Origin of the sequence: Wukongibacter baidiensis (assembly GCF_050888315.1) — a bacterium.
Lineage (GTDB): Bacteria > Bacillota > Clostridia > Peptostreptococcales > Caminicellaceae > Wukongibacter > Wukongibacter baidiensis.
In genome coordinates, this window is record NZ_CP138202.1 from 3,633,296 (window position 1) to 3,690,966 (window position 57,671).

Sequence of the window (57,671 nt, forward strand, 5' to 3'; positions counted from 1 at the left end):
CCTTTATACTGCACTAAATCTAAGTCATAAATATAGGGTTTTAGTAATAACAAAGGATAGAATAAAGGAAAATAACAGTAGTCTTGCCCAGGGAGGTATAGCAGCTTGTATAAATGATGAAGAGGATATGAAGCTACACATAGAGGATACTTTAAGGGCAGGAGAATATTATAATAATGAAGAGGCAGTAAAAATTCTTGTAAGTGAAGCTCCTGAAAATATAGGCAAACTAGTTGAAATGGGGACTAGGTTTGATAGAGATTCAGAAGGAAATCTAATGGCTACTAGGGAAGGGGGCCACTCTGATAGAAGGGTCCTTCACTCTAAAGACCAAACTGGTAAAGAAATCATAAGGGCTTTAACTGAAGAAGTAAAAAGATCAAATAATATTGAAGTAATAGAAGGTGTATTTGCAATAGATATACTGACCTTTAAGGATAAATCTATTGGAATACTCGTAAAGGATAAATGTGAAAAATATGCAATTATAGCGAATGATACGGTTCTGGCTTCTGGAGGAGTAGGACAGATATATATGAATACTACAAACTCTACAATTGCAACAGGCGATGGAATTGCCATGGCATATAGGGCCGGTGCTGAAATTATTGATATGGAATTTATTCAATTTCATCCTACGGCCTTATATAGTGAAAATGATAGAAAGAGATTTTTAATATCAGAAGCAGTAAGAGGAGAAGGGGCTGTATTAAGGAATAGTAAAGGTGAAGCATTTATGGAAAGGTACCATGAACTTAAGGATTTGGCCCCAAGACATATAGTTGCAAAGGCTATTTTAGGTGAGATGAAGAAGGAAAACAGCAAAAATGTATATTTAGATATAACAAATAAGAGTGAAGGATATATAAAAAATAGATTTCCTTTTATATATCAGGAATGTTTAAATAGAGGAATTGATATAACAAAGAAGTACATTCCAGTGTGTCCTGTTCAACATTATATTATGGGTGGAATTAAAACTGATTATAAGGGTAGAACTAGCATTGAAAATTTATATGCTTGCGGAGAAACTGCCTCATTAGGAGTCCATGGAGCAAATCGATTGGCAAGCAATTCACTTCTTGACGGAATAGTTTTTGGAAGCAGAGTGGCAAAGGACATAAATGAAAATATAGTATCTAAAAATAATTACTATCTTAAAGCAACATATGAGAATAATAAAAAAAAGTTAAAGTGCAACTTAAAAGAAACTAAAGAAATTTTAAAAAAAACTATGAATAAATATGCATTCATATTCAGAAGAGAAGCAGAGCTAGATAAGGCATATGGGATAATTAGAGAAATATTAGAAAATCTATATAAAGCTAGTGAAGATAGTATAGGATACTATGAATGTATAAATATTGCTACAGTAGCTTATTTAATAGTTGAATCAGCACTTAAAAGGAAAGAAACTTTAGGAAGCCATATTATGTTTGATGATTTGGAGGCGAAGCAACTTGTTTAATTGGATTTTAGTTGATGAAATAATAATAAAAGGGTTAAAGGAAGACATTAATAATATAGATATTACCACAGATAATTTAATAGAGGATAAGAGCATATCAAATGCACATATGATAGCTAAAGAGGATGGAGTAATAGCTGGACTACCTATTGTGGAGCGTGTATTTAAAAATATAGATGAAGAAGTACAGATAGTATTTAATGTAAAGGATGGAGATGAAGTAGAGGAAGGAACTAATATTGCTGAAATAAGAGGGAAAACTAAAGCTATACTTAAAGGAGAGAGACTCGCATTAAATCTTTTGCAGAGAATGTCAGGAATAGCAAAGACATGTAAGAAATATAGCCAGATAGTTGATGGATATAATGTAAGAATAGTAGATACGAGAAAAACTACACCAGGACTTAGAATATTGGAAAAGTATGCAGTAAGAATGGGAGGATGTTATAACCACAGATACAATCTTTCGGATGCTGTTATGATAAAAGATAATCACATTAAAGCTTGTGGAGGAATTAAAGAGGCTATAGATAAGATAAGAGAAAGGATTCCTCATACGGTTAAAGTTGAAGTTGAAGTAGAAAGCATCAGTGGACTTGAAGAAGCTATTGAAGCTGGAGCTGATATTGTAATGTTAGATAATATGAGTTCTAGTGAAATGGAAAAAGCAGTTAAGGTTGCAGCAGGCAGGGTTATACTTGAAGCATCAGGAGGAATAACTATGGAGAGATTAATTGATGTTGCAAAAACAGGGGTTAATGTGATTTCTGTAGGTGCTTTAACTCATTCTGTTAAGGCTATGGATATCAGTTTAAGAATATATTAACTTCACTTGCTTGGATAGTTTCTCGTGCGAGGGATATTGATATTTCCTTTTTGCTCATGCAATGAACCTGTTTTTTCTATACTTTAAAGGTGAAAACAGATTCATTGAAATCACTAAAAGGAAATATCAATATCCCTTGAGTGCTTGAAGTTTTACACTTCTATTTTTCTAGCAGAAGAAGTTAACTTATTTAATTAAAGAAAAAGCTAAGCTTAAAATAAACAAAAGAGGTGAACAATGTGAAAAACGGATTTAAAGAATATATAACTAAGGCTTTAAATGGCATGGCCTTAGGTTTATTTGCTTCTTTAATAATAGGACTTATACTTAAGCAAATTGGTGATTTTACAGGATTAACTCAGTTTGTTACCTTTGGTAAGGTGGCACAATTTATGATGGGACCGGCTATAGGTGCAGCTGTAGCCTATAGTGTAGGAGCATCACCTCTAGGCATATTTGCCTCATTAGTTGCAGGTGCTGTGGGTGCAGGAACGATAGCACCTAGCGATGGTGGTAGTTTCATAGTTAAGATCGGAGAACCTGCAGGATCGTTTATAGCTGCATTACTTGCAGCTGAATTTTCAAAGCTGATATATGGGAAGACAAAGGTGGATATTGTAATCGTACCAGCGGCAACGATAATAGTTGGTGGGCTAGTTGGAATATTTGTAAGCCCTGCTATTTCTCAGTTCATGAAGGGCTTAGGAGAAATAATTAATAGAGCAACAATGCTTCAACCTATACCTATGGGGATTATCATAGCAACTCTAATGGGGATGATACTTACTTTGCCAATAAGCAGTGCAGCACTAGCAATATCTCTGGGACTTAGTGGTGCCGCGGCAGGAGCATCAGTTGTTGGATGTTCAGCTCAGATGATAGGTTTTGCTGTAGCGAGTTATAAGGAAAATGGAATAGGAGGATTTATTGCTCAGGGACTCGGAACATCAATGCTTCAAGTTCCTAACATAATAAGAAATCCACTTATTTGGATACCTCCGACATTAGCCAGTGCTATTCTAGGGCCTCTATCTACCTATGTATTTCAAATGGAAAACAACAGTATTGGAGCAGGTATGGGGACAAGTGGTTTAGTTGGACAATTTGGAACCATAGCGGCCATGTCAGATAAGGTACCAATGAGTAAAATACTTATAAATATTGGACTACTTCACTTCATATTACCAGCTGTGCTTACCCTTGCAATATCTGAGTATATGAGAAGAAAAGGTTATATAAAATTTGGAGATATGAAGATAAATCAATAGAAGATTATAATAAAAAGGGTTGTCTCATAAAAACATCTTGTGAGTTCAGCCACAGGGTGTTTCAGAATGAATGAAGTTCAAGGTTTTAAAATTTCAGCGGTTTGGCTAGTACTAATGTACGTGCCAAGTCGCTGAAATTTTAAATAACGCAGAAATTCGTCATTCTGAGACATCCCATTTTCGTTTTTGATGAATAATATTTATCAAGGGATGGTATGAAGAATATAGGGGACAACTAAGAAGAGTTGACAAAGAGGGAAATAGAAAATATAATTAAATTGTAACTATTACAAATATGATATTAATACATGTTAAATCAAATGCATTTAGAAATCCCATTACAATAAAATATACTTATTAATCTAAGGAGGAAATCTATATGGAAAACAGAGATATAATATTAAAGGTATTTGAAGATGCAGGAAAGCCATTAAAAACTGGGGAAGTAGCAGAAATTTCAGGTTTAGACAAAAAGGAAGTTGGAAATATTATAAAAAAATTAAAGACTGAAGAAGTAATTTTTTCTCCAAAGCGTTGTTACTATGATGTGAAAAAGTAGAAAAATGAAGGGAGTTGAAGGAGAGACTATCCGAGAAAATGACAATTACTAATGTGGGTGATTACTTAAAGGATCATGGTATAAAACCTTCACTACAGAGAATAAAAATATTTGAATACTTAATAAAACATATGAATCATCCTACAGTAGATATGATCTATAAGGAGTTAGCAAAGGAAATACCCACTCTTTCTAAAACGACTGTGTATAATACACTTAGCCTATTTATTGAAAAAAAAATTGCTCGAATTATTACAATCGAAGAGAATGAAACAAGATATGATGCAGATATTTCACTGCATGGACATTTCAAATGTGAAGTATGTGGTAAGATTTATGATTTTGGGTTAAATAGTGCACGGTTGAAGGAAGATATGTTAAAGGATTTTGAAACTAAGGAAAGACATGTATATTATAAAGGTAAGTGTAAAAACTGTATTTAAAATATTTTGCAAAGCTTATTTTAACTTGAGGAAGCAAAGCATTAACAATACAAATAAAGATCGCCTATTCGTTATGAATAGGTGTTTTTTTGTGTAAATTAAAAATATTTGTCTGTAGTTCTTTGTAAAATGGGTATATTAAAAATAAATATGCATTTGAGTTTATTGAATTTTTTTAAGCTTCTTAATATATACTTTTTTGTGAAGGTTTTTCTTGTTATGTATAGAAATATATGGTTAAGATAAGTTTATATATGTAAATAAATTTTTAGGTAGAGTGGCAAATAAAAAATCTATAAGTACTTTTTTGAATCTTTAATCCTAAGGGGAGAAACGAAAGTGGAAAAAGTTATTAAGAGAGTAATACAAAAAATGAAATTAAAGGTTCGAGATATGGATTCTGTTCCTGAATCCTATAGTTCTAAGGTATGTAGCCTAGTCTTAGAAAATAATGAAAAGGTTATACTAAAAATACCATATAATAAGGAGAAGCTTCTAAAGGAATATAGAATGCTTCAGCTTTTGAATGGAAAACTTCCTACACCTAAGATACTGGACTTTTGGGAAGGGAACGGTGAGATATCCGGAGCTTTACTTCTGTCATATATAGACGGAAAATCTATAATTGATAATGTAGATGGTAAATTAGCATTTCAAATGGGAGAGTTATTAGCTAAGTTACACAATACCCAGATTGAGAGAGAAAAGCTAGGGGATGCATATGAGTTAATTTACACCAAAGAAGATGAATGGTGGTTAACTATCAAAAAATGGTTTGAAAACTGTGCTGATGAGTGTAAGGATATTTTAGATGCTGACCTTCTTAATAAATGTATAAAACTGTTTAATCTCTATTATGAAAACTTACCACAACCCGATTATCCCTCAGTTGTACATATGGATTATAGGCCTGGAAATATATTAATTAAAAACTCTAGGATTGTTGGACTGGTAGATTTTGAAAACGCCAGAATAGGTTCTGCCGATGTAGATTTTTCAAAAATGAAGATATATGTATGGGATCAATTTACAGAAACTAAAAAGGAATTTCTAAAGGGGTATAGGGAAATAAGACCCCTGCCGGATATTGAAAAAACTTTACCATTTTATATGTTGTTTAATATTTTTACAGGAGTTGGCTGGTGCGTAAAACGGGAGAAGATTAATGATAGCTTTTACTGTGAAAACATAATGAAACTTAAAGATATTATCCGTAGGAGTGGAATATAATTAAGGAAAATAAATAATCTTTTTTAGATTACATATAATTTAAGAGGACAAGAAATAAAAGTGTTAAGAGATACAACTTGGGAAAGGAGATAGAATCATGCTAAAGGATGGTACAATAGAAAAGAAAAAAAGAATATATTTTAATGAGGAGTTTAAAGCAGGTGCGTGGAGTTTAGTTGAAAAAGAGCTAAAAGATATCGAAGGTCAAGATATAAACTCTAAGGAGGATTTAGAAGTATTAATAGAAAAATATAGTGAGTTATCATACATAATTGAGGAAACCTATGCATGGAAGTATATAAGAATGACATGTAACGCAGATAAACCGGAGTATTCTAAGGATTTTAATGAATTTTATGCAGAGGTTGTATCTAAGAGCCAACCCTATGATTTTAGATTTAAGAAGAAAGTATATGAAAGTCCTTATAAATCAGAGCTTCCAGAAGAAAAGTATGGTCACTTTATAAAAATAATATCAAAGGATATAGAGATTTTTAGGGAAGAGAATGTCCCTCTAATGGTTAAGGAAAACGAACTTTCAAACAAATACGGAGAAATACTGTCAAAACTTACTGTAGAATTTGATGGTGAAGAAAAGACCTTAGTACAAATGAAGAAATACCTTATGGATCCTGATAGAGAAAAAAGAGAGAAATCATGGAAACTGGTTTCTGAAAAGATGCTTGAAAAGGAAGATGAGCTGAATAAATTATTCGATGACCTAAAGGAAATAAGGATACAAATAGCTAAGAATGCTGGATTTGATAATTATAGAGATTATATGCATAGGGCTAAGGGGAGATTTGACTACACCCCTGAAGATATAATTAGATTTCATAACTCAGTAGAAAAGGTTGTAATTCCATTTCTTAAGGAACTTAGTGGAGATAGAAAAGAAAAGCTGGGTCTTGAAACATTAAGACCTTGGGATATGGAAGTAGATGTAGATGGTAAAGTGTTAGAACCCTTTGAAAATATAGATGAATTTGTAGATAAGGCTATTAATATTCTATCTAAGGTTAAACCGGAGTTTGGTAAAAAGCTAGAGTTAATGAAGAGAAGCGAGTTTCTTGATTTGGAAAATAGAAAGGGTAAGGCTCCTGGAGGGTACAATTTCCCACTGGCAGAGCATGGGGCAGCATTTATATTTATGAATGCCGTAGGTCTTAACGGCGATGTAAAAACACTACTTCATGAAGCAGGTCATGCAATGCACTCCTTTGCAAAGGCAAATGAAAAAATAAGTCAGTATAAGGATGTTCCTAGCGAGCTTGCTGAACTGGCATCTATGTCAATGGAGCTTCTTACACTAGAGTATCTCGATGAATACTATGATGATGAATCAGACTTAAGAAAAGCCAAGAAGGACCAACTTGAAGGGACTATACAATTTTTGCCTTGGGCTATGATTGTAGATGCTTTCCAACAGTGGATATATACTAACCCAAACCATACAGTGGAGAAGAGAACAGAATATTTTAAATCTCTAATGGAGAGATTCAATAAGGGCGTAGATTGGTCAGGCCTCGATGCAGAAAAGGGATCAAGATGGCTTAGACAACTTCATATATTTGAAGTTCCATTTTACTATATTGAGTATGCAATTTCTCAGCTAGGGGCAATTGCAATCTATAAGAACTATAAGGAGAATGGAGCCAAAGCAATTGAAGAATATGAAAACTTCTTAGACCTTGGATATTCTAAATCAGTCAGTGATATATATAAGGCTGCAGGTATAAAGTTTGATTTTTCTGAAGGTTATATTAAAGAAATAACCCAGTTTATTAAAAAGGAACTGGCAGAGATTTAGAAAAGGCGACGAAAGTCGCCTCAGATTGTTAACAAAGTTAACAAGATGACAGGCTGTTAAGAAAGTTGAAGTTCGAGGCGTGCTGAAATGAAGAGACCGCAGCGTATAAAGACATACGTAAGGGTTCTTTATTGAAGCAACAACGAAGAAATTCGAGTTTGTTAACATCCTCAGCGACGAAAGTCGCCTAACTAATATTTAAAAATCTAAAGAATATTAGTCTTCATATTTGGTATAATTAATAAATGAATAAAAATTTAAGAAGGTGGTGATTATTTTGGCAAATGCACGTAGGTTTATTGTTGGTATAATAGTACTCCTTTTTATAATGTTAGCTACCTCATTTAATGCAATAATAAGCTTTGTTACAGACTATAAGTGGTTTGGAGAACTAGGATATGAAAAAGTATTCTTAACAAAGCTAATGACTCAGCTTAAAATAGGTATTCCAGTATTTATTGTAATGACAATTGTAATCTATATTTACTTATTGTCAATAAAAAAGGATTATTATAAAAAGGTGAATGCAGTACATAGTGGAATATCTGAAAAGAGAATAAACCAGTTAGCTTTAGTAGGCTCTATGTTCCTTTCATTTGTTTCAAGTAGTACATTAACAAGTAATCTGTGGTTTGATATTCTAAAATTCATCAACTCAACGGACTTTAAGGTAAGTGAGCCAATATTTAATAAGGATATATCCTTCTATATTTTTAAATATCCGTTATTTAGTAAATTGTACTATATGTTAATAAGCTTTATAGTGCTGTTAGCTATTATAACCGTACTATTCTATGTAACAATGATGATGCTTAGAAGACCTACTCTTGTTGAGGTAAACTCAGAGAAAGAGTTTAGTCCTAAAAATTTAAATTTAGATAATGGAAAAAGAATATTTGAGATTGCAGTAAGACAACTACTTATTTTAGGATTTGTGTTCTTTATAATATTAGGAATTGGGTATTTTTTAAGGTCATATGATTTGCTTTATTCTTTAAGGGGTGTAGTGTATGGTGCAAGTTACACAGATATAAAGGTTACCCTTATAAAGTATAGAGCTATTATGATAGTTTCATTCCTTTCAGCGATACTACTAGTTCTTGGAGTAAGGGGAAGAAAATTAAGACTTGCTATATCAGGACCTATTCTAATGATTATAATAAGTATAATAGGGAACTTTGTGGCTTTAGGAGTACAGAATTATATTGTATCTCCTGACGAAATATCTAAGGAAGAGAAATATATTGAATATAACATTAAATATACACAAAAGGCATATGGTCTTGAAAATGTAGAAGAAAAGACCTTTGCAGCAGATCAAAACTTAACTCTTGAAGATTTAAAAGAGAACGAAGAGACGATATCAAATATAAGAATAAATGATTATAGACCTGCAAAACTGGTTTACAATCAAAAACAAGGGATAAGATACTATTATGATTTCTATGATGTTGATATAGACAGATACTTTATAGATGGTATGTATAGACAGGTGTTCTTATCTCCAAGAGAACTTAGTCAAGACAAGATAAGACAAGAGGTATTAACATTTATAAATAAACATCTTAAATACACCCATGGATATGGTATAGCCTTATCTCCCGTAAATAAAGTAACTTCAGAGGGACTTCCAGAACTTCTTGTAAAGAATATACCTCCAGAGACGTCAGTAGAGGGCTTCAAAGTAGAAAGACCGGAGATATACTTTGGAGAATTAACAAACGACTATATAATCGTTAATACTAAGGAAAAAGAATTTGATTATCCAAAGGGATCATCAAATGTAGAAAGTATCTATGAAGGTAATGCAGGAATAAAGCTAGATGGCATAAATAAGCTTTTATATGCATATAAACAGGGAAGTCTTAAGATGCTCTTATCAGGGAACATTACTTCTGACAGTAAAATAGTTCTCAATAGGAATATTGTTGAGAGAGTTAGAAAGATAATGCCTTATATAGAATACGATTCTGATCCATACATAGTACTTAATGAAGGCAAGCTTTATTGGATGATTGATGGATACACTATTAGCAACAACTATCCATATTCTGAGCCTATAACAGAGACGAATGTAAACTATATTAGAAACTCTGTAAAAGTTGTTATAGATGCATATAATGGAGATACAACATATTATTTAGCAGACGAGAATGATCCTCTAGTACAAACATATGCAAAAATATTCCCTGAGCTATTTACTTCAATGGATAATATGCCAGAGGGATTAAGGGCTCATATAAGATACCCTCAAGTATTATTTGATATACAATCAAATGTATATAGAATATATCACATGAAGGATACAAGGGTATTCTACAATAAAGAAGATGAATGGGATATAGGAGCTGAAAAATATGAAGCTGAAAATCAGGCAGTAGAGTCAAATTATCTGATGATGAAGCTTCCAGGAGAAGAAAAGGAAGAGTTTATATTGTCTATTCCTTACACTCCTAAGGGTAAGCCTAATATGACGGCACTTCTTGTTGGAAGAAATGATGGAGAAAATTATGGTAATCTAATTGTATATAATCTTCCAAAGAGTAAGAATGTCTATGGGCCAATGCAAATAGAAAATAGAATAGATTCAGAACCTACAATATCTAAAGAATTTACATATTGGAATCAGCAGGGATCAAGGGTTATTAGAGGAAATCTTCTTATCATACCTATTGAAAATTCTCTACTTTATGTTGAACCAATATATCTAAAGGCAGATGCTCAGGATAGTCTTCCAGAAGTAAAGAGAGTAATTGTGGCGTATGGAGACAAAATAGTTATGGAAGAAACACTAGAGGAAGGTTTAGAAAAGATTTTTGGAAAGGAAACTGTGACGCCAAAACCAGAAACCCCAATTCCTACTGAACCTACCGAGCCTACTGTACCAACTGAAGAATCCTCAGATATAAATCAGTTGATAGCAAGGGCAAATAACGTTTTCGAAAGATCAATAGAAGCTCAAAAGCAAGGAAATTGGGCTGAGTATGGAAAACTCATAGAAGAATTAGAAGGAATTCTTAATAGATTAAATGAATTAAAATCTCCAGCAGAAGTAGAAAATGCTAATGAGTAAAATTAAGAGATTATCTTATAAAAGAATCTCTTAACCTTGAATGTTTCAGGATGAAATAAGTTAGAGGCTTTGAAAATTCACCGGTTTGGCTAGTACTTAGGTATATGCCAAGTCGGTGAAATTTCAAATAACACAGAAATTAGTCGTTATTAGTGATTTCTTAGATAATGTTCCCTTTCTATAGTTAATATAGATGTGATATAATAATGAGATATGAATTAAAATAAGTGGCTTTACAGTAGGTTAAAGTTTACTTATTTTAAAGTAAATATAAAATAGGAAGATAATCATAAGTTTTTTAAAGCGGTGGTGTAGAATATGGTGGATAATAAAAATCTTGCTATTGGTATATTTGATTCCGGTATGGGAGGTATAAGTGTATTAGCCCAAGCTATTAAGCTTATGCCAAATGAAAAATATATATATTATGGAGATTCGGAAAATGCTCCTTACGGTATCAAATCTCCAGAAGAGGTAAAGGAGCTTTGTATAGATATATGTGACTTTTTTATTGAGATGGGAGTAAAAGCTATTGTTGTAGCTTGTAATACAGCAACTAGTGCAGCAATAAATGATCTACGAGGCAGATATGATATACCTATAATTGGTATGGAGCCAGCCTTAAAGCCAGCAACAACACTTGAGTCAAAGGGTAAGATAGTAGTTATGGCCACGGATATGACTCTAAAGGAAAAGAAGTTTAGTGCTTTGATGAACAAGTATGGTAAAGAAAAAGATATAGTTAGGCTGCCTTGCCCTAAATTAGTGGAACTTATTGAATCGGGCATTATGGAAGGTGAAACCATCAAAGATAGTATAAAAGAATGTTTTGATGGGATAAGCATAGATCAGGTTTCATCAATAGTTCTAGGTTGTACCCATTACATATTTTTAAAGGATAGTATTAGAGAGTTTGTGGGAGCCAAGGTACAGATTATTGATGGAAATGAAGGAACCGCAAGACATTTAAAGAATGTATTAGAGAAGAAAAAATTACTGAATAATATTGATGAGGAAGAAGTACAACTGAATATATATAATTCTAAAGAAGATAAGGAAATAATAGAGCTCTCAAAGAAGCTTCTTACATTTAGTTTAGAAAAGCTAGAGTTTTAAACCTTAATCTATAGAATAAAAAACAATACTCGTTATACTAAATATTACAACATATATAGAAAGGTGCCTCACTATGAAAAAAATATTATCATTCTTCAAATCGCTTTTTGTGATTGGAAGAGTTAAAGAGGAAGATTTATCCTCTTATCTTATTCAAAGTCATATTATGAAAACGACTTCAAGTAGACATAGAAAATTTAGATAAATAGCAAATAAATAAAACTTTGAGGGGTGAAAAAAATGCCTAGGATAAGACCTTTAGAGCCTAATGAAGTAGATAATGAAGCTAAGGAAATTTTTGAAGATTTTTTAAATGAACGGGGAAATATTCCAAATATGTTTAGAACACTTGCTTATAGACCAAAGCTTTTAAAAACAGCATTTGATCATTTTAGAATGGTTCTAAAAACAGGAACTGTAGATTTTAAGTTAAAGGAAATGGTAGCCGTTAGAGTCTCTCAGATGAATGAATGCGCTTACTGACTTTCATCTCATACTGCCATAGCAAAAGGGGCAGGGGTATCGGACGATACCATAAGGGAAATGGAAAATAAGCTTAAAAACCCAGAGCTTTTCACAGAAAAAGAACTTGTTGCGCTAGAATTCGCAGAGGTAATGACTACGGATTCAAACAATGTTCCCGATGAACTATATAATGATATGAAAAAGCACTTTGATGATGGAGAGATAGTTGAAATAGCATCTGTAGTAGGTATATTTAATTATTTCAACAAGTTTAATAATGCTCTGCAAACTGAAATAACAAAGTAAGAAAGGACCTAAGGTTATGGAAGGTATTAGTCCAGAAGCTTTGGAGCTTGTAAAGGAAAAGATCAATCAAATAATAAGCGAAAGCTCCGATATAGATGAAAGAGAAGAGGAATTAATACGACTTAGATTTGGATTAGATGAAAATGGTCCGATTAAGATAAAGGATCTATCTAAGAAGTTTAATGTTCCTCCTAGAAAAATGAAAAAAGAGATTGATGCAATAGAAAAGAAAGTATTTAATAAACTGAAAAGGACTATATAACAAGGGGATGTTTCAGAAATTCACTGGTTCTGAAACACCCTGGGGCTGTGCTCATGAGAAACTTTCATGAGACAGTCCCATTTTTTTTTTTTTAGAATATGAAAATATTCATTTTAAGTTCAATAGGAGGACACAAAGAATACACATAGAGATTATACAATTTAGCTGTAAACAAAAAGAATAAGAGGGGGAGAAAATAATGAAAAAAATATTAAAAACGATTTTAACATTAACAATAGTTTTTAGTTTGCTGTGTACTCCTGTTTTCGCTGAAACAGCTAGCATAAAAATAAGAGATATATCATCAGCTGTAGGTGAAGACTATCTTGGTGAATTTACTGATTTCATTGAGGAAATCGAGGATATTGAAAAAGATGATGAAAAGGATCTTAAAAAATTATTTAAGCAAATAGTAGATTTAGAAGAAAAATTACAAGGTAAATGGCAGAAGATAGAGGATATATTATCTAAATATCTTGATAATGATGAACTGCAAGATATCTTTGATGAAGTAAACCCTGAAAATGGTACAGATGAAGAAAATCAAGATGATGAAGGTACATTAATAATTAGTTATAGTGTTAAGAATGGAAAGACAACTCCACAGGAGGAGCCAGATCTTGAAGAGAAAGAACATGTGAAGCTTCAGAAAGATACTAAAAACCATAAGGAAATATGGGAATTAATAAAGGATATTGTCCCATCAAAATATTTAAAAATTATTACCCATTTTCAAATTAATACAGATGGAAAAGAAGGAACATTAGCCCATGTGACCATGACAGAAGAGGGCGATAATTCTAAATGGATGATATCTGTAGATATGGTCGATGGTATAAAAAATGATGGAAAACTAAACGAAAAGGAATTAACTGATACCATAATACATGAATTTGGACACATATTAACTTTGAATAGTGATGAGATAGATGCTAGAGAACCTAAAGATAATGAAAGTACCTTTGTAACAATGGAGGGTGTAACAAAAAAGGAGTCATATTTAAACCAATTCTATCAAAAATTCTGGAAGGAAATATATGACGAGTGGGAAGAGATTGAGGAAATAGAGGATGATGATGAATACTATGATGCACAGGAAGAATTCTATGAAAAATATAAAGCAAGATTTGTAAGTGACTATGCAGCCACAAATCCTGGAGAAGATATTGCCGAAACATTTATGCATTTTGTTACGGAAAAAAAGCCACGTGGAAAAACCATTGCCGATAAAAAAGTATTATTTCTATATTCATTTCCTGAGCTAGTTAAGATGAGAGAAGAGATAAGAGAAGCAATGTAAAAAAGATAAGTTTTTAGCTCTCTATTTATTATGTATAATAATAAGTAGAGGGCTTTGCTTTAATAAATTATTCTTCTATAGATGTGAGAAGATAAAGCTCAATTTACTCAAATTTCTGAGTCATATATCTATGTATTTAAGAGGTGGATTATTAATGAATAAAAATATTTTATTAGTAGAAGATGAACCTAGATTGAGGGAAATCGTATCGGATTACTTTAAGGTAGAGGGCTTCAGTATCTATGAAGCTGTAGATGGAAAGGAAGCCATGGATATCTTTGAAGAGAGTAAAATTTCATTAGTTATCCTAGATATAATGCTTCCAAAGCTTGATGGATGGACTGTATGTAGGAGGATAAGAAAAACCTCTGATGTGCCTATAATAATGCTGACAGCTAGATCCGAAGAAGATGATATGCTTATGGGATATGAGCTAGGAGCCGATGATTATGTAACAAAGCCCTTTAGCCCAAAGGTATTGGTTGCTAAGGCCAAGATACTATTAAAAAGAGTAGGGGGACCAAAGGAAAAGGCTGATAATATGATAAGAATCGGGGCTATTGAAATAAACAAGCTGTCATATAACGTTAGACTAGATAACAATACAATTGATCTTGCACCAAAGGAGTATGAACTTTTAGTATATATGATTGAAAACAAAGGAATAGTTTTGTCTAGGGAAAACATACTAAACAGAATTTGGGGATATGATTACTATGGTGACCTTAGAACTGTAGACACCCATATAAAGAAGCTTAGGAGTAAGCTAGGAGATAGATCAAAGTACATTAGAACCATAATCAAAGCCGGTTATAAATTTGAGGTGAATTAATGAGCAAAAAAAGTATTACTTTCAAACTATTTGTTATTACTTCAATATTTCTTATGATTCTTTTAGGTTCTGCCATGGCTACACAAACAATATTTTTTGATGATTATTTTGTGAGTAGAAAAATTGAAAGACTAGTAGAAAGGCTTGAAGAATTTAGCCAAGAATACAAGGGATCTAAATGGGATGAAAGAAGTATACAGAATAATATAAGACTGTTTTCAATGGAAAATGATGCACAGATAGCTGTCCTTAATGAAGAAAGATTAGTTAAATATATGAACTATGTAAGTATTACAATTATAGATTCAAAGGGAGAAGAGATAATTATTCCCTTAAGTAATTTCTTGCAGTTCTTTGATAGAAAAGATTTAAATATAAATGTCGGAGACGATATAACAATTGAAGGTGTGAATATATTAGGAAAAATTTTAGTACCTTTGAGAATCCAAAATAATGGAGTTATATTAGATGTTAAGGATGTAGCTGAAGAAGATAAAATTATATATATATATGAAACCGATATAAATAGCGTAGATAAAATAACTGGAAAAGTCAAAGCGATAAACCTACCATCTAATATTAACGGCATAGCGAACTATGATGAGGAAGTATTTTTAGTAGCTTTAGATGATTTTCTCTTTAGTGTTGAGTCAGGAGAATTAAGGTTTGATGAGGGTTTAATGAGCTACATATTTGAAGATACTATGAGGGGAACACAAAATATAATAATCGCAAAACAAACTATCAAGGATTATCAAGTAGATGAAGTAATTTTTGTAATGTCTTCCTTAAATGCAGTAAGAGAGATGAATGAGATTATGAGGGACTACTATATCTATGTGGCTATTGGAGCCTTAATATTTATAATAATTTTGTCCTTTATATACTCAAAATTGATATCAAAGCCCCTTGTAAAGGTGAATGAAGTTGCAGAGAGAATGGCAGATCTAGATTTTTCATCCTACTGTGAAGTGAAGTCCGATGATGAAATAGGAAGCCTATCAAGGAGTCTAAATACTCTATCTAAAAACTTAAGTAATAGCTTAGAAGAATTAAAGGGAGCCAATGAAAAGCTATTAGAGGATATTGAAAAAGAGAAAAGACTTGAGGAAATGAGAAAGGAATTCGTGTCTAGTGTATCCCATGAGCTAAAAACTCCATTAGGTATTATTAAAGGATTTGCAGAAGGAATCAAAGATGGTATTTATGAAGAGAAGAAGGAATACTATCTAGACGTAATATTAGATGAGGTAGAAAAAATGGAAGATCTAGTGCTAGATATGTTGGATCTTTCTAAATTAGAATCTAAATCATATAGATTGACTAAAGAAAAATTCTTCATAGATCAGTTGTTTTTAAAAGTAATAGATAAATTTAAAAATCATATTGCAAGTAAGAATATTAACATTGTTTTTCAATGTGAAGGCGAAGATGTTTCAGTTCATGCCGATAGAAAGAGGATTGAGCAGGTCATTGTAAACCTACTTAGCAATGCAATAAGACATACAAATAATGAAGGAACAATAACTTTTTCAATAATTGTTCAAGACGAAAGAGTAAATGTGTCTATTGAAAATAACGGAGAAAGTATATCTAAAGAAAAGATAAATAGGATATGGGATAGATTTTATAGAATTGAAGAATCAAGAGTAAGACAAGCTGGAGGAACAGGTTTAGGTTTAGCCATAGTAAAGAATATATTAGAACTACATGATAGTAATTATGGAGTGAGGAATACTGAAGATGGAGTAGAGTTTTATTTTTCGTTGCCTAAGATAGAGCTGTTATAAAAAAATAGATATGATTTATTATTAGAAATTTATAAAGCCCCTATTCTACCAGGGCTTTGAGACTGCCCGGAAACCCGAATTTCTTCGTTGTTGCCTCAAGCAAGAACCCTTACGTATGTCTGTATACGCTGCGGTCTCTTGCTTTCATCACGCCTCGAACTTCAGCTTTCCGGGCAGTCTGTCATCTTGTAGACTTTGTCTACAATCTGAAAGCCCCGATTCTATCGGGGCTTTAATTGACTAAATAAGTAAGGTTAAATCTATCTAGTTAAAGATCTTAAATCTTTCAATTCATCTGTACTCATATTGTCTAAGACATAGGCCTTACGAGCAAATTCATTTCTAGTAAATACCCCTTTTTCCACTAAAAGCTCAATGAGGCTTGCTATAGCAAGGGTATTTCTATAATCTATTTCCTTTAAATCTCCAATTTTTGCGTAGATATCAATTTTATTAAAGCTGTTCATATTATCGACCCCCATTTAATTATATGTATATTTTAATTATCTCCTCAAAACAAAAAAGTATACATGGAGAATATGTTTTAGTTGATTCAAGACAAAGCAAAAAACAGTCTCAAAAAGAGATAAAAATCTTATTTTGAGACTGTTTCTCTTTGTGATTTCTCATTTTGAGACAAGTCAAAACTAAAAATAAGTATTTTTCAATGATTTAGCTTTGGCACGATTGTTGCAATGATTATTTTCAGAAGAATATTAAAGGGGAGTGGGATTGTGGAATTAAGAAATCTTATTGTTAAAGCTCTTAAGGAGGAAGTTGTTCCTGCTATGGGTTGTACAGAGCCAGTTGCTGTGGCTTTAGCAGGTGCGAAGGCTAAGGAATTAATAGATTTTCAAGAGATAGATAGAGTTCAGGTTTTTGTTAGCCCTAACATATATAAAAATGGTTTGGCTGTAGGAATACCAAATACAGAAGAAGTAGGACTTTATATTGCAGCAGCACTAGGTCTTATAGGTGGAAAAAGCGAAAAGGACCTGAAGGTATTGGAAGGAATAGAGCCAAATGATGTGAAAGTTGCAAAGGACCTATTAGAAAGTGGAAAATTATCCTTAGATATTAAAGCTACAAAGGAGAAGATTTATATTGAGGTAGAGCTTTTCACCGATGGAGGTTCTTCTAAGGTAGTTATAAAGGGTAAACATAATAGATTTGTGTATTTGGAAAAGCAAGGAGAAGTAATATTAGATGAAAAGGAAGAAAATGCACAGGCAGTAGATGATAAAAATGCAATATATAATTTAAAAATAAGAGAAATTATTCATGAGATAGAGCAAGTACCATATGAAGACATAAAGTTTATGTTAGATGGCTTAGAAATGAATGAGAAGATAGCACAAACTGGACTAAAGCAAAATACTGGAATAGGAGTAGGCTTTACCTTCCTAGACAATATAGAAAAGGGTATACTATCCAACGACCTAATGAATCAGGCAATGATGCTAACAGCAGCAGCTTCAGATGCACGTATGTCTGGGGTAAGTCTGCCAGTTATGAGCAGTAATGGAAGTGGAAATAATGGATTAACAGTAATATTACCTATAGTAGCCTATAAAGAAAAGTTTCAGCCAGAGGATGAAAAGATAGCTAGAGCTTTAGCAATAAGTCATATTATCAATAGTTATATAAAGTACTATATAGGTAGATTATCTGCTCTATGTGGTTGTGGAGTTGCTGCTGGAACTGGTTCGGCTGTAGGTATAGCTTGGTTAATGGGTGCAAATGATGAACAGATAGATGGTGTAATAAAAAATATGCTTGCAAATACAAGTGGAATGATCTGTGATGGTGCAAAGGTGGGATGTGCATTAAAGCTTGCTACATCTGCGTCGGCTGCCGTTCAATCAGCTCTATTAGCTATAGGTAACAATATTGTGCCTTCGCAGAATGGTATTGTAGCTGAAACGGCAGAGGAGACAATAAAGAACCTAGGAACATTATCAGATAAAGGAATGAATACTGCCGATGAAGTAATATTAAGGGTTATGAAGGAAATGCAAGCAAAGTCAAATACTAATTTAGATTATTCAAATAAGCAAAATAGTATTGCGTAGTGATAGAGTAACTTTACTAATAATGATAAAGATTAAAAAAACTATAATATATAAGGAGTGTTTTACATGAAAAAAGAAACTATTAGTACAAAAAATGCCCCAGCGGCTATAGGACCTTACTCTCAAGGAGTAAAAGTTAACAACATGATTTATACTTCCGGTCAATTACCGATAGATATAAAAACAGGTGAGATGCCAGATACTATCGAGGAACAAACTAGAAAGTCATTAGAGAATGTAAAGGCAATAATTGAGGAAGCTGGAAGTGATATGAGTAAAGTATTTAAAACTACTGTATTCTTAAGCGATATGAATAACTTTGCAAAAATGAACGAGGTATATAAAGAGTTCTTTACTGAAAACTATCCTGGTAGGAGTGCTGTAGAAGTTGCAAGATTGCCTAAGGATGCCTTAGTTGAGATAGAAGCAATAGCAACAGTTTAATATAATAACACTAAAAAACAAAGGGTGAGTCTAACTATAATTAGATTCACCCTTTTTTAAAACCGAGTTTAGAATAAAGTTACTATTATTTTACTTCAACGATCCATCCCTCTGGAGCCTCAACGTCTCCAAATTGAACTCCATAAAGAGTATCATAAAGCTTTTTAGTAACAGGTCCTACCTCTGTTTCACTATGGAAAACATGAAGATTTCCTTTATATTCAATACCTCCAATAGGAGTTATTACAGCAGCAGTTCCACATGCACCAGCTTCTTTGAATTCATCTAGATTATCTATTAAAACATCTCTTTCTGATACTTTCATATCTAAATAATTTTCAGCAATATGCATTAAGGAGTACTTTGTTATACTAGGAAGAATAGATGGTGAATCTGGAGTTACAAATTCATTATCATTTGTAATACCAAAGAAATTAGCAGCTCCAACTTCTTCTATCTTAGTATGAGTCTTTGGATCAAGATAGATACAATCTGCAAAGCCTTTTTTTACAGCTACTTCATGGGCATAAAGACTTGCTGCATAGTTTCCTCCAACCTTTGCTGCTCCTGTACCAAATGGTGCAGCTCTATCATATTCAGAAATAGTAAAGTTTACAGGACTCATTCCACCCTTAAAATAAGGTCCAACTGGAACACAGAATATGCAGAATATGTACTCAGGAGCTGGTTTTACTCCAACATTATCTCCAACACCTATAACAAAGGGTCTTAGATAAAGAGTTGCTCCAGTTCCATATGGAGGAACATAGGCTTCATTAGCCTTAACAACTTGAATACAAGCATCGATAAATTTTTCTTCTGGTACTTCTGGCATTAATATACGCTTACAGCTATTATTTAAACGCTTAGCATTTTGATCAGGTCTAAAAAGTTGGATTTTACCATCTTTTGTGCGGTAAGCCTTTAATCCTTCAAAACATTGTTGTCCATAATGAAGTGCTGTTGAAGCCTCACTAATAGAAAGCTTGTTGTCTTCTGTTAATGTTCCTTCATCCCACTTTCCATCCTTCCATCTTGATACATAACGGAGATCTGTTTTAATGTAATTAAAACCAAGTGTACTCCAATCGATATTAACAGTATTTTTCATACAATCCCTCCTAGAATATAATAAATAGCGTATATTCAAAATTATAATATAGATGGTTAATGTTTCATAGGCCTTTTCATGCTATAATGTATAAATATTATATTTTTGTTAGAAAATAATAAAATTTCCCTTGAAAAATGTAATAAATTATGCTAAAATTACTGAAAATATAGTATGAGACAATTATAGTATATATTATTTTAATGACTATGACGGGAATTAGTAAATAGGATAATTTTTTAAGAGAGTCGACGGTTGGTGGAAGTCGATATAATTACCTGTTGAATCCATCCTAGAGTTGTTAAACTGAAGGTTATTTATAGAAGTCGCAAGACTATAGTAGGTTTAATCGGTTAGCATCCGTTAATGTGCTAAGGGTTATTAAAAAAAATAACCCTATGAGTGGACTAGTATAGTCAATCAGGGTGGCAACGCGGAATAAATCCTTCCGTCCCTATATGGGGACAGGAGGATTTTTTTATCGTTATGAGTACTTCTCAAAGAGAAATCTGAAGTTAAAAGTAAGGATTTAAAAATATTTAAAGATATAAAAGGAGGTTACAAAGGTGTTAGATATTAAAAGAATAAGAAATGATTTTGATGAGGTAAAAGAACTTATTGAAAAGAGAACTAAGGGTGATTTTGGAATAGGTGAAGTAATTAAGCTTGATGAAGAGAGAAGAAAGATAATAGCAGAAGTTGAGCAAATGAAGAATAGGCAAAAAACAGTTTCTAAGGAAATACCAAAGCTTAAAAAAGAAGGTAAGGATGCTACAGCTGTACTTGCTGAAATGAAGGAACTATCAGAGACAATAAAGGGTCTAGATACTAAATTAAAAGAAATAGACGAAGAAATCAAGATGACGCTTCTAGGAATTCCAAACGCACCGCGTCATGATACTCCGGTTGGTAATAGTGATGAGGATAATGAACTAGTTAGAACCTGGGGAGAGCCTACAGAATTTGAATTTGAAAAAAAGGCTCACTGGGATGTAGGAGTCGACCTAGGAATACTAGATTTTGAAAGGGCTTCTAAAATTACAGGATCAAGATTCACCGTATATAGAGGAGTAGGTGCAAAGCTTGAAAGAGCCCTTATAAACTTTATGCTTGATATTCATACTGGAGATCATGGATATGAAGAGATCTTACCTCCGTTCATGGTAAATAGAAATAGTATGACAGGAACTGGTCAGCTTCCAAAGTTTGAAGATGATATGTTCCATCTGCCAAGTAAGGATTATTTTCTAATACCTACTGCAGAGGTGCCGCTAACTAACTTATATATGGATGAAATATTGGATGGAGATACGCTTCCAATCTATCATACAGCCTTTACACCCTGTTTTAGAAAGGAAGCTGGGTCTGCAGGTAGAGATACAAGAGGGCTTATTCGTCAGCATCAATTTAACAAGGTTGAGCTAGTTAAGTTTGCTAGACCAGAGGATTCATACAATGAGTTAGAAAAGCTGGTGACAGAAGCAGAAGAGATTTTAAAGAGATTAGAGCTGCCTTATAGAGTTGTAAGACTTTGTGGTGGAGATTTAGGATTTAGCTCAGCTATGACCTATGATATTGAAGTTTGGATGCCAAGCTACGATAGATACTTAGAGATTTCTTCTTGTAGTAACTTTGAAGATTACCAAGCAAGAAGAGCCAATATAAGATTTAGACCGGAGCCAAAGGGTAAGGCTCAGTATGTTCACACATTAAATGGATCAGCCCTTGCAGTTGGAAGAACATTATCTGCAATTCTTGAAAACTATCAGCAGGAAGATGGATCTGTAGTTATTCCAAAAGCTTTAAGACCTTATATGGGTGGATTAGAGAAGATAACTAAATAGTATATATGAAAAAATAAAACTGGGAGATTTCCCAGTTTTATTTTTTTGAGTTCTTTTTTACAATTTCACATATTCTTGTGATATTTCTACTACATCTAACCTTTATAATAAAGTCAGAAGTTAGGAAAGCTTTCCACAAAAAAATAATAAACTGGAGGTACATAAAATGAAAATGAAAAAAAATCTAAAGGTTTTAGCACTTGGAGCAGTTGTAGCATTAAATCTATGTATACCAGCTTTTGCTAATGAGGTAGTAGAAGCACCAAGAGGGAAGAATGTATCATCAGGAATTCAAAGGTACTTTTCTATGCAAAAAATGGACCCAGATCAAATGAAAGAAATGTTAGAGAAGTCATTAGAAAAGTTAGAAAATGCGTATGAAGAAGGAAAAATAGATGAGGAAAGATACGAAGCAGCTAAAGCGAACATAGAAGAAAAGCTTGAAAAAATTGAAAATGGAGATTATTCATTTATGGAAGCAAAGCCAACAGGTCTAAAAAAATTAGACCCAGAGCAAATGAAGGAAAGATTAGAAAATGCATTAGAAAGGTTAGAAGAAGCCTATGAAGAAGGAAAGATAGATGAGGAAAAATACGAAGCAAGAAAGGCTGCAATGGAAGAAAACATTGAGAAGATCGAAAATGGTGATTACTCTTTTATGCAGACAAAGGTAATAAGTCAAAGAAACTTAGATCCAGAGCAAATGAAGGAAAGATTAGAAAATGCATTAGAAAGATTAGAAGAAGCCTATGAAGAAGGAAAAATAGATGAGGAAAAATACGAAGCAAAAAAGGCTGCAATAGAAGAAAATATTGAGAAGATCGAAAATGGAGATTACTCGTTTATAAAAGCAAAAGGATTGAGTCAAAGAAATCTAGATCCAGAGCAAATGAAGGAAAAATTGGAACTATTATTAGAAAAGTTAGAAGAAGCCTATGAAGAAGGAAAGATAGATGAGGAAAGATATGAAGCAAGAAAGACTTTAATAGAAGAAAAACTTGAAGAACTGGACAATTAAGTGTAGATTTGTAGTAACAAAACTATGCTAGATATAAAAGAAATGCTGCAGCTCTTTGTAATATTAATGGGGTAGAATAAAGAATATCGGAGTTGGGAATATAAAATATAATTAATCAAGTGATGTGGAAGAAATCCTCTAAATTTACACTAACAATACTTATAGGCATTATAAAAAGACCTAGTTTATTTTAAAGTGAGCAGGTCTTTTTACCCCGTTTAAATATATCTTTATAAATACCTAACAATAATTATGTAGTATGATTTATAATTCTATTATAGATTATTTCTTGGAGATACTAGTAATAAAATGAGTTAGTTAAGTATATTTCCACTAATTAGTTTAGCTAGAGTCATTATAACTTGAAAGGGAAGATTGTAATGTATAAAGTTTTTCTCGTAGAGGATGAACAAAACTTAAATGATATACTTGTTTTCTATTTAGAAAATGAGGGATATGAGGTTAAAAGCTTTGTCGAGGGATTAGAAGCAGAAAAAAGTATTCATGAAGGAGCTGATTTATGGATACTAGACATTATGCTGCCTGATATGGATGGATATGAACTTATTAAGAAGATAAAGGCACATAACTATGATACCCCTGTAATTTTTATATCTGCTAGAGACAAGGATTTAGATAAAATAGTAGGATTAAGAATGGGAAGTGATGATTATATAGCAAAGCCTTTTTTACCTATAGAACTAGTAATAAGGGTTGGAAAGCTTTTAGAGCGAGTATATAATAAACAGAGAATTAAAAATAAAAAACTATTGGTAAATAATACATATACCATAGATTTCAGTAAGAGAATAGTTTATAGGGGCAATACAAAAATTGACTTTACTTCTAGAGAGTTTGATCTACTATGTACTATGGTTGAAAATAGAGACAATGCATTATCAAGAGAATATATTTTAGAAAGAGTATGGGGGAAAGATTATTTTGGCAGCGATAGGGTAGTCGATGATTTGGTTAGAAGAATAAGAAAGAAGCTTCCAAAACTTAGACTAGAAACAATATATGGTTATGGGTATAGGTGGTGTGCCAGTGAGGACTAAATCTTTAAATTTTAGATTAATGGTATCCTTTATTTTGGTAATCACTATTTTTTCCATATTTATGTTTTTTTTGTTGTTTAAGTCATTTAAAAACTATTATTACGAAGATATATTTAGAACAATGGAAGACAAAAATGAAGATGAATTTGAAAAGAGAATAGAAGATATCGATGAGTTTATTGCAAGTAACAGTCAAGATAAAAGAAGCATAGAGGAAATATATTGGACTAAGACCAAAGATGGCAAGCTTCACAGAAGAAAACCTATAAAAGACAGTAATGTAGCTGAAGACATAATATCAGAGGTTGAAGAAAACATAAAGAAGCAGAAAGAATCTAGTAAGAGATATGAAGTAGATATAGATGGAAGAAAATTATTTTATGTAATAAATAAATATGATACAGGATTTAAAACAAAAAGTACTTTTACAAGAATTATTAGGGATAAGGGAATGGTTTTAAATTATACTAGAGTCACTGGAAAAGAAACAAAAGATATTATTGATGAAATTATTAAAGGTAAAATTGTTAAGGAAGATATTAGAAAAGTCATTAATAATCAAATAACTAGTGAAGGTACTATAGGAGTCATTAAAGATAGAACATCCAATATACCGACCTACCTATATAAAGTATCTTTCAAGTGGGAGGCAAAGGATGATACCCTTGAAAAAAATTTATTTATCCAGATAGGCTTTGGATTTATCATAGTAATCATAATTTTGTTTTTATTTTCATTCTATTTGTCAAAACATCTAACCGGGCCTTTAATGGAGTTAACTAATAATGTTAATAAAATTTCCAACAGAGAGCTAGATAACCCCATGAAGATAATGGATAGAGATGATGAAATAGGATCTCTAGCAAACTCAATTGAAAAAATGCGTAGAGAGCTTTTTGAATATGATAAAGAACAGAGATTTAAGCTTCATTCCATATCACATGAACTAAAAACTCCAATAATGATAGTAAAAAGCTATGTAGAGGCCCTTAAAAAAGGTTTATATCCAAAGGGTAGCTTAGATGCAAGTCTGGAGATCATAGATGAAGAGTGTGGTAGGCTAGAAAAACTAGTTTACAACCTACTATATATACAAAGACTAGACTATTTAGATAGTGAGATTGCAAATAAAGAAAACATAAATATTAAGGAGTTAATAGAAGAAGTTATAGATAATTTTTCCTTTAAACTGGAAGAAATAGAAACTAGATTAGATATAGACGATATTTATATACATGCAAACCATGATCATATAAAAATTATCATAGAGAACATTGTAGAAAATCAAATTAGATATGCAAAAACCTTAATAAAAATATCTCTAAAGGAAGATTTTGAAAAAATATATTTAACATTCTATAATGACGGTGAAAGTATTATAAATATAGGAGATATATTTAAATTATTTAAAAAAGGTAAGAGGGGTCAAAGCGGCTTAGGCCTCTATATAGTAAATAGACTTCTAAAAATTAATAATGGCGAAATATATGCTAAAAATGAGGAACAAGGTGTATCTTTTTATATAGAAATTGAAAAAAGGGCTATCTCATAAATGTCTCTTATGAGTATAGCCCCGGGGTGTTTCAGAATGAGTGAAGTTCAAGGTTTTTGAAATTTCAACGGTTTGGCTAGTACTAACGTACGTGCCAAGTCGGTGAACATTTCAAATAACGCAGAAATTCGCCATTCTGAGACACCCCCACTTTATGCTATTTTTGGACGGCTATAACCTATAATCTATATATATCCTCAGTACTAATCTGCTGGATTCCAAGCTTTCCAATAATCTCATTTGCTCTATCAATCTCTTCTACACGGATTATTACAGGCGTCTTGTCTCCCATAGCAAAGGCATACATATACTCAACGCTTATATTGTTGTCAGAAAGCTTTTTAGCGGCATCTGCTAAAGCCCCTATCTCATGGGGGATTAGTATACAAAGAACGTCGGTTAAGCTAACGGAACATCCCTTTTCCTTTAAAGCTTTAACAGCTTTATCGGGGTCATTAACAATTAAACGCAGTATTCCATAATCTGATGTTTCTGCAATACATAGAGCTGCAATATTGATCTCTTCAGCGGCAAGGATTTCAGTAACCTCAGTTAATCTGCCGGCCTTATTTTCCAAAAATATTGATAACTGCTTAATAATCATAACCATACCCCTTTCTATTTCTTTCTCTTATCAATGACTCTCTGAGCTTTTCCTTCACTTCTTTGGATAGTCTTAGGCTCAACAAGCTTTACCTTTACACTAACACCTAGAGTACTTTCAATTGTATGCTTAATTTTCATGGATAAGGATTGTAATTTCTTGATTTTATCGGAAAAATATTCTTCATTTATTTCTATCCATACCTCTAATGTATCTAGATTATTAACTCTATCAACTATTAACATATAATGAGGCTTGGTTTCTCCCATTTCTAATAGAATACTTTCTATCTGTGAAGGGAATATATTTACACCACGGATAATTAGCATATCATCTGTACGACCGGTAACCTTTTCCATTCTTACGCTGGTTCTTCCGCAGGAGCATTTGTCAGGGTGTAATATGGTTAAATCCTTTGTTCTATATCTAATTAATGGTAAAGCTTCTTTTGTTACCGTTGTAAATACTAACTCACCCTTTTCCTCATATCCTAGGGGTTTAAGGGTATCCTTATCAACTACTTCAGGAATAAAATGATCCTCGATAACATGTAGGCCAGTTTGATGTTCGCACTCGCAGGCAACACCTGGACCTATTATTTCACTTAAACCATAGATATCGAAGGCTTTAATCTTTAACTTTTCTTCAATTTCTTTTCTCATGTTATTGGTCCAAGGTTCTGCACCAAAAATTCCTACCCGAAGAGGTAAATCCTCTGGATCAATATTCATCTCTTCAAGGACCTCAGATATATACAGGGAGTATGAAGGGGTACAGGCAAGCACCGTTGTTTCGAAGTCCTTTAGTAGCTTGATTTGTTTCTTTGTGTTACCTCCGGAGATTGGTACTACAGTTGCTCCTATTCGTTCACTACCATAATGAACTCCAAGACCTCCAGTAAATAGGCCATAGCCATAGGCCACTTGAATAACATCTTCCCGGGAGACCCCACAGGAATAAAGAGTCCTTGCAACAACCTCTGACCATGTGCCAATATCCTTTCTAGTATATCCCACAACTGTCGGATCGCCTGTTGTACCAGAAGAAGCATGGACACGAACTACTTCACTTCTAGGAACAGCGAATAAGCCAAAGGGATAATTGTCTCTTAAATCCTGCTTTGTTGTAAATGGAAGCTTATCTAAATCTTCGATTCCCCTAACATCTCCAGGCTCTATACCTAAATCCTGCATTTTTTTCCTGTAGAAAGGGACATTGTAATAGACTCTTTCAATCATTTCTCTCAATCTTTCACTTTGGACCTCTCTCATTTCATCTCTACTCATACACTCGTAACGTTCATTCCAAATCATATTATTCTCACCTACTATCATCAAAATTATTTAATATTTTAAGATTTCGTACTCTTATTATAAAGGGGCTGTCTCATAAAGGTTTCTCATGAGCACAGCCCCGAGATGTTTCAGAATGAGTGAAGTTCAAGGTTTTGAAATTCAGGCGGTTTGGCTAGTACTAACGTACGTGCCAAGTCGGTGAACATTTCAAATAACGCAGAAATTCGCCATTCTGAGACATCCCCTTAAAATTCATCCTATTGCGTTAATAGTTTATAGTTGGCGTTGCTTAGAATCTCAAAGGCTTTTTTAGGATCATTTGTCTTAAAATAGATTAAGGCATTTTGAGTTATTGCACTAACATAGGAGTAAAGATATTCAATTCCTATTTCCTCATGATCTAATAAATCTAGAATCTTATATAATTCTCCAGGTGCATCTGAAATTTCAACTGCTAAAATCTCTGAAAGATTTACTGTGTACCCACACTCTACGATTACCTTTGCAGCCAACTCAGGTTTGTCAACGACCATTCTTAAAATTCCATACTCTGTAGTATCCGCTAAACAGGTACCACAGATGTTTATATTATTTTCGGATAAGACCTTTGTAATTTCAGTCAGCCTTCCCCTTTTATTCTGAATGAATATGGAAATCTGCTTCACCTTTATAACTCACCCCTTTACTTAGAGTAATTATCTTTACATGTTGTAACCTATTTCGAAGGCTGTAAGATTAATATCTATAGTTTTCTCAGGAACGGTTTTCTTTAGGGCCTTAATCCAATGTTCTTTCGCAATATCCATTTTCTTAGCGAGAGCTCCAACTAAAACGGTGTTTACGATTCTGATATTTCCTATTTCCCTTGCAACCGATAAAGCATCAACTGTATGTATGCTATTAGTGAGATTCTTTAATCTTTCAATAATTTTATCTGGATATTTCTGTGTTCCAGTTATGACCGGCATAGGTTTAATAGCTTGATTATTAACTATTAACTCTCCATCATCTTTTAGATATTGAATCCAACGTATGGCTTCCAGTTTTTCAAAGGCCATAACTATGTCTGCTTCTCCAACCTCAACTAAAGGTGAATATACCTTATCTCCAAACTTGACATGGGTAACAACACTACCACCTCTTTGAGCCATACCATGTACCTCCGAAAGCTTTACATCCTTTCCAAGGTCCAGTGCTAAATTTCCAAGAACCCTACTTGTCAATAAAGTTCCTTGACCTCCAACTCCAACTATTAATATATTTTTAGTTGCCATTTTACGCACCTGCCTTTCCGATTGCATCTAATTTACAGACATTTGAACAAAGTCCACAACCATTACATAAAGCATCGTTAATAATGATTCTGTCATTTTCCTTTTCAATGGCAGGGCATCCCAGTTTTAAGCACATTCCACACTGAACGCACTTTTCTTCAAAAATTTCAAAGGTCGGTTTAACAGTCTTATCTAATAAAGCACAAGGCCTTTGTACTATAACCACAGATGGTTCCATCTTTTCAGTTTCTTCCCTTAAGATCTTTTTCAAACCTTCTAAATCAAAGGCATCTACAACCTGGACGTTTTTAATTCCTATGGATTTAGATAATTCAACTAAATTTAATATAGGAGCATCTTCTCCCTTTAAAGTCTTTCCTGTTCCAGGATGTTCCTGATGGCCGGTCATACCAGTTGTAGAGTTATCCAATATTACCACAGTGGAAACCCCTTGATTATAAACTATGTTAACGAGACCAGTGATTCCAGAGTGGATAAAGGTAGAATCGCCAATAACCGCAACTACTTTTTTTGCGAAATCATTACCTCTAGCCTTTGCCATACCGTGGGCCATACCAATACTGGCACCCATACAGACACAGGCATCCATGGACTCAAGAGGTGGTAAAGCACCGAGGGTATAGCAGCCAATATCACCTGTTACATGGAGCCCAAGTAAATTCATAGTATAGTAGGCACCTCTATGGGGACAACCGGGGCACATAACTGGAGGTCTAAGCGGTAATTCTATGCCAGCTGTCTTTAAGTTATTTTTCTCGCCGAGAATTTTTTCTCTTATAATATTTACACTATATTCCCCCTGCTTAGAAAATATTTCTTTACCTATTACATCGATACCAAGACTCTTTAGCTGTTCCTCAATAACAGGCTCTAACTCTTCCAATACATATAATTTCTCAACACCCCTAGCAAAAGTCTTTATCTTATCTATTGGCAATGGATGAACCATACCAAGTTTTAGAAAGGAAGCCTGCGGAATGGCTTCTTTGGCATAGTTATAAACTACACCACTTGAAATAATACCTATCTTTTTCTCATTGTATTCTACTGTATTAAAGCTAAAGTCGTTAGCATCCTGTGCTATTGTATCTATGCGTTTTTCAACAACCACATGACGTTTTCTTGCCATGCCAGGCATCATAACATATTTATTAAAATCCTTAACATAAGGCCTTAAAGAAACCTCTTCTCTATCCTTGAGAGATACAATACTTTGGGAATGGGATACCCTAGTTGTCAATCTTACTATTATAGGCGTATCATATTTCTCACTAAGCTCGAAGGCGAGCTTCATAAAATTCTTTGATTCATTGCTATCACCTGGTTCTAAAACTGGTATATTGGCTGCTCTAGCGATCATTCTTGTGTCCTGTTCATTCTGAGAACTGTGCATTCCTGGGTCGTCTGCAACAAGAATTACAAGACCACCGTTAACTCCAGTATAAGAAACCGTAAACAGTGGATCAGCAGCTACATTTAATCCAACATGCTTCATCGATACTATTGTACGGGCACCACCAAAGGAAGCTCCAATAGCCGATTCCATAGCAACCTTTTCATTAGGAGCCCACTCGGCGTATATTTCATCGTACTTTGCAACAAACTCTGTGATTTCTGTACTTGGTGTACCTGGGTATGCAGTAGCTATAGTGACTCCAGCCTCATATGCACCCCTCGCAATTGCTTCATTTCCTAACATTAACCTTTTCATAGAATCCCCCTATTTATCCTATCCTTATTTCTCATTTCTCAAGTCGACTACTCTTTGAGCCTTTCCAGTAAATCTTTTTAATGATTTTGGTTCAACTAAATGAATTTTAGTATGAAGCCCCAAAACTCTATGTATATCGTGTTTAATTCTGTTCTCTAAGTTTTTAAGGCTTGCGAAGGAGTTTAAAAGCTTACCGTCTATTAGTTCAACAGATATCTCCAACTTATCGAGATAGCCATCCCTCTTAACTACTATTTCGTAATGAGGACCAATCTCCTCAAAGGCAAACAATACACTTTCGATTTGAGAAGGGAAGACATTAACCCCTCTTATAACCAACATATCATCACTTCTACCTTGTATCTTAGCCATCCTAGCCATAGTACGACCACAGCTGCACCTATCAGTCATTAAATAAGTTATGTCCTTTGTTCTGTAGCGTAATATCGGTAAGGCTTCCTTTGAAATAGGTGTAATAACTAATTCACCCACTTCGCCTTCCTTTAGGGTTTCTCCCGTTTCAGGATTAATAACCTCTACAATAAAATGGTCTTCGGCAATATGCATACCCTGCTTATGGGTACATTCACCGGAAACCCCTGGTCCAATCAATTCACTCATACCATAATTTTCAGTTGCAACCATACCCCACTTTTTCTCTAGTTCTTTTCTCATTTCCTCAGTAGAGCCCTCACCGCCAAAGACACCAAACTTAATGTTTAAATCTTTAGCAGGGTCTATACTCATTTGTTCAGCTACCTCAGCCATATGAAGGGCATAGGTTGGAGTGCTGATTAAAGCAGTTGTACCAAAATCCTTCATTAGCATGATCTGCTTTTCAGTGTTTCCACTAGAAGTTGGAACAACAGTGGCTCCGACTTCCTCTAATCCATAATGAAGGCCAAATGCACCAGTAAAAAGGCCATATCCAAAGGCTACCTGAGCAACGTCATCGGAGGTCACGCCAGCCTTTGTTACAATTCTAGCTACAAGATCGGTCCAGGTTTTAAGGTCATTTTTTGTATAACCAACAACCGTTGGCTTACCCGTTGTTCCAGAAGAAGCATGGATCCGAACAAGATCCTTTTTTTCAACGGCAAACATACCAAAGGGATAGTTATCTCTTAAATCATCCTTTACTGTAAAAGGTATTTTTCTAAGATCATCTAAGCTTTGTATATCCCCTGGCTTAAGTCCTACTTCATCAAATTTTGATCTATACATAGGAACCTTTTCATATGCTTTGCTAACAGTTTCCTGTAGACGCTTCAGCTGAATACTTTGAATTTCCTCTCTATTCAAGGTTTCTGTATTAGACCAATAGGTTTTATCCATTTTTTCACCCCTTTGTTGATTTATAAATCCTTAGATAAGGATAAAATTCTAATTTAGCGGTATTAAAAGATATATAGTATGTCAGAGACATAAAATTATATAATAGTCTTAAGAAAGATAGATTATATTTAGTGCATAAAAATAGGAAAAAGTATGTAATTATTAAATATTAACATTTTGCAAAAGATTTGTCCAAATTTTCAAAAAAAAATAAAACCTATAAAAAAGTTTAGGTTTGCTAATAAAATAAGTTATTGTTTAAAAGTATAATTATACAAAAATGATCACTGCTAAAAAATTTTAATCATAGATTTTTATTTAAAAAAAGTTCAAATAAAAAAAAGAGGGATTCAATATCCCCTCATTTCATTAAAAACAAAACTCATATTCAATTTCATTATTCTTTATCTCATTAAGCAATTTTGCTCTTTTAGTTATTCCTAAAACATAATGGATTTGCTGATTGGTTGGAAGTCCCTGAGGGTCTGAACAGGTTGTATAGGTATCAATAATGATCCATCCCTGACTCAAAAACCTATTTACCTCATCATTAATCGAATTATGAGATTCAGAATAATAGCCACTGGAAATTGTCCTCGTTTCAACAACATCCTTGAATTTCATAAGATCACCTCTATCCCTCTAATGAGCATTCTTAATTTTAACAATATTTTTATAATTATAACAATTATAACTAACAACTTCAATAATAAAAAAGAATTTATAAGAAAAAATTTATAAATATTAACTTGTCTAAGTAAGAAAATTTTTGTTTTGAGGGTGGCGAAAATCTGATTTTTATTGAGGATAAATAAGAAAGAGCAAATCATTTGTTTATAATTATACGTTTGATACAAAAGTTAACCTATTGATAGAATCTTGAACAAGATTGAATAATACATGAATTCGTAAAGAATATAAATAAGAAAATGATGAAATAAGATATAATATATCATAATTAACTTTAAAAGATATATATGGGGGTGTATAGTAAATGAGAATTTTAAAAAAAAATACAGGAGCTATTATAGTTGATGTACAGGAACGTCTTGTTCCACATATATACAAAAATGAAGAACTAATAAATAATCTTGAGAGACTTATCAAAGGTTTAAAAGTACTAGAAATTCCAACAGTAGTAGCAGAACAATATACTAAAGGATTAGGATTTACCGTTGAAGGTATTCATAAAGCCCTAGGAAAATATAAATCAATTGAAAAAACATCCTTTAGCTGTTGTGATAATGGTTCTATTAAGGACAGGCTGAGTGAATTAAATAAGAAATGGGTTATAGTAGCGGGAATAGAAGCCCATATATGTGTGCTTCAAACCGTTGTAGACTTAGTAGATATAGGGTATATTCCTGTTCTTATAGAGGATTGTGTTTCTTCAAGAAAGGAAAATGATAAGAATATTGCTATAGAAAGAATGAAGAGTGAAGGGGCTATGATAGCAACCTATGAGTCGATTCTATTTGAACTTTGCAGGCATTCTGGTACAAGTGAGTTCAAGGCGATTTCTCAATTGGTAAAATAAAATTGATATTTGAATGAATGTTGATTTTTAGGTGTATTTGTAAGATAATTAAAAAAATATTTTAACTATGTAGACAAATGTTTCTTTATTATAATGAAATACTATATAGAATATGGTTGGTGATTATATGAAGGATATATTGAAAAAAATGCAGGAGACCATAAGTAAGTACGCTATTGTTCTGTCTCAGGTTTTAAAAGTAGATGTAGAGATTGTTGACGATAAATTAAATAGAATAGCTGGAACTGGGATGTTTAAGGAAAGAATTAATATGAACATGTCTAGTGAAGGATATGTAATTAAGAAAGTTATAGAAACGGGAGAAAAAAAGATCATACAAAACCCAAGCATGCATCCAATCTGTATAGAATGTCCCAATAAAGATTCTTGTCAAGAAACCTTTGAAGTAAGTACACCAATAAAATTAGGGCATAAGGTAATAGGTGCTATAGGTTTTGTTTGTTTTACAGAAAAGCAAAAGGACCACATACTAGAAAACTATAATACATTTATTGAATTTCTTGATCAGATTTCGGATTTGATAGCTTCTAAGGCTATTGAAGTTATGGAAAATGAAAGGAACCTAGCTGTTATAGAGTTGTTTAATAATATTATAGATAAAATAGAAGAGGGCGTAATAGTTTTTGATACAAATTACAAAATTTCTAAGATTAATTCGATTGCGAAAGAGATGTTAAAATTTCCTCCAGACAATAATGAAATTACTAGTATTGCCTTAAAAGAAACGGGTAATGAGATTTTGAATTTAACTGAGTATAATTTACAAATTAATGGAGAATCCTATGATTTAGCTGGAAAATATTTTAACATAAATATAGGTAATTATAATAAAATATTCATTTTCAAGGATTCTAACCTAATAAAAGAAAATGTCTTGACTCTTACTGCATCAAAGGAAAAAATAGGGCTAGATAGAATACTAGGTCAGTCTCTACCGATCAGAGAGCTCAAGAAAAAAGTTGAAATGATAGCGTCATCATCTTCAACGGTATTAATCAACGGTGAAAGTGGTACTGGAAAAGAGTTATTTGCTAGGGCACTACATGAAGAAAGCGATAGGGCAAATGCCCCCTTTGTTGCAATAAACTGTGCTGCTATTCCCGATAACTTACTTGAAAGTGAATTGTTTGGATATGTTAAAGGTGCATTTACCGGTGCCGATCCAAAGGGGAAGATTGGGAAATTTGAATTAGCTCATAATGGAACCCTATTTTTAGATGAAATTGGAGATATGCCTTTATACATTCAAGTTAAGCTTCTCAGGGCTTTGGAAGAAAAAGAAATTGTAAAACTTGGCTCAAATAAATCTATAAAAGTAAATGTGAGAGTAATTGCTGCTACGAATAAAAACTTGGATGAGATGATAATAAATAATAGTTTTAGAGAAGATCTGTATTATAGACTAAATGTAATACCATTGCAGATTCCTCCCCTTCGAGAAAGAGAAGGAGATATACGTTTACTGACGAGCAGCTTTATAAGTAGGTTTTCTAGATTGTTCAATAAAAATGTAGTTAAAATAGAAGATGAGTTTTGGAGTTATATTGAAAAATACCCTTGGCAGGGAAATGTAAGAGAACTTCAAAATACGATTGAATATGTAATCAATATGCTAGAGTATCCTGGTGTAATTAATACTAAGCTGCTACCAAAAAAGATTAAGAATGTTTCTATGAATTTGGAGTTTGAAGATTTAAACTTAGAGCAAATGGAGAAAAAGATTATAAATAAAGCAATTGAGATCTATGGTGATGATGGGGATTCTAAAAAAATTATTGCAGAAAAACTTGGAATTGGTATTGCAACATTGTATAGGAAGTTAAAAAAATATGGATTATAAGATTGTATTAGAAGGCTATTATCAAAATGATATTATTTATCGTTTTGATAATAGCTCTTTTTTTATTGTATTCATAACGGTTTGTTAAAGTATGAATTATTGGACTGTACCAGACTATTATCAAAATGATAATAATTTTAAGTATATTTGGCTAAATTTCAACAATTTATTTTGGCATGGCACTTGCTTTATACATTAATGACTAATTTTTTTTGGAGGTATATATATGAAAATATTTGATGAAACATTTGGAATAAAAGCTGTATTAACTGATGTAGTAGAGGATGGCTCCCCAGAAATTCTAAATGAAAAAATTGTAGAAAGCACAAGAAAATTTCATTCATCTATTAATGGATATAAGGCTACACCCTTAGTATGCCTAGATGAACTTGCTAAAACTTTAGGAGTTTCAAAAGTTTATGTGAAGGATGAGTCCTATAGATTTGGTCTTAACGCATTCAAATGCTTAGGCGGGACCTTCGCAATAGCAAAGCTTTTGTGTAAAAAACTAGGAGTAGATATAAATGATGTTACCTTCGATTATTTTAAATCAAAGGAAGTTAAAGAGAAAATAAAGGACATGGTTTTTGTAACTGCCACAGATGGAAATCATGGTAGAGGTTTAGCTTGGGCAGCAACTCAATTGGGATGCAAGTCTGTTGTCTATATGCCTAAGGGGTCTGTACAAAGCAGAGTTGATGCTATTAGAGAAGCAGGTGCAGATGTTTTTGTTACGGACTTAAATTATGATGATGCAGTAAGACTGGCGACACAAACAGGAGAGCATAATGGATGGTATTTAGTTCAAGATACAGCGTGGGAAGGATATGAAGAAATACCTAACTGGATAACCCAAGGATACAGCACAATGGCTAATGAATCCTTAGAACAGTTAAGATTAGACGGCATCGAAAAACCAACCCATATATTTCTACAAGCTGGAGTAGGTTCTATGGCTGGAGCTGTTTTAGGATACTATGTAAATAAATTTGAAGGCAATCCTCCTACCACGGTTATCGTGGAACCAGAAAAGGCTGACTGTATTTATAAATCTGCCTTAGAGGGAGATGATAAACCTCATTTTGTTACAGGGGATTTAAATACTATTATGGCAGGACTTGCCTGTGGAGAGCCTAATCCAATTACTTGGGAAATATTACGTGATTTCGCTAGTTTATATGTTTCTTGTCCAGACTATGTATCTTCAAGGGGAGTTAGAATTCTTGCTAATCCTATAGGAAATGATAGAAAGGTAGTATCTGGAGAATCAGGCTCAGTAGGAATAGGCTTATTTTCTGTACTAATGGAAAGAGAGGAGCTTCATGGTATAAGGGATGGTATAGGATTAAATGAAGAATCTGTGGTACTTTTCTTTAATACTGAGGGGGATACTGATCCAGAAAACTATAGGAAAATAGTTTGGGATGGTAAGCATTCATCTGTATTTAATGATGTTTAAAAATTTGAAAAAACAAGCTACTGAAATTATGGGAGCATTTGAATTCCATACTAGCTTAATGAGTCATCTATAACATTATTTGTCCTATGTATAATAGATTGGCAAAAATGTTACTAATTTTATAAAATACTAAAATTTATACTTACTAAGAGAGGGGATATTTAACATGAAAAAAATAATTAGCACTGAAAAAGCACCAGCAGCAATTGGGCCATATTCTCAAGGAATAGCAATAAACAATATGGTATACACTTCAGGACAGCTGCCGATCAACGTAGAAACTGGTGAAATGCCTAAAACAATAAAAGAACAAACAAGGCAATCACTTGAAAATGTAAAGGCCATTGTTGAAGAAGCTGGTTCAAATCTAGAAGGAGTAATAAAGACAACGGTATTTCTGAGTGATATGAATAATTTTACTCAAATGAATGAAGTATATAAGGAGTTTTTTATAAACAATTATCCATCTAGAAGTGCCGTAGAAGTTGCACGTTTACCTAAGGATGCCTTAGTTGAAATCGAAGTAGTAGCAGTTATTTAATAAATAATATAAACACTATTAACTCCGTACACAAAATTTTTAAAATAAGAGAGATTTTCTGAGTTCGTTGAAAAAATTATATATTTTGATTTTAAAGATGTGAATTATGTATTTATATAATACTAGGCTTTGAAAAAGGTATTTTTTCATCAGTCTCAATTTTCTCTCTTATTAAATAAAAATAATCAAAGGAGGACAAATTGATGGCAAAATTAGTAGGTTTTTTGAATGGCATAGTGTGGAGTAATGCATTAGTGTATCTATGTCTGGGAGCAGGGCTTTTTTATTCAATTGGAACTCGTTTCGCACAGGTTAGACACCTAAAAGAGATGGTTGTACTGATGTTTAGTGGTAAAAGCTCTGACAAGGGAGTATCTTCATTTCAAGCCTTATCATTAGCTTTATCTGCGAGGGTAGGAACAGGTAATATAGCAGGGGTTGCAGCTGCAATAGCATTTGGGGGACCCGGGGCAGTATTTTGGATGTGGGTTCTTGCGTTCTTAGGAGCAGCCACGTCCTTTGTTGAATGTTCTTTGGCACAGGTATACAAGGTTGAGCTAGATGGACAGTACCGTGGAGGAACAGCTTATTATATTGAGAAAGCATTGGGGATAAAGTGGTATGCAGCAGCCTTTGCTATAGCAAATATATTTGCTATGGGTGCTACTGCACCAGGAGTACAAGCAAATGCAATAGCAGCAGCTCTAGATAGTTCATTTGGAATAGCTCCAATAGTTACTGGTATTGTTTTAGCTGGAATTATGGCACTAATAATATTTGGTGGAGTTAAACGTATTGCGAGAATTGCGGAATTTATGGTTCCGTTTATGGCTATCGCATATATTTTAGTTGCAGTAATCATTATTATTATAAATGCTTCAAAGGTACCAGAAGTTTTTGGAATGATTGTAGGTAGTGCATTTGGAAAGAACGCAGTATTTGGCGGTATAATTGGTAGTGCAATATCATGGGGCGTTAAGCGTGGAATCTACTCCAATGAGGCAGGACTTGGTACAGCTACACAGGCTGCTGGCGCTGCTGAAGTATCGCATCCAGCAAAGCAAGGTCTTGTACAGGCATTTTCTGTATATATAGATACACTATTTGTATGTAGTGCAACTGCATTTATGATTTTAATGTCTGGTGCCTACAATGTACACCAGGGAGATGGATTTATAGTAGAAAATTTACCAGGGGTTGAAGCGGGACCAGTTTTCACAATTAAAGCTGTGGAAAGCGTTTTCAGTGGCTTTGGTAGTGCATTTATTGCTATTGCATTATTCTTCTTTGCATTTACCACTTTAATAGCAGCTTCTTATTTTGGAGAAACAAATGTGGCATATTTATTTAGAAAAAGAGACATTAAATTACCAGTTGCAATATTTAGGATAGGTTTTATAGCTACTACATTAGTTGGTGCACTAAGAACTGCTGATTTAGCATGGGCTCTTGGTGACTTAGGTTTTGGCTTGATGGCATGGTTAAACCTTGGAGCAATATTCCTATTAAGTAAAATAGCATTTAAGGTTCTTAAGGACTACGAAGACCAAAAAGCTCAAGGTTTAGATCCTGTATTTGACCCTGATAAGATTGGAATAAAGAATGCTGATTTATGGATGAAACTAAAGAAAGAGTATACAAAATAAGTCCTGAACTGGAGGATATTAAGGTGGATTAGTAGGAGCAGTATTTCTAATTACTGCTCAAACTATATAATGAGAAACATTTTTTAATAACATATGAGTTCAATATGTTGTATTGCTTAAAGCGTAATAATAAGAGATTAGTTTTAATCTCTTATTATTAATAAAAAAAATATTATATTAAACAATAAGGAGGCAACTCAATGTCTAAGAATTTTGTTTGGGGTCCAACCTTTGGTGAAATGTTAAACCCAGATACAATACCTTCAGAAATCAGAGAAAAGGCTATTAAAGCAAAGGAAGAAAATCCTTTAGACCCAATAAATCTTTTTAATATCAATTGGACAGATGATAAGGGAAATTTATCATATGCTGTTATACCAAAGGAATTAACAGGTGTTGATGCAAATATTGTTGTTCTTTATGGTAAACATTTTCCAACAGGAAGTCATAAAGTAGGAGCAACATATTCCGTTGCTGTTCAAAAGCAGTTAGAAGGCGAAATTGTACCAGGCGAAAGTACTATAATATTTCCTTCAACTGGTAACTATGCAATAGGTGGATCCTTTACAGGTCCTAGAATGGGTTATACAACTAAGGTTATATTACCTGAAATGATGAGTAAAGAAAGGTTTGAAAAAATCTCACATTATGGTGCTGAGTATATAAAGACACCTGGTTGCGAGAGCAATGTAAAGGAAATATATGATAAGTGCTGGGAACTAAAGGCGGAAAGCCCTGCTAATAAGATATTGAATCAATTTGAGGTTTTGGGTAATTATATGTTTCACTACCACGTTACTGGTAATACAATGGCCCAAGTTACAGCTGAACTAGCTGAAAAGGGAATAGGAAATGGTAGAGCGGCGGCTATCGTTTCTGCTATGGGATCTTCTGGAACGATTGCATGTGGTGATAGATTAAAGCAGTTATTCCCTGAAACAAAGATAATAGGACTAGAACCTATCCAGTGCCCTACAATCTACAATAATGGATATGGCGATCATGATATTCAAGGAATTGGTGATAAACATGTCACTTGGATTCATAATGTGATGAATATGGATGCTATCATGTGTATAGATGATATGGAATCTAAGAAGGGATTACAATTACTCACCGATGAAGTTGGTAAAGAGTACCTATTGAGTGCTGTAGGGGTTGACAAGAAGTCAATTGAAATGATGTCCGAGATATTTGGAATATCGGGTGTTTGTAATTTACTTGGAGCTATTAAGACTGCAAAATACTTTGATATGACAGATAGAGACGTTATATTTACAGTTTGTACAGATGCGATAGATCGTTACCACTCTGTTATGAAACAGCTTGATGAAGCTTATGGTGAAATGGATACTACAAAGGCCGCAGTAAGATATGAGTCTATATTCAAGAATGTTAAATTAGACTATATTGAAGAAGGAACATATAAGAACAGATTAAGATGGCATAACCTAAAATACTATACATGGATTGAACAACAGGGTAAAACTATAGAGGAATTAAATGCACAAAAGAGACAAGATTATTGGATTGAGATACAGCAAAGTATTGAAGCTTTTGATGCAAAATTGGAAGAAGCTAGAGGATACTAGAAATCTTAGGATGTATAAGTATATTCTGAGCTTATTGACAATGTCAATAAGATTGAAGGATGCACGTATACATCCTCTCCTTTTTCTGCATGAAGACAAAGTTATATGGTTTGAAGGGTATATTTAGGTAATGTAATTTCAAAGTAGGAGGGATGATAATTGGAAAGTAGATTTAGGAAAGGTATAGGGATAAAAGGAAAGTTAATAATAATGTTTAGTGTACTAATATCAGTTCCAATTATAGCATTATCAATATTCACCTATAAAAAATCTGTAGATATATTAGAAGAAAATATTAAAACTACATCAATGCAATTAATAAATGAAACTAAAGGCTCAATAGTTAATCTTTTTAAAGGCTATGAAGAGAGCGTTGTTCAAATGGCAAATGGTACAAATGTAATTAGTATTTTGAATAATGAAGACTCATTACCACTTATGATGGAAGAATTTAGAAACTTTATAGATTCTCATAAAGAGGTTTACGCAATATATATAGGAACAAAAGATAAGAATATGTATATATACCCTGAAGCTGATTTTGCCGATGATTATGACCCTGCTTCACGACCGTGGTATAAAAAAGCAATGAGTGAAAACAAACTGGTTTGGACTGACCCCTATAGGGATTCTGGAACAAATGAGCTGATGGTATCTGTTGCTGTGCCCGTATACAATAAATATGAAGGGAATAGCCTAGTTGGGGTAATAGCTCTAGATATAGAGCTTGATACATTGTCCCAGATGATAAATGATACGAAAATTGGTAAAAATGGTTATCCAGTTATTTTGGGCAGCAATAGAAATGCAATTACACATAAAAATTCTGAGTTAATTGATAAGCCCGTACCAATAAAGGGCTTGAATGAAGCGATAACGGAAAAGAGTGAAGGATATATTGACTATGAGTGGGAAGAAGATGGAATACTTAAGGACAAGTTTGCAGTTTTTACGAAAATAGAAAAATTAAACTGGGTTATCTTAGCTACAATGTATGTCGAGGAAATTGCAGAAGATACTCACAGTATATTTTACAACACCATAATATTTGGAGGACTATCGTTAGTCACAGCTATTATTGTATCCATTTGGCTTTCTAATAGGATAACAAGATATATGAATAAACTTCTTGACAATATGGAAAAAGTCAAGAAAGGTGATTTTACAGTAAGAAATACTATAGAAACTGGGGATGAAATAGGAGAACTTTGCGATGGCTTTAATATAATGATTGAGGAAGTCGGTAAACTCATAAGGAAGGTTCAGAAGCTTTCAGCAGAGGTTACAATGGCCGCCCAAGGACTTGCTGCAACATCCGAGGAAGCTAGTGCTTCTTCTGAAGAAGTATCTATGACAGTGGAAGAAATAGCTAAGGGAGCTGTAGGTCAGGCTTCAGAATCAGAGAGTGGAGCTAATATGGTTGTGCATTTATCGGAAAATTTCTATGAACTTACAAAAAATACAAAGGATATGTTAAGTTCAACCAATAAAGTAATGGAAGCCAACCTAAATGGTGCCCAGGTCATGAAGGAATTACAGGAAAAAACTAAATTGAATGATGATGCAACTTCAAAGATCGAAAATGCTATTGTTGAGTTAGATGATAAGACAAAACACATAGGAAATATATTATCAACTATAAGCTCTATTTCAGAACAAACAAACCTTTTAGCTTTAAATGCTTCTATAGAAGCAGCAAGGGCAGGAGAACACGGTAAAGGATTTGCAGTAGTTGCCGATGAAATTAGAAAACTTGCAGAGGATTCAAGGTATGCTGCTGATGAAATAAAGGAAATAGTTGTAAATATTCAATGTGATAGTAATAATACCGTAGAAATAATGAAAGAAGTTAAAGAAAGATCCCTTGAACAGTCACAGGCTGTTGATGAAGTAAATTGTTCATTTGAGGTAGTATCAAAATCTATTGATAGTATTTCAAAAAAGATTGAAATAATAGATGATTTTGTTATGACAATGGATAAGGAAAAGAATGAAATAGTTGCTGCTATAGAAAACATATCATCAATATCTGAAGAAACAGCTGCAGCATCAGAAGAAGTTAGTGCTTCTATGCAACAGCAGTCCATGGCAATTGAAGAAATAGCAATAGCTGCTGAAAAACTGAATGAACTTTCGGTAAATCTTGATAATGAAATTGATAAATTTAAAATATAATGCACGTATATTTTGGGGGAAATGAACTTACCTATTATTTTTTAGTAGATTTAGGATTGAACAATTATTTTTTTGATATTATGACATCTAGGATAAGAAAGGGGGTTCTCTATGTATAAAATAAAAAAAGCTGTTTATTACTTATGTCCAGATAGTGAGAAGGATCAAGTTTCTCCAGGAGTGTTAAGTATAACTGATAAACTGTTTAATGTAGAGAAAATAGATATAGAAATAGATGGTTACCCAGTTATGCAATATATAACTCCAAAGGGAGATATTATCTATTATGTGAGAACTAATGAGGTAATATGTGTTGATTATTCAAGATATTTACCTGTTATGAATAAGTATTTTGGTGATTGTGATATAGCCGGTATGGTAAATTGGCATGGTGGAAATAAGGCACCCGATAGAGTTCTATGTATTCATACTACAGGTAATGTGTCAACTGGTCACTTTGGAACTAGCTCACCAATATACTCAACAAATATTGCTCGCTCAATGGATAGGCATAGAAGACAATTGAGACTTGATGATTTTAGAGTAACTACTGAGGCCACCCATTGGTCAGGAATAGTCTATGGAGGAGAGCAAGAGTGGATAGAAGAATATCCCGTTCCTTTATTGGATATTGAAATAGGTAGTACACTGGAGAGTTGGACAAACTTGACGGCAGCAGAAGTTATTGCAAAATCCTTAGTTGAAGTTTTTGATAATGACAAACGCTATCCAACTGTACTTTATGTCGGTGGAATTCACTTTGAAGAAACCATAACTCAAGCTGTATTGCATAGCACTCATCCCGTTTCATTAACTCATATATTGCCTAGCAGATGGGTCGAACATGAGGGTTATCTAGATAAAGCAGGAGTAAAAGCCTTCGATAAGTGTGTTCACAGTATAGAAGGTGGAATAGATGCTATTGTATTTCATGAGAAGCTTAAGAGACCTTACAGAGAGTTATGTATTTTGTATGGTGAAAAATTAGGGGTTCCAGCATTTAAGAGAAAGGCATTAAAATCACCAGAAAAGACCTTAATTGCTAACTTGTGGACAGTTTAAATTAGAAGACCGAGACACAATATTTAAAGGAAAAAGGAAATAGAAATTCAAAGGATAGGGTGTAAGCAAAACATTTTAAAAAGTGTTATCAAAATGATAAATAAATATCATTTTGATAAAATACTGTGATTTTCTTTGTTTGGAGATTATGCTTGCCTTTAAAATAAAAAGTATTTATCATTTTGATAAAATACACATTCAAGCTATGGCGTAATTAAGCTAAAAAAACTTGGCATAGAGTTTGCTAATATTATAGAGTGAAGCATAATGTTAGTAAACTGTCGTTAGAAAAAAGATTGCAAAAGAGTAATCGGTTGTCTTTTTAGCTCCAGAAAACGACAGAAAATTGATTAATTTTATTACTAATTAGATATGTAAAACTGAGTTTTACATTACTTAGAAAATCGATTATATTGGAGGTGATAAAGAGATTCTTATAGTTGAATAGTATGATTAACACTGAATATAACTTTAAATTTCACGAAAAAAAAAATTAAGGAGTGCTTACAATGGATAAAATAAACAAGGTTATGAAAGAAATGGAGAAGGAACTTATAGAGTTTACTCAGGATTTGGTGAGAACAAGAAGTTTTTCTGGTCAAGAAGAGAATGTAGTTAAGCTTATAGAGAAGAAAATGAATGCTCTTGGATATGATGAGGTAATTATAGATTCTATGGGAAGTGTTGTTGGAAGAATTGGAAACGGCGAAAAAGTAATTATGTTTGATTCCCATATTGATACTGTTGAAGTAAGTGATGCTTCAAAATGGCTAGTTCCACCTTTTAGTGGTGAAATTGTTGACGGAAGACTCTATGGTAGAGGTTCTGTTGATATGAAAGCTGGAGCGGCTTCTTCAATATATGCGGGTGCTATTGCAAAAAAATTAGGATTACATGAGGGAAAGACAATTTATGTTTCTTGCACTGTATTAGAGGAAGATTGTGATGGAGAAAACCTTAAGAACTTATTTAAAGAATGTGATATAAAGCCAAACTACATGGTTATCTGTGAACCGTCGGATAACAAACTTGCGACTGGCCACAAAGGTAAAGCTCAAATTTCCATTAAAACAAAAGGTATTTCTGCCCACGGGTCAGCACCGGAAAAGGGAGTTAATGCAGTTTATGAAATGGCAGAAATCATTCAACGTATTGAAAAAACCAATGAAGGGCTTATGAAAAATGAAGGAAAAAGCGGAACGCTTGTTATGTCAAGAATTTCAAGTTTAAGTGCATCCTTAAATGCTGTACCGTATGAGTGTGAAGTATATTTGGATAGAAGAATGGTATTAGGAGAAACTGAAGATACAGTGAAAAAGGAAATGGATGCCATTATAGAGGATAAGAGAGCAACATGGGAAATTGGGACCGTATATAGAAAGTGTTGGACTGGAAAGGAAGTTAAGTATGAACCTCTTCATATGGCATGGGAAATTGACTTAAATCACGAGCTTACAAAGGCATGTTTTGCGGCATATAATGAGAATTTTGGAACCGATCCTGAACTTGATTTTTGGGATTATAGTACCAACGGGGTTACAACTATTGCTATGGGAATACCTACAATTGGTTTTGGACCAGGAGAATATAAATTAGCTCACATGATTAATGAAAACTGCGAAGTAAGCAAGATTATTGATGCTTGTAGTTTTTATTCTACGGTAATTGATAAATTATAATTCAGTCTAATATGGAAACAATGTATTAACAAGAAAAGTAGGTGACTATTAATGACACCTGCTTTTCTTATGTATATATTAAATTAGAAATAATAAAAGCAAAGAATTGTAGATATTTAGTCGAGGTGGTTTTGAAAAAATGAGGTAAAATAGTTGCAAATCAAATTTAAAAAGGATATAGTGATTAAAACAAAGTTAATATATGGAAGAAGATTAGAGGGGCTAGTTTTTTAAATAAGGTCGATAAAATCACTAGAAAAGACCTCGATTTCTAGTTAGCATATTATAAAGTATAAATTGAATTAGACATTTATATTATGTATAAGGAGGAATACAAACATGGCAGTAAGAGAAATATTACTACTTGGAAATGAAAACTTATATAAGGCTTCTCAGGAGATAACAGAGGAGAGTATAGAGAAGGCAAACCAGATCGTAGAGGATTTACATGACACGATGATGAACTTTAGAGGAAAATATGGCTTTGGCAGGGCTATTGCATCATCTCAGATTGATGAGCTTTATAGAGTGATATATATGAATTTTGACGATAATTCTATAGCATTTATAAATCCCAAGCTAGAGCCTATTGGAAATGAAGTGTTTGAAATATGGGATGATTGCATGAGTTTTCCAGGATTAGAAGTAAAGTTAGAGAGATATAGAAGGGTTAAGGTTTACTATAAAGATCTAAAATGGAATGACTGTATTATTGAGTTTGAAGGAGATTTAGCTGAGCTGATACAGCATGAGTATGATCATTTAGATGGTATACTGGCAGTACAAAGAGCTATTGATAATAAATCCTTTAGGGTTAATAAAGATAAATCAGGATGTTTTTAATTTAATAAACCATAAGGAGTTGATTAGATAAATGAGTAGAGTATTAGAAAAATCTAAATTAATAACTATTAGATGTACAGAAGAAAAAGACTTGGACTTTGTATTAAAGGCCGAACATCATCCAAACAATTCTGCTTATGTAGCTCAGTGGACAAGAGAACAACATCTAGAGTCCATGTCAGATAGTGACATTTTACATTTGATAGTAGAGGATAATACGGATTCTAAGCCAGTGGGATATATAATCAGTACTGGTTTTGAGAGTCCAGAGAGAAATATAGAATTTAAAAGAATCGTAATAACAGAGAAGGGAAAAGGCTTTGGAAGAGAAGCCCTAAGGTTAATTAAGAAGCTGAGCTTTGAAAAGTTTAATGCCCACAGGCTATGGCTCGATGTAAGAGATCATAACCTTCGTGCACAAAGTCTTTATAAATCCGAAGGATTTATTCAGGAAGGTTTATTAAGGGAATGTGTATTATATAAGGGTAAATTTGAATCAATAATTATTATGTCTATTTTAGAAAATGAGTACTTTAAAAATAAAGAATAAGGAGCAAAATATTGTGGACATCTAAAGAGTCAAGTTATACTAATTAAAAAAGTGCACTTGACAATACTTTGATGTCCAAGTATACTTTAATCATGAAAGCAGATAATACTATACATTTAATTGGAAGAATCAGAGAGAAAGCAAATAATTTTATAGTACAGGAGCTGCAGAAGCTTGGAATCAAAGGTGTAGTACCATCCCATGGAGATATCCTAGTGACTTTATTCAAGCATAATGAATTGACAATGACGGATATTGCAAATAGAATCCATAGGGATAGATCTACTGTAACTACATTAGTGAACAAGCTTATGAAATTTGGTTATATTGCAGCCAGAAAAAATCCTGAAGACGGAAGATCGAGTATAATTTTTCTTACACAAAAAGGGAGGGAGCTGGAATCGGGCTTTTATGAGATATCCCAAAAGCTTTATGAAGTTCAATATAAAGGGATAAGTGATGAGGAAAAGCAAGTATTACAGAAGCTATTAACAAAGATAAACAGTAACTTCGGATAATTTTTTTATCAAAATACTTGGATGTCAAAGTATATAGTTACAAAATCTAATGTTGGTAATAATAAATCTGAGACTATAGTTAATAAAATAATAATTGAGGAGGAGAAAAATATGAAACATTTAATTGTTTACACGCACCCAAATCCAAACAGTTTTAACAAAGCAATAGTAGATACAATTGAAGGTGCTTCTAATTCCAAAGGGCACGAGACAAAAATTTGTGACTTATATGCAGAGGATTTCTATCCTGTTCTTAAGCCTTCGGATATTGAAGCCTTTCAAAGTGGTAATATTCCAGAGGATATTAAAGCTCAGCAGGATAAAATCAAATGGGCAGAGGTGATTACCTTTGTATATCCAATATGGTGGGCTGGAATGCCTGCGATGCTTAAGGGATATATAGATAAGGTATTTTCCTATGGGTTTGCTTATCAATACACAGAAGAGGGTCCAATGGGTCTTTTAAAGGGAAAGAAGGTTATGGTCTTCAATACAACAGGTACTCCGAATGAAGTCTACTCTGAAATGGGAATGCACGCTGCAATAGAGCAGATAACTGATATGGGTATATTTAAATTTTGTAATATAGAGATGATTTCCCATACATTTTTTGGTGCAGTTCCGCAGGTTGATGATGAGACTCGTAAAGGTTATTTAAAAGAAGTGGAAAGCATAATCTCAAAAAACTTATAGGTATTAGTTATTTAGAAATGTAATTTTTTCCTTCAGGAATCCTTGGGTTTCTGAAGGTTTTTATATGGTATATTATTTATAAACCTTTAGAGACAAAACTAGCTAGGAAGTGAGATTATGAAAAGAAGACTGAAGGGTAAAGTATGGATTTATATTTTAATTATTGCTATAATAGCCATTTCTATTAACTTTAGAACGGATAGTAATGAAGAGCCTGACTTTGTTGAAAGTTTTTTAGCCTATGAGGATGATATGGAAAACGCAAATCAGGAAGACCCAATGACAAGGGAGTTATTAGAGAGATTTAAGCCAAGGATATTTATTGCTAAGGGAAGTTATATACCAATGAATTTCTATAATGATTATCTTCCAAATACAACTTTAAAAAAATCCGGGAAAATAGATAAAACCATATCAGATGAAGTATCTAGAGATAAGCTATTTGAGATTAGTAAAAGCTCTGAATTTTATCTCGATTATGGGGTTGATTACAAAAAAGCCTTAGAATTCAATGAAAATGATGTAGATCCAACTGTATATGGGAGGATATATAGAAGCAGTATAGGTGAAGGTGAGGATTCAATAAAATTACTGTTTTTAAAGTATAATCTCGTATATCCATATAGTGGACTACCAGAAAAAACTTCATCTATTAAAAAACTTGGAAGTAAAATAATAGGAAATCCCCTTGCATGGCATGAATTAGATATACACGGTGCTGTTCATATCGTATTAAGGGAAGATGATTTAACCCCACTTGGGGTCATACTTGCTCAGCATAATCATCATAGAGTTTATCTTACAGATAGAGATTTCGACTGGCCAGAAGATTCGAGGGTTGAAATAGCCATATCCAAGTATTCTAACGAACCCTATCTTGCCTTTGGAGGAGAAAGGAATGAGAGAGTAATAGGAAACCCCATGAAGATAGAATATCTCTTTGGGGTTAGTGACAAACAGCCCTTAACTGGAGGTATGGACTACATTCCTGATATCAAAGATGGAGCAGTGGAAGTTGAATGTAGACTTGAATTGCTACCCCTCGATGATCCGCTTTATACCTCAGCCATGGGACTAGGAGATAGAAAGAAGCTTGCTGGATTTTATAGGCTTTGGTATCTTGATGGACCTCCAGGCATAGATTACTATACAATGCCTCAGCTTAAGAGTATGGATGACTTAATGGTTTTCTGGTATATTGATCCTGAGGATAATGAGTTTTTTACACTGTACAATGAAGATATTAAGTCATTTACAGAATTTGAGGTGGATAATATATTGGAATACCAGAAGAGAAGGTTTTTAAATTTAATAAAGAATCCATAGATCATTAAATATATTGAATATTTTCATAATGTTGTGATATTATAGCCTTATTGTAGATCATTTTAAGGAAAGAGGTTAGATAATTACATTATGGGTGAGATTATTTCTAAGGTAATACCAATAATTTTATTGATTTCTTTAGGGTATCTAGTACAGGTTAAAGGAATTTTGAAGCAAAGTACAATTGATGAAATGAAAAAAGTAGTCATTAATATATCTCTTCCAGCTATATTGTTTATGACTTTCTTAGGCATGGAGCTAAAAAAGGAGTATTTTTTAATTATTATAACTACTTTTATCATGTTAGGAGTCTTTTGTTTAGTTGGAGGAAGCTTAAACAGAATTAAGTCAATTGCCCATCCTTTGAATCCTTTTATTGCATCGGGATTTGCCTTTGGATTATTAGGCATACCACTTTACAGTACCGTTTTTGGAGCCGAAAACCTTGGAAAAATATCTATTCTTGGAGTAGGCCATGAAGCTTTTATGTGGTTTGTCTATTTTACAGCTTTAAAAATAAGATTTAAAAATGCAAGATTTTCAATAGATGACATTAAGGGCTTCTTAAAATCTCCAATTATACTGAGTATAGTCTTAGGGATTGCCCTTAATATACTGGGTTTTGAAGTCTGGTTCCAAGAACGTGCATTGTTGAAGGGAATTTATGAAACACTTAAATATTTAGCCAATTTAGCAACACCTTTGATTTTAATCATCATTGGATTTGGGTTTAAGTTTAATAAAGAATATATGAAGCAAAGCTTTAGATTCCTAATGATTAGGATGGGAGTTATTCTTGCTGTAGGCTATACTTTTAAATATATGGTTATAGACAAAATTATTACACCAGAGCCCTTATTCAACTATGCATATTTCACATTGCTGATTTTACCACCGGCTTTTTCATTACCTATTTTTGTAGGTGAATATAGTACAAGCGAGCATAAAGAAATAGCTAATAACACTGTTGTTTTAAATACATTAGTAAGTATAATAATTTATATCTTATTTATATTTTTAAAATAAAAAGGCATTTGAGGTTTAATCCAAATGCCTTTTTAACATATTAACTACAAAGTAATTGATTTTAATTCAGAAAGGAAATAATCCTTATTTCCTTGTTCTTCAATCTTCTCAGCTGCAGATGCTGCTAAAGCAACGTACTTATCCATTAGCTCTCTATTATTGCTTACCATATAAGCCCTTGCAATAGATTCATATGCGAAGGCTAAGTCAAAATCTCCTATATCATTGTCCTTACAAAGCTCTAAAGACTGTATTCCATGAAATAAAGCGCTTTCAGGCATATTTAATAGAGCATATACCCTTGATATCTGCCATTCACCCCTAGCAAAGTTCAAAGATGTTCCTATTTTACCCCAATGAAATCTTGAGGCATGGGCTGCATGTATCATGTTCATTTCGTCTTCCTTTGTTCTATCTGTTTTGTCAATCAAATCCCAAGTATAGTTAAAGTTGTCAACGGCTTGCTTTTTGTGCCACTCTTGAATTGATAAATTTTCTTGACTCATTTTATCCCTCCATTAAAAAATATAATAATCCAGAAAATAGCTTTATATTAAAATTATAAAATGATAAAAGCCATGAGGCAATGGACACTAGGGGACATAGAGTGATGTTATTGACAATGATTCTCAAAAATGCAAAAATTAAAATATGAAGAAAAAGAATACGATTGCTATCAATACCCATTTTATAAACAATAGAATACAGGAATTGGGGCTAAAGAGAAGTTGGTTGGCAGAAAGGATAGGTGTAGATAGAAAAACAATTAGTCGTTGGACTACGGGTAAGGTTAAATATATAGCCGACTATAATGCTGAAGCCCTTGCTAAATGTTTAGAAGCTACGATTCAAGACATTTCTGATAATACAGATATCTATACGCTGGGAACCCAATTAGACAAGGAACTGGCTGTTAAGGAGATTATTTCCGAGGATTTGCTATTATTATTGTCACCAACGGGTAACTGGAGGCTTATAGAGACTATAATCAAATCAACCATTAGTCCTGGCCTAAGCAAGGAGAATATAGGGAAACTATATAATTGGCTATCAATCACAAAGTGGCGTATGAAAAATTATGATGATGCCATAGTTTTTGCAAATAAAGCATTGGAAATAGGAGATGAGATTGGAGACAAGGCTATTTCTCTCAAGGCATTATTCAATCTAGGAACCATTGAGTCCTTAATGGGGAACAATGTACCTGCTCTAGAATTTTACTTAAAGTGTTATGAGCTTAAGGAATACTTTGAGACTAAGATGGATTTAGCATCTTTATGTACAAACCTCTCTATGGTGTATAGGGATATGGTAAGTTTTAAAGAAAGTATTTATTTTCAAAAAGAAGCAGTTAGATTATTTACCAGTGAAGAAAGGAACTATAATCTTGCTATAGCCCATCAATGCTTTGGATATATATATACTGAAATCGGAGAATTCAATAAAGCAATCGAAAGCCTAAACAAAGCTATTGAATATGCTAAAAAATCTAATTACCAAGCTGGACTAGTCACTATTAATTTATATAAATTAGACGCAGTGGTTTTGAGTAATAGATTTGAAGATATTAATGATGATATAGAGGCTATTATCAATAGATTTTTAAATGAAGATTACAACGATTCCTTTTGCTTTGAGTATATTGCTAGATATTATAGAATTATGTCTAGGATACTAGAAGCTGAAAAGGTTATCAAAATAGGTCTTAAAAAGATTCAGAACAATCCCGTAGCTGAGGCAAGCCTATGGCATGAAAGGGCACGTTTGGCTCTAATAATGGAAAATCTTGAAGCCGAAAAATCCTATAGAGAAAAAGGGAATAGTATATATATAAATACAAGTTCAAAGAAAAGAGTTGTTATAGATATAATACCTGAATATGGTAGAGTGTTTTTCAAATAGATATAGCTTTGAAGTAATTAAAAATATTTTATTTTACACATACTACATCTTATAAATAGTACTATCATGACATGAAAAGTAATTACTATTTTATGAAAGGTTGGCGCATCGTTATGAAAAAAATAGGTATGTGTATACTACTAATATTTTTATTGATGACTACGGGCTGTATGGAAAAGGAATGGATACAAAACATGGTTGCTGAAGATACAGATATAAATAGCTATGACATAACCATGAAGAGAGATCTTTTATGCTTGCTAATGGCCTATCCCGAGGATATTAAAGACATACAAAAAGAAAAGGGCGGCAGGGTGTATGTAGTAATGAAATCTGGGAAAAAAATTCTCTACGATGATAAAAGAACTAAGGGTTTTCAAGAAAAGTTAGCAAATCCAGACTTACAGGATATGATGGAGCAAGTTTATCCACTTTCAAATGTTACAAAGCTTATGGATAAGGAATTTGACCCAGGACGAATTAGAGTATATACCTTGCTCAAAGAAGTTTATGGAGGTTCAAATCAGCAAGTACAATCGAATCTTTGCAATGTGAAGATGGGATATAAAAATTATCCCTTCAATCAAAATAATAAAGCTGCAGACAAATTAAGGGCTAGTATGAATGAGATCACTTCTTTGGCAAAAACTAAGCAGCAAATCTACGCATTTTTATTTCCTGCCAGTGGAACCTTTAACTATCGTTATATTGCTGGAACCAATAGATTAAGTCCCCATTCCTTTGGAATCGCTGTGGATTTAAAAAGAGATAAAAGGGATTATTGGAAATGGGCCTCAAGGGAGGATGGAGAAAAAAGATTAAAATCCTATCCTAGGGAAATCGTAGAAGTTTTTGAACGTAATGGTTTTATTTGGGGCGGTAAATGGGGCCACTTTGATATTTTACATTTTGAATATAGACCAGAACTAATAATGAAGTCCAGATACTTTTCAAAGGAGCCTACATCGGAGAAGCAATGGCATGAGGGAGTGCCTTCGTCCGGTAATCAGGTAAAGAATTGTATTAAAACTATCAATGAGGGTTTAAAATGATATAGGTGACAATAAGACATCCGCTATTTTAGGTGGAGATCTCAGGTTATTGAAAAAGTCAACAAGATGATAGGCTCTCTTATTTGATTTCAATGACATAATATAAGTCGAATCAAGAAATATTCTTTGGAATTCCTGGGAAAGATGATTATTTAAAATAGAAAGAGGATGGGAAAGAGCCTGCATTTGATCCTTTAGGAGAGGTTGAATATTGTAAGAGTTCTAACAATAAATCAGCATAGTACTAAAAAAGAACTTTATATCAATAGTTAAGGCAGGTATCTTTGTAATACCTGTCCTTTTTGTATATGGAAACTACTTGCTAAGCAGGTGGTTTTTATATACAATAAAACTTCCTTATCAAGTTGATAAAATGTTTATCGTTTTGATAAACATATTTAATAAAGATTAAACCTAAAATGGACATGTTTAATAAAAAGAGGATTATCATATTGATAAATTACTATACAAAATCATAAAGAAACTCTCTAAAAACCATTAATTCTTATTGGCATGGAATTTGCAATTAACTTTAAAGAAAAGAATTCTTTAATATAATATCAGATCATGAAAATTGTGAGGCAATGGAAAGTAGGGAGAAAAGTGGCTATATTTGAGAAAAAAGTTAATGGCGTATGGACAGAAATCAACTTAGATAATATTGCACATAATACAAGAGAAGCTAAGAGACTGATAAAAAAAGGTACAATATTATGTGGCGTTTTAAAAGCAGATGGGTATGGACATGGAGCAATTCAAATAGGAAAAACTCTTTTAGAAAATGGAGTTGAAAGATTTGCTGTGGCAAACATTTCAGAAGCCATTGAACTACGAAAAGCAAACTTCGATGTACCAATCTTAATACTATCATATACTCCAGAGTATAGAGCAAACGATATCATAAAATATGATATTACACAAACAGTATATAATTATAATCAGGCAAAGTTCTTTTCAGAAGCTGCAAGGGAGCTTGGAACAAAAGCAAAACTTCATATTAAAGTGGATACAGGAATGAATAGGATAGGATATGTCCCTTGTATTGAATCTGTTAAAGAAATAATTAAGATTATGACATTGCCTAATGCCGAAGTAGAAGGAATATTTACCCATTTTGCTCAGTCCTTCATAGAGGATAAGACACCTTGTCATATACAGGTTGAAAAGTTTTTATGGGTAATAAACGAACTTGAAAGAAATGGAATACATATACCAATTAAGCATGTATCAAATAGTGCAGCAGTAACAGATTTGCCACAATATAATTTTGACATGGTTAGGGTAGGAAGCACCTTGTTTGGATTGCCTCATATGGACAATATTGATAAAAATCGAATAGATTTAATGCCTGCTATGACTCTGAAAACAGTAGTTTCTAATGTTAAGATGGTACCGAAGGGTGAAGGCGTCAGTTACGGATATACATATATTACTCCAAATAATCGGAAAATAGCTACTTTACCTTTAGGATATGTTGATGGACTAACTAGAATTGGATCGGGAAAATCATTGGGTATTATAAGGGGGCAAAAAGTGTGTCAAGTAGGCATAATTTGTATGGATCAATGTATGTTGGATGTAACAGATATTGAAAATGTAGAAATTGGAGATGAAGTAATCCTATTAGGAACAGATGGAAAAAATGAAATAACTGCTGATGATAGAGCTAAAATACTAGGGACAGGTAATTGTGAAATAGTATGTGCCGTTGGAAGAAGAGTACCAAGAGTATATAAATCTAATGGCAGGATTGTAGATGTAGTAAACTACCTTACAAATGAATGGCAAAAATAAGAAGATATATTTGCATGGTTAAAAAGAGGAAGTATAGATAGTTTTTGATAGTGAAATTTATATATGAAATAATAAAAGAAATAGTAACATATTTTAACCTATATTCCCTAAAAGCGTCGTTAGACGCTTTTGGAGACTGTTGACAAAGTCTATTCGAAAGAGTAGGCTTTAACTTTTGAAATATATTTGTATAAATTTCAAAAAGGACTTTAGAAACAAGCGTTGAACACAACATAAAGGGGTAAAATTATGTTATCTAAGAATGAGAGTGATCAACAAAAGAGGGAATTAGTAATGATAGATCAGTTAGTAAGTGAGGATCATTTATTAAGAGCAGTTAATAAATATATAGAATTTGGTTTTCTATATGATTTAGCAGAAGGTATGTATAGTAAGGAATCATGACATCCATCAGTTGATCCAGTAGTCTTATTCAAAATGCTTAACGTAGGCTAAGCAAGTTCATCATATAAATTACTAGCATTACTAAATATGAAAGAGGAAGTATGTAGATGTAGTTTTTATACAGATCCTTGATCTTAACCTCAAAATATTCCAGTGTAAGTACTTGACACATGTGTAACGGCGAAATATAGTAAAACATAAAGGCACTGATATATATAAACATTGCATACAAAAGCTTGATTTGGGGATTTGGTGCCAGTGGTAAAATCATAGGATATAATATAGCAATACTTGGCTGGGTGCTTGCAAGGGAAAAGGATATTACGGCACAAGCTATTACGATTAATATTTCTATTGGCATACCACCATCCAATAGATTGTTTAAGAAAACATTTATTTCCTTAATATCACCTACAACATTTTTAAAGATCATAATACCCATGATTGCTATTGCCATAGAAGGTTTTATCCCTTTGTACATCGTTATAAATATATTTTCATTAACCGCATATTTTTTATCCTTTGATTTATCATATAGATTTATAATAATAGAAACAAGAATACCTGCTACAAGAGATACATAAAAGGGTAAACCAAGTATTAGAACACCAAGTAAACTTATTAGTATCGGCGATGAATAAAATGTGAAACTTACGATTGTTTTAAGGTATTGCTTTAATTCTATTTTTTCTACTGATGCTTCTTTACACCCCTTAAGATAAAATATATATCCCAATATATACATGGCTACGGCAATAGGGAACTGAAGTTTGATGAACTGCCAAAGGTCATAGCCACCGATTTCAGCCGCCAATATAATTGTTGGTGAAAGGGGAAAGAAAAAATAAAGTGCGTGCCTAAAAATTAGATTGATAGCGGCTTTTTTATCCGCCGGTATATTTAACTTATCACCAAGATTATCTACAACGGGACAAGACATCAAAGCTCCACCAGTAACCAACAGAGTACCAATGATAGCAGGTGCAATAAGTATAGTAGCCTTTGCGCTTCGCATCACTTTTTCAAGGGCAGATATCATTCTATCCAAAATCAAATACTTTTCCATTAGATGTCCTAATATAGTTATTAGAACTATTGTAAGTGCTAAGGAAATTGCTCTGTATTCTAGAAATGTACCTAAAAACGTTTTTATAGTATAATTAATTCCCCTACCGTTTAAAAGGGCTAATAAAGCAGCTCCAATCATTAAGGAGTAGCCGATGTTAACTTTTTTGTTAACTAAGAATAGTATTACAGTCATTGAAAGTATTAAAGTTAGTACAACCATTATGATCTCCTCTTCTATTATTATTAAACTATTCAATTAATTATAGTTATATCACAAAATCAAGGGGAGTTAAACCTAAAGGAGAGATAATTCTATGAAAAATTCAACTATGTGCTATATAAAAAAGAACGGAAAGACCCTAATGCTTCATAGGATTAAGAAAGAAAATGATATCCATGAAGGTAAATGGGTTGGACTAGGAGGAAAGATGGAAACCGGCGAGACTCCGGAAGAGTGTATTCTACGTGAAGTAGAGGAAGAAAGTGGCCTCAGGCTAAATAACCCAAAACTTAGAGCGATATTAACCTTTCCTAAATTTAAAGATGATGAAGATTGGTATGTTTTTCTTTTTACGGGGGAAGATTTTGAAGGAGAAATTATAGATTCAGATGAAGGTGTTCTTAAATGGATTGATGATTCGGAGATATTAGGTTTAAACCTATGGGATGGTGATAAGCTGTTCTTAAAGTGGCTTGAAGATAATAGATTCTTTTCTGGGAAGATTGTTTATGAAAAGGGAAAGCTTGTATATGATGATGTAGTATTTTATGACTACTAAAAGAATGGGGCTGTCTCATAAAGGTTTCTTATGAGTGCAGCCCCAGGGTGTTTCAGAAATTCGTTATTATGAAGCA

General features: G+C 33.1%; 52 protein-coding genes and 1 other annotated feature (1 of these 53 cut by a window edge). Of the genes, 41 read left to right on the forward strand and 11 right to left on the reverse strand.

Annotated features, from left to right (window positions below):
• From nadB to R9X47_RS16445, 15 genes are all read left to right on the forward strand, one after another.
• On the forward strand, positions 1-1,468 hold the 3' portion of the coding sequence (gene nadB, locus R9X47_RS16375) for an L-aspartate oxidase (protein ID WP_432662129.1). It extends 89 nt beyond the left edge of the window; 1,468 of the gene's 1,557 nt are visible here — the last part of the coding sequence; its start codon lies beyond the left edge, outside the window; it ends in the stop codon at positions 1,466-1,468.
• The gene (gene nadC, locus R9X47_RS16380) at positions 1,440-2,294 is read left to right on the forward strand and encodes a carboxylating nicotinate-nucleotide diphosphorylase (protein WP_432667644.1); all 855 of its coding nucleotides are present in this window, start codon (positions 1,440-1,442) and stop codon (positions 2,292-2,294) included. Before nadB ends, nadC begins: the two co-directional genes overlap by 29 nt.
• 239 nt (positions 2,295-2,533) lie before the next feature.
• Positions 2,534-3,562: a PTS transporter subunit IIC gene (locus R9X47_RS16385; protein WP_432662130.1), complete on the forward strand. Its 1,029-nt coding sequence runs from the start codon at positions 2,534-2,536 to the stop codon at positions 3,560-3,562.
• A gap of 379 nt (positions 3,563-3,941) precedes the next feature.
• Complete coding sequence (locus tag R9X47_RS16390) at positions 3,942-4,121, forward strand: MarR family transcriptional regulator (RefSeq protein ID WP_432662131.1); 180 nt, start codon at positions 3,942-3,944, stop codon at positions 4,119-4,121.
• A gap of 38 nt (positions 4,122-4,159) precedes the next feature.
• The gene (locus R9X47_RS16395) at positions 4,160-4,564 is read left to right on the forward strand and encodes a Fur family transcriptional regulator (RefSeq protein ID WP_432662132.1); all 405 of its coding nucleotides are present in this window, start codon (positions 4,160-4,162) and stop codon (positions 4,562-4,564) included.
• A gap of 339 nt (positions 4,565-4,903) precedes the next feature.
• The gene (locus R9X47_RS16400) at positions 4,904-5,794 is read left to right on the forward strand and encodes an aminoglycoside phosphotransferase family protein (protein WP_432662133.1); all 891 of its coding nucleotides are present in this window, start codon (positions 4,904-4,906) and stop codon (positions 5,792-5,794) included.
• Between the two features lie 97 nt (positions 5,795-5,891).
• Complete coding sequence (locus tag R9X47_RS16405; RefSeq protein ID WP_432662134.1) at positions 5,892-7,604, forward strand: M3 family oligoendopeptidase; 1,713 nt, start codon at positions 5,892-5,894, stop codon at positions 7,602-7,604.
• A 277-nt stretch (positions 7,605-7,881) separates the two neighbouring features.
• The gene (locus tag R9X47_RS16410; RefSeq protein WP_432662135.1) at positions 7,882-10,677 is read left to right on the forward strand and encodes a UPF0182 family membrane protein; all 2,796 of its coding nucleotides are present in this window, start codon (positions 7,882-7,884) and stop codon (positions 10,675-10,677) included.
• A gap of 318 nt (positions 10,678-10,995) precedes the next feature.
• Positions 10,996-11,793 (forward strand): glutamate racemase, encoded by a 798-nt coding sequence (gene murI, locus R9X47_RS16415; RefSeq protein WP_432662136.1) that lies wholly within the window; start codon positions 10,996-10,998, stop codon positions 11,791-11,793.
• Between the two features lie 240 nt (positions 11,794-12,033).
• Positions 12,034-12,276: a carboxymuconolactone decarboxylase family protein gene (locus R9X47_RS16420; protein ID WP_432662137.1), complete on the forward strand. Its 243-nt coding sequence runs from the start codon at positions 12,034-12,036 to the stop codon at positions 12,274-12,276.
• 60 nt (positions 12,277-12,336) lie between these two features.
• Positions 12,337-12,564: a carboxymuconolactone decarboxylase family protein gene (locus R9X47_RS16425; protein WP_432662138.1), complete on the forward strand. Its 228-nt coding sequence runs from the start codon at positions 12,337-12,339 to the stop codon at positions 12,562-12,564.
• 16 nt (positions 12,565-12,580) lie between these two features.
• Positions 12,581-12,826: a hypothetical protein gene (locus R9X47_RS16430; RefSeq protein ID WP_432662139.1), complete on the forward strand. Its 246-nt coding sequence runs from the start codon at positions 12,581-12,583 to the stop codon at positions 12,824-12,826.
• Positions 12,827-13,025: 199 nt separating this feature from the next.
• Positions 13,026-14,126 (forward strand): hypothetical protein, encoded by a 1,101-nt coding sequence (locus R9X47_RS16435; protein ID WP_432662140.1) that lies wholly within the window; start codon positions 13,026-13,028, stop codon positions 14,124-14,126.
• A 154-nt stretch (positions 14,127-14,280) separates the two neighbouring features.
• On the forward strand, positions 14,281-14,958 hold the full coding sequence (locus tag R9X47_RS16440) for a response regulator transcription factor (protein ID WP_432662141.1): 678 nt from the start codon (positions 14,281-14,283) through the stop codon (positions 14,956-14,958).
• On the forward strand, positions 14,958-16,748 hold the full coding sequence (locus tag R9X47_RS16445; protein ID WP_432662142.1) for an ATP-binding protein: 1,791 nt from the start codon (positions 14,958-14,960) through the stop codon (positions 16,746-16,748). Before R9X47_RS16440 ends, R9X47_RS16445 begins: the two co-directional genes overlap by 1 nt.
• A gap of 260 nt (positions 16,749-17,008) precedes the next feature.
• Here R9X47_RS16445 and R9X47_RS16450 read toward each other — a convergent pair whose 3' ends face one another.
• On the reverse strand, positions 17,009-17,215 hold the full coding sequence (locus R9X47_RS16450) for a hypothetical protein (RefSeq protein WP_432662143.1): 207 nt from the start codon (positions 17,213-17,215) through the stop codon (positions 17,009-17,011).
• 267 nt (positions 17,216-17,482) lie between these two features.
• Between R9X47_RS16450 and R9X47_RS16455 the strand changes: the two genes are divergently transcribed.
• Both R9X47_RS16455 and R9X47_RS16460 read left to right on the forward strand, forming a co-directional pair.
• Positions 17,483-18,820 carry a serine dehydratase subunit alpha family protein gene (locus R9X47_RS16455; protein ID WP_432662144.1) on the forward strand — a complete coding sequence of 446 codons (1,338 nt, stop codon included), beginning with the start codon at positions 17,483-17,485 and terminating at the stop codon, positions 18,818-18,820.
• A gap of 66 nt (positions 18,821-18,886) precedes the next feature.
• A complete protein-coding gene (locus R9X47_RS16460) occupies positions 18,887-19,264 on the forward strand; it encodes a RidA family protein (RefSeq protein WP_432662145.1) in 378 nt (125 codons plus the stop codon).
• A gap of 85 nt (positions 19,265-19,349) precedes the next feature.
• Here the strand turns inward: R9X47_RS16460 and R9X47_RS16465 are convergent, their stop codons facing one another.
• Positions 19,350-20,375 (reverse strand): branched-chain amino acid aminotransferase, encoded by a 1,026-nt coding sequence (locus R9X47_RS16465; RefSeq protein ID WP_432662146.1) that lies wholly within the window; start codon positions 20,373-20,375, stop codon positions 19,350-19,352.
• A 200-nt stretch (positions 20,376-20,575) separates the two neighbouring features.
• Positions 20,576-20,834: a binding site (T-box leader), on the forward strand.
• A 107-nt stretch (positions 20,835-20,941) separates the two neighbouring features.
• On the opposite strand from R9X47_RS16465, the gene serS reads away from it, so the two are divergent.
• The 4 genes from serS (at position 20,942) to R9X47_RS16485 (ending at position 25,847) form a co-directional block, all read left to right on the forward strand.
• Positions 20,942-22,219: a serine--tRNA ligase gene (gene serS / locus R9X47_RS16470; protein WP_432662147.1), complete on the forward strand. Its 1,278-nt coding sequence runs from the start codon at positions 20,942-20,944 to the stop codon at positions 22,217-22,219.
• A gap of 166 nt (positions 22,220-22,385) precedes the next feature.
• Positions 22,386-23,237, forward strand: a complete 852-nt coding sequence (locus tag R9X47_RS16475; protein WP_432662148.1) for a hypothetical protein — start codon at positions 22,386-22,388, stop codon at positions 23,235-23,237.
• A gap of 380 nt (positions 23,238-23,617) precedes the next feature.
• The gene (locus R9X47_RS16480; protein ID WP_432662149.1) at positions 23,618-24,295 is read left to right on the forward strand and encodes a response regulator transcription factor; all 678 of its coding nucleotides are present in this window, start codon (positions 23,618-23,620) and stop codon (positions 24,293-24,295) included.
• The gene (locus R9X47_RS16485; protein ID WP_432662150.1) at positions 24,285-25,847 is read left to right on the forward strand and encodes a histidine kinase dimerization/phospho-acceptor domain-containing protein; all 1,563 of its coding nucleotides are present in this window, start codon (positions 24,285-24,287) and stop codon (positions 25,845-25,847) included. The genes R9X47_RS16480 and R9X47_RS16485 overlap by 11 nt, the downstream gene beginning before the upstream one ends.
• A 178-nt stretch (positions 25,848-26,025) precedes the next feature.
• Here the strand turns inward: R9X47_RS16485 and R9X47_RS16490 are convergent, their stop codons facing one another.
• From R9X47_RS16490 to R9X47_RS16520, 7 genes are all read right to left on the reverse strand, one after another.
• Positions 26,026-26,451, reverse strand: coding sequence for a hypothetical protein (locus R9X47_RS16490; RefSeq protein ID WP_432662151.1), 426 nt, complete (start codon positions 26,449-26,451; stop codon positions 26,026-26,028).
• A gap of 14 nt (positions 26,452-26,465) precedes the next feature.
• Positions 26,466-27,764 (reverse strand): phenylacetate--CoA ligase family protein, encoded by a 1,299-nt coding sequence (locus R9X47_RS16495; RefSeq protein WP_432662152.1) that lies wholly within the window; start codon positions 27,762-27,764, stop codon positions 26,466-26,468.
• A 239-nt stretch (positions 27,765-28,003) separates the two neighbouring features.
• The gene (locus tag R9X47_RS16500) at positions 28,004-28,411 is read right to left on the reverse strand and encodes a hypothetical protein (protein ID WP_432662153.1); all 408 of its coding nucleotides are present in this window, start codon (positions 28,409-28,411) and stop codon (positions 28,004-28,006) included.
• Positions 28,412-28,447: 36 nt separating this feature from the next.
• Positions 28,448-29,020 (reverse strand): indolepyruvate oxidoreductase subunit beta, encoded by a 573-nt coding sequence (locus tag R9X47_RS16505; RefSeq protein WP_432662154.1) that lies wholly within the window; start codon positions 29,018-29,020, stop codon positions 28,448-28,450.
• Between the two features lies 1 nt (position 29,021).
• Positions 29,022-30,752, reverse strand: a complete 1,731-nt coding sequence (iorA, locus tag R9X47_RS16510) for an indolepyruvate ferredoxin oxidoreductase subunit alpha (protein WP_432662155.1) — start codon at positions 30,750-30,752, stop codon at positions 29,022-29,024.
• A gap of 24 nt (positions 30,753-30,776) precedes the next feature.
• Positions 30,777-32,087 (reverse strand): phenylacetate--CoA ligase family protein, encoded by a 1,311-nt coding sequence (locus tag R9X47_RS16515; RefSeq protein ID WP_432662156.1) that lies wholly within the window; start codon positions 32,085-32,087, stop codon positions 30,777-30,779.
• Between the two features lie 369 nt (positions 32,088-32,456).
• Positions 32,457-32,711, reverse strand: a complete 255-nt coding sequence (locus tag R9X47_RS16520) for a hypothetical protein (RefSeq protein ID WP_432662157.1) — start codon at positions 32,709-32,711, stop codon at positions 32,457-32,459.
• 370 nt (positions 32,712-33,081) lie between these two features.
• Between R9X47_RS16520 and R9X47_RS16525 the strand changes: the two genes are divergently transcribed.
• The 15 genes from R9X47_RS16525 to R9X47_RS16595 all read left to right on the forward strand — a co-directional run bounded on the left by R9X47_RS16525 (position 33,082) and on the right by R9X47_RS16595 (position 50,595).
• The gene (locus R9X47_RS16525; RefSeq protein WP_432662158.1) at positions 33,082-33,624 is read left to right on the forward strand and encodes a hydrolase; all 543 of its coding nucleotides are present in this window, start codon (positions 33,082-33,084) and stop codon (positions 33,622-33,624) included.
• 127 nt (positions 33,625-33,751) lie between these two features.
• Complete coding sequence (locus tag R9X47_RS16530; protein ID WP_432662159.1) at positions 33,752-35,485, forward strand: sigma-54 interaction domain-containing protein; 1,734 nt, start codon at positions 33,752-33,754, stop codon at positions 35,483-35,485.
• A 226-nt stretch (positions 35,486-35,711) separates the two neighbouring features.
• Positions 35,712-36,944, forward strand: a complete 1,233-nt coding sequence (dpaL, locus tag R9X47_RS16535; RefSeq protein ID WP_432662160.1) for a diaminopropionate ammonia-lyase — start codon at positions 35,712-35,714, stop codon at positions 36,942-36,944.
• Positions 36,945-37,110: 166 nt separating this feature from the next.
• Entirely contained in the window at positions 37,111-37,485 is a 375-nt protein-coding gene (locus R9X47_RS16540; RefSeq protein WP_432662161.1) for a RidA family protein, read from the forward strand.
• A 203-nt stretch (positions 37,486-37,688) separates the two neighbouring features.
• Positions 37,689-39,131: an alanine/glycine:cation symporter family protein gene (locus R9X47_RS16545; RefSeq protein WP_432662162.1), complete on the forward strand. Its 1,443-nt coding sequence runs from the start codon at positions 37,689-37,691 to the stop codon at positions 39,129-39,131.
• A 200-nt stretch (positions 39,132-39,331) separates the two neighbouring features.
• Positions 39,332-40,723 (forward strand): PLP-dependent cysteine synthase family protein, encoded by a 1,392-nt coding sequence (locus R9X47_RS16550; protein WP_432662163.1) that lies wholly within the window; start codon positions 39,332-39,334, stop codon positions 40,721-40,723.
• 159 nt (positions 40,724-40,882) lie between these two features.
• Positions 40,883-42,898 (forward strand): methyl-accepting chemotaxis protein, encoded by a 2,016-nt coding sequence (locus R9X47_RS16555; RefSeq protein ID WP_432662164.1) that lies wholly within the window; start codon positions 40,883-40,885, stop codon positions 42,896-42,898.
• A gap of 111 nt (positions 42,899-43,009) precedes the next feature.
• A complete protein-coding gene (locus R9X47_RS16560) occupies positions 43,010-43,960 on the forward strand; it encodes a D-aminoacyl-tRNA deacylase (RefSeq protein ID WP_432662165.1) in 951 nt (316 codons plus the stop codon).
• Positions 43,961-44,469: 509 nt separating this feature from the next.
• Positions 44,470-45,639 (forward strand): YgeY family selenium metabolism-linked hydrolase, encoded by a 1,170-nt coding sequence (locus R9X47_RS16565; RefSeq protein WP_432662166.1) that lies wholly within the window; start codon positions 44,470-44,472, stop codon positions 45,637-45,639.
• A gap of 339 nt (positions 45,640-45,978) precedes the next feature.
• Positions 45,979-46,482, forward strand: coding sequence for a peptide deformylase (locus tag R9X47_RS16570; protein ID WP_432662167.1), 504 nt, complete (start codon positions 45,979-45,981; stop codon positions 46,480-46,482).
• A gap of 31 nt (positions 46,483-46,513) precedes the next feature.
• On the forward strand, positions 46,514-47,032 hold the full coding sequence (locus R9X47_RS16575) for a GNAT family N-acetyltransferase (RefSeq protein WP_432662168.1): 519 nt from the start codon (positions 46,514-46,516) through the stop codon (positions 47,030-47,032).
• Positions 47,033-47,124: 92 nt separating this feature from the next.
• The gene (locus R9X47_RS16580; protein WP_432662169.1) at positions 47,125-47,550 is read left to right on the forward strand and encodes a MarR family winged helix-turn-helix transcriptional regulator; all 426 of its coding nucleotides are present in this window, start codon (positions 47,125-47,127) and stop codon (positions 47,548-47,550) included.
• A 111-nt stretch (positions 47,551-47,661) separates the two neighbouring features.
• Positions 47,662-48,243, forward strand: coding sequence for an NAD(P)H-dependent oxidoreductase (locus R9X47_RS16585; protein WP_432662170.1), 582 nt, complete (start codon positions 47,662-47,664; stop codon positions 48,241-48,243).
• Positions 48,244-48,360: 117 nt separating this feature from the next.
• Positions 48,361-49,569: a hypothetical protein gene (locus R9X47_RS16590; protein WP_432662171.1), complete on the forward strand. Its 1,209-nt coding sequence runs from the start codon at positions 48,361-48,363 to the stop codon at positions 49,567-49,569.
• Positions 49,570-49,659: 90 nt separating this feature from the next.
• Positions 49,660-50,595, forward strand: a complete 936-nt coding sequence (locus tag R9X47_RS16595; RefSeq protein ID WP_432662172.1) for an AEC family transporter — start codon at positions 49,660-49,662, stop codon at positions 50,593-50,595.
• Positions 50,596-50,639: 44 nt separating this feature from the next.
• Here R9X47_RS16595 and R9X47_RS16600 read toward each other — a convergent pair whose 3' ends face one another.
• Entirely contained in the window at positions 50,640-51,101 is a 462-nt protein-coding gene (locus tag R9X47_RS16600) for a hypothetical protein (protein WP_432662173.1), read from the reverse strand.
• Positions 51,102-51,246: 145 nt separating this feature from the next.
• On the opposite strand from R9X47_RS16600, the gene R9X47_RS16605 reads away from it, so the two are divergent.
• From R9X47_RS16605 to R9X47_RS16620, 4 genes are all read left to right on the forward strand, one after another.
• A complete protein-coding gene (locus R9X47_RS16605; protein WP_432662174.1) occupies positions 51,247-52,497 on the forward strand; it encodes a tetratricopeptide repeat protein in 1,251 nt (416 codons plus the stop codon).
• 113 nt (positions 52,498-52,610) lie between these two features.
• The gene (locus R9X47_RS16610; RefSeq protein ID WP_432662175.1) at positions 52,611-53,549 is read left to right on the forward strand and encodes a M15 family metallopeptidase; all 939 of its coding nucleotides are present in this window, start codon (positions 52,611-52,613) and stop codon (positions 53,547-53,549) included.
• 603 nt (positions 53,550-54,152) lie between these two features.
• Positions 54,153-55,343, forward strand: coding sequence for an alanine racemase (alr, locus tag R9X47_RS16615; RefSeq protein ID WP_432662176.1), 1,191 nt, complete (start codon positions 54,153-54,155; stop codon positions 55,341-55,343).
• 249 nt (positions 55,344-55,592) lie between these two features.
• Complete coding sequence (locus R9X47_RS16620) at positions 55,593-55,748, forward strand: hypothetical protein (protein WP_432662177.1); 156 nt, start codon at positions 55,593-55,595, stop codon at positions 55,746-55,748.
• A 37-nt stretch (positions 55,749-55,785) separates the two neighbouring features.
• Here the strand turns inward: R9X47_RS16620 and R9X47_RS16625 are convergent, their stop codons facing one another.
• On the reverse strand, positions 55,786-57,036 hold the full coding sequence (locus R9X47_RS16625) for a DUF401 family protein (RefSeq protein ID WP_432662178.1): 1,251 nt from the start codon (positions 57,034-57,036) through the stop codon (positions 55,786-55,788).
• 94 nt (positions 57,037-57,130) lie between these two features.
• Here R9X47_RS16625 and R9X47_RS16630 point away from each other — a divergent pair, with 94 nt between their 5' ends.
• A complete protein-coding gene (locus R9X47_RS16630; RefSeq protein WP_432662179.1) occupies positions 57,131-57,595 on the forward strand; it encodes an NUDIX hydrolase in 465 nt (154 codons plus the stop codon).
• The last annotated feature ends 76 nt before the right edge of the window (positions 57,596-57,671 follow it).

What these genes read in the sequence shown, in the direction of transcription:
- nadC (WP_432667644.1), top strand. Translation starts at nt 1,440, where the DNA reads ATGATTTGGAGGCGAAGCAACTTGTTTAATTGGATTTTAGTTGATGAA.
- R9X47_RS16390 (WP_432662131.1), top strand. Translation starts at nt 3,942, where the DNA reads ATGGAAAACAGAGATATAATATTAAAGGTATTTGAAGATGCAGGAAAG.
- R9X47_RS16395 (WP_432662132.1), top strand. Translation starts at nt 4,160, where the DNA reads ATGACAATTACTAATGTGGGTGATTACTTAAAGGATCATGGTATAAAA.
- R9X47_RS16405 (WP_432662134.1), top strand. Translation starts at nt 5,892, where the DNA reads ATGCTAAAGGATGGTACAATAGAAAAGAAAAAAAGAATATATTTTAAT.
- murI (WP_432662136.1), top strand. Translation starts at nt 10,996, where the DNA reads ATGGTGGATAATAAAAATCTTGCTATTGGTATATTTGATTCCGGTATG.
- R9X47_RS16420 (WP_432662137.1), top strand. Translation starts at nt 12,034, where the DNA reads ATGCCTAGGATAAGACCTTTAGAGCCTAATGAAGTAGATAATGAAGCT.
- R9X47_RS16425 (WP_432662138.1), top strand. Translation starts at nt 12,337, where the DNA reads ATGGAAAATAAGCTTAAAAACCCAGAGCTTTTCACAGAAAAAGAACTT.
- R9X47_RS16430 (WP_432662139.1), top strand. Translation starts at nt 12,581, where the DNA reads ATGGAAGGTATTAGTCCAGAAGCTTTGGAGCTTGTAAAGGAAAAGATC.
- R9X47_RS16435 (WP_432662140.1), top strand. Translation starts at nt 13,026, where the DNA reads ATGAAAAAAATATTAAAAACGATTTTAACATTAACAATAGTTTTTAGT.
- R9X47_RS16440 (WP_432662141.1), top strand. Translation starts at nt 14,281, where the DNA reads ATGAATAAAAATATTTTATTAGTAGAAGATGAACCTAGATTGAGGGAA.
- R9X47_RS16445 (WP_432662142.1), top strand. Translation starts at nt 14,958, where the DNA reads ATGAGCAAAAAAAGTATTACTTTCAAACTATTTGTTATTACTTCAATA.
- R9X47_RS16450 (WP_432662143.1), bottom strand. Translation starts at nt 17,215, where the DNA reads ATGAACAGCTTTAATAAAATTGATATCTACGCAAAAATTGGAGATTTA.
- R9X47_RS16460 (WP_432662145.1), top strand. Translation starts at nt 18,887, where the DNA reads ATGAAAAAAGAAACTATTAGTACAAAAAATGCCCCAGCGGCTATAGGA.
- R9X47_RS16465 (WP_432662146.1), bottom strand. Translation starts at nt 20,375, where the DNA reads ATGAAAAATACTGTTAATATCGATTGGAGTACACTTGGTTTTAATTAC.
- R9X47_RS16475 (WP_432662148.1), top strand. Translation starts at nt 22,386, where the DNA reads ATGAAAATGAAAAAAAATCTAAAGGTTTTAGCACTTGGAGCAGTTGTA.
- R9X47_RS16480 (WP_432662149.1), top strand. Translation starts at nt 23,618, where the DNA reads ATGTATAAAGTTTTTCTCGTAGAGGATGAACAAAACTTAAATGATATA.
- R9X47_RS16490 (WP_432662151.1), bottom strand. Translation starts at nt 26,451, where the DNA reads ATGATTATTAAGCAGTTATCAATATTTTTGGAAAATAAGGCCGGCAGA.
- R9X47_RS16495 (WP_432662152.1), bottom strand. Translation starts at nt 27,764, where the DNA reads ATGATTTGGAATGAACGTTACGAGTGTATGAGTAGAGATGAAATGAGA.
- R9X47_RS16505 (WP_432662154.1), bottom strand. Translation starts at nt 29,020, where the DNA reads ATGGCAACTAAAAATATATTAATAGTTGGAGTTGGAGGTCAAGGAACT.
- iorA (WP_432662155.1), bottom strand. Translation starts at nt 30,752, where the DNA reads ATGAAAAGGTTAATGTTAGGAAATGAAGCAATTGCGAGGGGTGCATAT.
- R9X47_RS16515 (WP_432662156.1), bottom strand. Translation starts at nt 32,087, where the DNA reads ATGGATAAAACCTATTGGTCTAATACAGAAACCTTGAATAGAGAGGAA.
- R9X47_RS16520 (WP_432662157.1), bottom strand. Translation starts at nt 32,711, where the DNA reads ATGAAATTCAAGGATGTTGTTGAAACGAGGACAATTTCCAGTGGCTAT.
- R9X47_RS16525 (WP_432662158.1), top strand. Translation starts at nt 33,082, where the DNA reads ATGAGAATTTTAAAAAAAAATACAGGAGCTATTATAGTTGATGTACAG.
- R9X47_RS16530 (WP_432662159.1), top strand. Translation starts at nt 33,752, where the DNA reads ATGAAGGATATATTGAAAAAAATGCAGGAGACCATAAGTAAGTACGCT.
- dpaL (WP_432662160.1), top strand. Translation starts at nt 35,712, where the DNA reads ATGAAAATATTTGATGAAACATTTGGAATAAAAGCTGTATTAACTGAT.
- R9X47_RS16540 (WP_432662161.1), top strand. Translation starts at nt 37,111, where the DNA reads ATGAAAAAAATAATTAGCACTGAAAAAGCACCAGCAGCAATTGGGCCA.
- R9X47_RS16545 (WP_432662162.1), top strand. Translation starts at nt 37,689, where the DNA reads ATGGCAAAATTAGTAGGTTTTTTGAATGGCATAGTGTGGAGTAATGCA.
- R9X47_RS16550 (WP_432662163.1), top strand. Translation starts at nt 39,332, where the DNA reads ATGTCTAAGAATTTTGTTTGGGGTCCAACCTTTGGTGAAATGTTAAAC.
- R9X47_RS16560 (WP_432662165.1), top strand. Translation starts at nt 43,010, where the DNA reads ATGTATAAAATAAAAAAAGCTGTTTATTACTTATGTCCAGATAGTGAG.
- R9X47_RS16565 (WP_432662166.1), top strand. Translation starts at nt 44,470, where the DNA reads ATGGATAAAATAAACAAGGTTATGAAAGAAATGGAGAAGGAACTTATA.
- R9X47_RS16570 (WP_432662167.1), top strand. Translation starts at nt 45,979, where the DNA reads ATGGCAGTAAGAGAAATATTACTACTTGGAAATGAAAACTTATATAAG.
- R9X47_RS16575 (WP_432662168.1), top strand. Translation starts at nt 46,514, where the DNA reads ATGAGTAGAGTATTAGAAAAATCTAAATTAATAACTATTAGATGTACA.
- R9X47_RS16580 (WP_432662169.1), top strand. Translation starts at nt 47,125, where the DNA reads ATGAAAGCAGATAATACTATACATTTAATTGGAAGAATCAGAGAGAAA.
- R9X47_RS16585 (WP_432662170.1), top strand. Translation starts at nt 47,662, where the DNA reads ATGAAACATTTAATTGTTTACACGCACCCAAATCCAAACAGTTTTAAC.
- R9X47_RS16590 (WP_432662171.1), top strand. Translation starts at nt 48,361, where the DNA reads ATGAAAAGAAGACTGAAGGGTAAAGTATGGATTTATATTTTAATTATT.
- R9X47_RS16595 (WP_432662172.1), top strand. Translation starts at nt 49,660, where the DNA reads ATGGGTGAGATTATTTCTAAGGTAATACCAATAATTTTATTGATTTCT.
- R9X47_RS16600 (WP_432662173.1), bottom strand. Translation starts at nt 51,101, where the DNA reads ATGAGTCAAGAAAATTTATCAATTCAAGAGTGGCACAAAAAGCAAGCC.
- R9X47_RS16605 (WP_432662174.1), top strand. Translation starts at nt 51,247, where the DNA reads ATGAAGAAAAAGAATACGATTGCTATCAATACCCATTTTATAAACAAT.
- R9X47_RS16610 (WP_432662175.1), top strand. Translation starts at nt 52,611, where the DNA reads ATGAAAAAAATAGGTATGTGTATACTACTAATATTTTTATTGATGACT.
- R9X47_RS16620 (WP_432662177.1), top strand. Translation starts at nt 55,593, where the DNA reads ATGTTATCTAAGAATGAGAGTGATCAACAAAAGAGGGAATTAGTAATG.
- R9X47_RS16625 (WP_432662178.1), bottom strand. Translation starts at nt 57,036, where the DNA reads ATGGTTGTACTAACTTTAATACTTTCAATGACTGTAATACTATTCTTA.
- R9X47_RS16630 (WP_432662179.1), top strand. Translation starts at nt 57,131, where the DNA reads ATGAAAAATTCAACTATGTGCTATATAAAAAAGAACGGAAAGACCCTA.